Source organism: Neobacillus sp. Fa239 (assembly GCF_055395235.1).
The window spans coordinates 822,672-880,342 of the sequence record NZ_AP041611.1 but is presented as its reverse complement, the minus strand read 5'-3'; the positions used below and the strand labels follow the sequence as shown (position 1 = coordinate 880,342).

The 57,671-nt window shown below is 39.3% G+C and carries 46 protein-coding genes and 3 pseudogenes (2 of these 49 cut by a window edge); 6 read left to right on the top strand and 43 right to left on the bottom strand.

Annotation, left to right across the window (positions count from 1 at the left end):
• Positions 1 to 1,920: the 5' portion of a glycoside hydrolase family 3 C-terminal domain-containing protein gene (locus tag ACZ5XR_RS04135; RefSeq protein ID WP_464500419.1), read on the bottom strand. The gene continues 384 nt to the left of window position 1, outside the view; the window shows 1,920 of its 2,304 coding nt (coding positions 1-1,920); its start codon is at positions 1,918 to 1,920; the stop codon falls past the left edge of the window.
• 168 nt (positions 1,921 to 2,088) lie between these two features.
• On the opposite strand from ACZ5XR_RS04135, the gene ACZ5XR_RS04130 reads away from it, so the two are divergent.
• Positions 2,089 to 3,324, top strand: a complete 1,236-nt coding sequence (locus ACZ5XR_RS04130; protein WP_464500418.1) for a helix-turn-helix domain-containing protein — start codon at positions 2,089 to 2,091, stop codon at positions 3,322 to 3,324.
• Positions 3,325 to 3,386: 62 nt separating this feature from the next.
• Here the strand turns inward: ACZ5XR_RS04130 and ACZ5XR_RS04125 are convergent, their stop codons facing one another.
• Positions 3,387 to 4,724, bottom strand: coding sequence for a glycoside hydrolase family 30 protein (locus ACZ5XR_RS04125; RefSeq protein WP_464500417.1), 1,338 nt, complete (start codon positions 4,722 to 4,724; stop codon positions 3,387 to 3,389).
• Positions 4,725 to 4,755: 31 nt separating this feature from the next.
• Positions 4,756 to 7,650, bottom strand: a complete 2,895-nt coding sequence (locus tag ACZ5XR_RS04120; RefSeq protein ID WP_464500416.1) for an alpha-L-rhamnosidase — start codon at positions 7,648 to 7,650, stop codon at positions 4,756 to 4,758.
• Between the two features lie 292 nt (positions 7,651 to 7,942).
• On the opposite strand from ACZ5XR_RS04120, the gene ACZ5XR_RS04115 reads away from it, so the two are divergent.
• Complete coding sequence (locus ACZ5XR_RS04115) at positions 7,943 to 8,545, top strand: YesL family protein (protein WP_464500415.1); 603 nt, start codon at positions 7,943 to 7,945, stop codon at positions 8,543 to 8,545.
• Between the two features lie 115 nt (positions 8,546 to 8,660).
• On the opposite strand, the gene ACZ5XR_RS04110 is transcribed toward ACZ5XR_RS04115, so the two are convergent.
• The 17 genes from ACZ5XR_RS04110 to ACZ5XR_RS04030 form a co-directional block, all read right to left on the bottom strand.
• Positions 8,661 to 9,452: an alpha/beta hydrolase gene (locus tag ACZ5XR_RS04110; protein ID WP_464500414.1), complete on the bottom strand. Its 792-nt coding sequence runs from the start codon at positions 9,450 to 9,452 to the stop codon at positions 8,661 to 8,663.
• Positions 9,453 to 9,559: 107 nt separating this feature from the next.
• Entirely contained in the window at positions 9,560 to 11,047 is a 1,488-nt protein-coding gene (locus ACZ5XR_RS04105; RefSeq protein WP_464500413.1) for an ABC transporter substrate-binding protein, read from the bottom strand.
• Between the two features lie 170 nt (positions 11,048 to 11,217).
• Complete coding sequence (locus ACZ5XR_RS04100) at positions 11,218 to 12,918, bottom strand: sensor histidine kinase (protein ID WP_464500412.1); 1,701 nt, start codon at positions 12,916 to 12,918, stop codon at positions 11,218 to 11,220.
• A 12-nt stretch (positions 12,919 to 12,930) separates the two neighbouring features.
• A complete protein-coding gene (locus tag ACZ5XR_RS04095; protein ID WP_464500411.1) occupies positions 12,931 to 14,454 on the bottom strand; it encodes a response regulator transcription factor in 1,524 nt (507 codons plus the stop codon).
• A 176-nt stretch (positions 14,455 to 14,630) separates the two neighbouring features.
• Positions 14,631 to 15,518: a carbohydrate ABC transporter permease gene (locus ACZ5XR_RS04090; protein ID WP_464500410.1), complete on the bottom strand. Its 888-nt coding sequence runs from the start codon at positions 15,516 to 15,518 to the stop codon at positions 14,631 to 14,633.
• A gap of 17 nt (positions 15,519 to 15,535) precedes the next feature.
• Complete coding sequence (locus tag ACZ5XR_RS04085; protein ID WP_464502215.1) at positions 15,536 to 16,441, bottom strand: ABC transporter permease; 906 nt, start codon at positions 16,439 to 16,441, stop codon at positions 15,536 to 15,538.
• 195 nt (positions 16,442 to 16,636) lie between these two features.
• Positions 16,637 to 17,434 (bottom strand): alpha/beta hydrolase, encoded by a 798-nt coding sequence (locus tag ACZ5XR_RS04080; protein WP_464500409.1) that lies wholly within the window; start codon positions 17,432 to 17,434, stop codon positions 16,637 to 16,639.
• 37 nt (positions 17,435 to 17,471) lie between these two features.
• Entirely contained in the window at positions 17,472 to 17,777 is a 306-nt protein-coding gene (locus ACZ5XR_RS04075; protein ID WP_464500408.1) for an AtuA-related protein, read from the bottom strand.
• Positions 17,774 to 19,135: an acyclic terpene utilization AtuA family protein gene (locus ACZ5XR_RS04070; protein WP_464500407.1), complete on the bottom strand. Its 1,362-nt coding sequence runs from the start codon at positions 19,133 to 19,135 to the stop codon at positions 17,774 to 17,776. The genes ACZ5XR_RS04075 and ACZ5XR_RS04070 overlap by 4 nt, the downstream gene beginning before the upstream one ends.
• A gap of 26 nt (positions 19,136 to 19,161) precedes the next feature.
• Complete coding sequence (locus ACZ5XR_RS04065) at positions 19,162 to 20,001, bottom strand: polysaccharide deacetylase family protein (protein WP_464500406.1); 840 nt, start codon at positions 19,999 to 20,001, stop codon at positions 19,162 to 19,164.
• A 147-nt stretch (positions 20,002 to 20,148) separates the two neighbouring features.
• Positions 20,149 to 22,425, bottom strand: a complete 2,277-nt coding sequence (locus ACZ5XR_RS04060; RefSeq protein ID WP_464500405.1) for a glycoside hydrolase family 3 protein — start codon at positions 22,423 to 22,425, stop codon at positions 20,149 to 20,151.
• Between the two features lie 144 nt (positions 22,426 to 22,569).
• On the bottom strand, positions 22,570 to 23,751 hold the full coding sequence (locus ACZ5XR_RS04055) for an MFS transporter (RefSeq protein WP_464500404.1): 1,182 nt from the start codon (positions 23,749 to 23,751) through the stop codon (positions 22,570 to 22,572).
• Positions 23,752 to 23,765: 14 nt separating this feature from the next.
• Complete coding sequence (locus tag ACZ5XR_RS04050) at positions 23,766 to 25,355, bottom strand: glycoside hydrolase family 43 protein (RefSeq protein ID WP_464500403.1); 1,590 nt, start codon at positions 25,353 to 25,355, stop codon at positions 23,766 to 23,768.
• A gap of 157 nt (positions 25,356 to 25,512) precedes the next feature.
• A complete protein-coding gene (locus ACZ5XR_RS04045; RefSeq protein ID WP_464500402.1) occupies positions 25,513 to 28,155 on the bottom strand; it encodes a glycosylhydrolase-like jelly roll fold domain-containing protein in 2,643 nt (880 codons plus the stop codon).
• A 225-nt stretch (positions 28,156 to 28,380) separates the two neighbouring features.
• Complete coding sequence (locus ACZ5XR_RS04040; RefSeq protein WP_464500401.1) at positions 28,381 to 29,493, bottom strand: cupin domain-containing protein; 1,113 nt, start codon at positions 29,491 to 29,493, stop codon at positions 28,381 to 28,383.
• A 13-nt stretch (positions 29,494 to 29,506) separates the two neighbouring features.
• Positions 29,507 to 29,995, bottom strand: coding sequence for a DinB family protein (locus ACZ5XR_RS04035; protein ID WP_464500400.1), 489 nt, complete (start codon positions 29,993 to 29,995; stop codon positions 29,507 to 29,509).
• Positions 29,996 to 30,007: 12 nt separating this feature from the next.
• Positions 30,008 to 30,946, bottom strand: a complete 939-nt coding sequence (locus ACZ5XR_RS04030; RefSeq protein ID WP_464500399.1) for a fumarylacetoacetate hydrolase family protein — start codon at positions 30,944 to 30,946, stop codon at positions 30,008 to 30,010.
• Positions 30,947 to 31,176: 230 nt separating this feature from the next.
• Here ACZ5XR_RS04030 and ACZ5XR_RS04025 point away from each other — a divergent pair, with 230 nt between their 5' ends.
• Both ACZ5XR_RS04025 and ACZ5XR_RS04020 read left to right on the top strand, forming a co-directional pair.
• Positions 31,177 to 31,944, top strand: coding sequence for an IclR family transcriptional regulator (locus tag ACZ5XR_RS04025; protein ID WP_464500398.1), 768 nt, complete (start codon positions 31,177 to 31,179; stop codon positions 31,942 to 31,944).
• 334 nt (positions 31,945 to 32,278) lie between these two features.
• On the top strand, positions 32,279 to 33,592 hold the full coding sequence (locus tag ACZ5XR_RS04020) for a prolyl oligopeptidase family serine peptidase (protein WP_464500397.1): 1,314 nt from the start codon (positions 32,279 to 32,281) through the stop codon (positions 33,590 to 33,592).
• A gap of 140 nt (positions 33,593 to 33,732) precedes the next feature.
• On the opposite strand, the gene ACZ5XR_RS04015 is transcribed toward ACZ5XR_RS04020, so the two are convergent.
• The 5 genes from ACZ5XR_RS04015 to ACZ5XR_RS03995 all read right to left on the bottom strand — a co-directional run bounded on the left by ACZ5XR_RS04015 (position 33,733) and on the right by ACZ5XR_RS03995 (position 39,171).
• Positions 33,733 to 35,175 carry a family 43 glycosylhydrolase gene (locus ACZ5XR_RS04015; protein WP_464500396.1) on the bottom strand — a complete coding sequence of 481 codons (1,443 nt, stop codon included), beginning with the start codon at positions 35,173 to 35,175 and terminating at the stop codon, positions 33,733 to 33,735.
• 192 nt (positions 35,176 to 35,367) lie between these two features.
• On the bottom strand, positions 35,368 to 36,756 hold the full coding sequence (locus ACZ5XR_RS04010) for an aminotransferase-like domain-containing protein (RefSeq protein WP_464500395.1): 1,389 nt from the start codon (positions 36,754 to 36,756) through the stop codon (positions 35,368 to 35,370).
• Between the two features lie 396 nt (positions 36,757 to 37,152).
• A complete protein-coding gene (locus ACZ5XR_RS04005) occupies positions 37,153 to 37,593 on the bottom strand; it encodes a CoxG family protein (protein WP_464500394.1) in 441 nt (146 codons plus the stop codon).
• Between the two features lie 195 nt (positions 37,594 to 37,788).
• A complete protein-coding gene (locus tag ACZ5XR_RS04000) occupies positions 37,789 to 38,343 on the bottom strand; it encodes a hypothetical protein (RefSeq protein WP_464500393.1) in 555 nt (184 codons plus the stop codon).
• Positions 38,344 to 38,568: 225 nt separating this feature from the next.
• Complete coding sequence (locus ACZ5XR_RS03995) at positions 38,569 to 39,171, bottom strand: pyridoxamine 5'-phosphate oxidase family protein (protein WP_464500392.1); 603 nt, start codon at positions 39,169 to 39,171, stop codon at positions 38,569 to 38,571.
• A gap of 58 nt (positions 39,172 to 39,229) precedes the next feature.
• Between ACZ5XR_RS03995 and ACZ5XR_RS03990 the strand changes: the two are divergent.
• Together ACZ5XR_RS03990 and ACZ5XR_RS03985 are read left to right on the top strand one after the other, a co-directional pair.
• Positions 39,230 to 39,648 (top strand): annotated as a pseudogene (locus ACZ5XR_RS03990) (tyrosine-type recombinase/integrase); the annotation flags it as partial.
• Between the two features lie 239 nt (positions 39,649 to 39,887).
• Positions 39,888 to 40,025, top strand: a complete 138-nt coding sequence (locus ACZ5XR_RS03985) for an anti-repressor SinI family protein (protein ID WP_464500391.1) — start codon at positions 39,888 to 39,890, stop codon at positions 40,023 to 40,025.
• Positions 40,026 to 40,304: 279 nt separating this feature from the next.
• On the opposite strand, the pseudogene ACZ5XR_RS03980 reads toward ACZ5XR_RS03985, so the two are convergent.
• The 18 genes and pseudogenes from ACZ5XR_RS03980 to ACZ5XR_RS03895 all read right to left on the bottom strand — a co-directional run.
• A pseudogene (locus tag ACZ5XR_RS03980) lies at positions 40,305 to 40,490 on the bottom strand (carboxymuconolactone decarboxylase family protein); the annotation flags it as partial.
• A 306-nt stretch (positions 40,491 to 40,796) separates the two neighbouring features.
• Positions 40,797 to 40,932 (bottom strand): annotated as a pseudogene (locus ACZ5XR_RS03975) (stage V sporulation protein R); the annotation flags it as partial.
• Between the two features lie 138 nt (positions 40,933 to 41,070).
• Positions 41,071 to 41,823 (bottom strand): SDR family NAD(P)-dependent oxidoreductase, encoded by a 753-nt coding sequence (locus tag ACZ5XR_RS03970; protein WP_464500390.1) that lies wholly within the window; start codon positions 41,821 to 41,823, stop codon positions 41,071 to 41,073.
• 21 nt (positions 41,824 to 41,844) lie between these two features.
• Positions 41,845 to 43,227: an APC family permease gene (locus ACZ5XR_RS03965; RefSeq protein ID WP_464500389.1), complete on the bottom strand. Its 1,383-nt coding sequence runs from the start codon at positions 43,225 to 43,227 to the stop codon at positions 41,845 to 41,847.
• Entirely contained in the window at positions 43,224 to 44,021 is a 798-nt protein-coding gene (locus tag ACZ5XR_RS03960; protein WP_464500388.1) for a creatininase family protein, read from the bottom strand. Before ACZ5XR_RS03960 ends, ACZ5XR_RS03965 begins: the two co-directional genes overlap by 4 nt.
• A 79-nt stretch (positions 44,022 to 44,100) precedes the next feature.
• On the bottom strand, positions 44,101 to 44,886 hold the full coding sequence (locus ACZ5XR_RS03955; RefSeq protein ID WP_464500387.1) for an SDR family NAD(P)-dependent oxidoreductase: 786 nt from the start codon (positions 44,884 to 44,886) through the stop codon (positions 44,101 to 44,103).
• A gap of 34 nt (positions 44,887 to 44,920) precedes the next feature.
• The gene (locus tag ACZ5XR_RS03950; protein ID WP_464500386.1) at positions 44,921 to 45,853 is read right to left on the bottom strand and encodes a proline iminopeptidase-family hydrolase; all 933 of its coding nucleotides are present in this window, start codon (positions 45,851 to 45,853) and stop codon (positions 44,921 to 44,923) included.
• A gap of 261 nt (positions 45,854 to 46,114) precedes the next feature.
• A complete protein-coding gene (locus ACZ5XR_RS03945) occupies positions 46,115 to 47,356 on the bottom strand; it encodes a cysteine desulfurase-like protein (protein WP_464500385.1) in 1,242 nt (413 codons plus the stop codon).
• 57 nt (positions 47,357 to 47,413) lie between these two features.
• Positions 47,414 to 48,172: an N-acyl homoserine lactonase family protein gene (locus ACZ5XR_RS03940; RefSeq protein ID WP_464500384.1), complete on the bottom strand. Its 759-nt coding sequence runs from the start codon at positions 48,170 to 48,172 to the stop codon at positions 47,414 to 47,416.
• 207 nt (positions 48,173 to 48,379) lie between these two features.
• Positions 48,380 to 49,255, bottom strand: a complete 876-nt coding sequence (locus tag ACZ5XR_RS03935; RefSeq protein ID WP_464500383.1) for a DUF1028 domain-containing protein — start codon at positions 49,253 to 49,255, stop codon at positions 48,380 to 48,382.
• Positions 49,256 to 49,274: 19 nt separating this feature from the next.
• Positions 49,275 to 50,252 carry an ABC transporter ATP-binding protein gene (locus ACZ5XR_RS03930; protein WP_464500382.1) on the bottom strand — a complete coding sequence of 326 codons (978 nt, stop codon included), beginning with the start codon at positions 50,250 to 50,252 and terminating at the stop codon, positions 49,275 to 49,277.
• A complete protein-coding gene (locus tag ACZ5XR_RS03925) occupies positions 50,227 to 51,240 on the bottom strand; it encodes an ABC transporter ATP-binding protein (protein WP_464500381.1) in 1,014 nt (337 codons plus the stop codon). Before ACZ5XR_RS03925 ends, ACZ5XR_RS03930 begins: the two co-directional genes overlap by 26 nt.
• A 16-nt stretch (positions 51,241 to 51,256) precedes the next feature.
• Positions 51,257 to 52,156 (bottom strand): ABC transporter permease, encoded by a 900-nt coding sequence (locus ACZ5XR_RS03920; protein ID WP_464500380.1) that lies wholly within the window; start codon positions 52,154 to 52,156, stop codon positions 51,257 to 51,259.
• An 11-nt stretch (positions 52,157 to 52,167) separates the two neighbouring features.
• Entirely contained in the window at positions 52,168 to 53,094 is a 927-nt protein-coding gene (gene nikB / locus ACZ5XR_RS03915; RefSeq protein ID WP_464500379.1) for a nickel ABC transporter permease, read from the bottom strand.
• Positions 53,095 to 53,182: 88 nt separating this feature from the next.
• Positions 53,183 to 54,727 (bottom strand): glutathione ABC transporter substrate-binding protein, encoded by a 1,545-nt coding sequence (locus ACZ5XR_RS03910; RefSeq protein WP_464500378.1) that lies wholly within the window; start codon positions 54,725 to 54,727, stop codon positions 53,183 to 53,185.
• Positions 54,708 to 55,799, bottom strand: coding sequence for a M42 family metallopeptidase (locus ACZ5XR_RS03905; protein WP_464500377.1), 1,092 nt, complete (start codon positions 55,797 to 55,799; stop codon positions 54,708 to 54,710). The genes ACZ5XR_RS03910 and ACZ5XR_RS03905 overlap by 20 nt, the downstream gene beginning before the upstream one ends.
• Positions 55,800 to 56,053: 254 nt before the next feature.
• On the bottom strand, positions 56,054 to 56,518 hold the full coding sequence (locus ACZ5XR_RS03900; RefSeq protein ID WP_464500376.1) for an Lrp/AsnC family transcriptional regulator: 465 nt from the start codon (positions 56,516 to 56,518) through the stop codon (positions 56,054 to 56,056).
• A gap of 283 nt (positions 56,519 to 56,801) precedes the next feature.
• Positions 56,802 to 57,671, bottom strand: partial view of a SpoVR family protein gene (locus ACZ5XR_RS03895; protein WP_464500375.1) — the 3' portion only. The gene runs 543 nt beyond the window's last position; the window shows 870 of its 1,413 coding nt (coding positions 544-1,413); its start codon lies beyond the right edge, outside the window; the stop codon is at positions 56,802 to 56,804.

The following is a 57,671-nucleotide window of genomic DNA, read 5'->3' as shown; positions in this document are numbered from 1 at the left end:
TTGGAGCTCCACATTGTAGTAAGCAAATGCCCGCTTATTTAACAGGAACGTAACTGTTTTTTCCTCACCTGGCTGCAGCTCCACTTTTTCAAAGCCTTTGAGCTCTTTTTCAGGTCTGATAACACTGCTTTCCACATCTTTTACGTAAAGCTGAACAATCTCATTTCCAGCTCTGTCCCCTGTATTTTTAACCGTAACACTCACTGTCACTGTTTCAGTATCTTGAATCTCTTTTTGATTGATAGATAGATTGCTATATTCGAAAGTCGTGTAGCTTAATCCATAACCAAACGGGAATAGCGGTTCCACTTTTTTCGTGTCATAGTAACGATAGCCTACAAAAATACCTTCCTTGTATTCCACTTTGTCGCCTTCTCCTGGGAAGTTCAAGAAAGATGGATTGTCGCTTAGTTGTTTCGGGAACGTTTCCGCCAATTTTCCACTCGGATTTGCTTCGCCGAATAATAAATCAGCGATGGCGCCGCCAAGTGCTTGCCCGCCTAGATAACCTTCAAGCAATCCTTTTACATGGCCAATCCACGGCATTTCAATTGGTGAGCCGTTGCTTAACACGACGACAATGTTGCGGTTTACTTCCGCTACTGCTTCTACTAATAGACGGTGGTTTTCCGGCATACGCAAATGTTCACGGTCATAGCCTTCGGATTCATAGCGGTCAGGTAGCCCGACAAACAGGATTACCGTATTCGCTTGTGCCGCCACTTCTTTTGCTTCTGCAATAAGCGCTGTATCGATCGCGTCAGAGTCTAGACTGTAACCTTGAGCATATAACACATTCGTGTTCTGACCTGCTGTTTTTTCGATTTCTTCTACAATGTTTTCAAGCTTTGTCGGTTTTACATGCGAACTTCCGCCGCCTTGATATCTTGACTTCTTCGCAAATTCCCCAATTACCGCAACGGTACCTTCTTTTTTCAATGGAAGAATGCCATCTTCATTTTTTAATAACACCATGCTTTCCCGTGCCATTTCTCGCGCCAGCTGGTGATGGACCTCTTTGTCATAGACAGCGTTTTCTTTTTTATGGTCAACAGCCATTAAAATAATCCGCAATAATCGCTCGACTGCTTGATCCAATTTTTCTTCAGAAAGATTACCGCAATTTACAGCGTCCACGATTTTTTGATCACCAATGCCATTGCTTGACGGCATTTCAAGCTCCAGTCCTGCTGCAAGCCCGTCAGCCCGTTCATTCACCGCACCCCAGTCGGAAACAACGAAGCCTTCAAAGCCCCACTCTTCTTTAAGAATATCCGTTAACAAATATTGATTTTCAGATGCGTATTCTCCATTAACTTTGTTGTAAGCGCACATAACGGTCCATGGCTGGGACTGCTTGACCACGCCTTCAAAGCTGGCCAAATAAATTTCGCGCAATGTTCTTTCATCCACAACGGCATCGGTTGACATTCTGCGGTGCTCCTGATTATTAGCCGCAAAGTGTTTCAGAGACGTTCCGACACCCTGGCTTTGAACACCTTTCACATGATTTGCTGCCATTTCAGATGCTAAATAAGGGTCCTCCGAGAAATATTCAAAGTTTCTTCCGCAAAGCGGTGAACGCTTAATATTCACTCCAGGCCCAAGCAATACTGCTACATTCTCTGCCTGGCATTCCTCTCCTAGTGCGATCCCTACTTTTTCTATGAGGTTTCGGTTCCAGGAGCTGGCCATTCCGGCAGCTGACGGAAAACAAGTTGCAGGGACACTGTTATAGATCCCTAAGTGATCAGCACCCTCGGCCTGCTTGCGAAGACCGTGCGGCCCATCTGTCACCATAATTGATGGGATCCCTAATCGTTCAATCCCTTTTAAATTCCAAAAATCCAATCCGGAGCATAGGCTCGCTTTTTCTTCTAAAGTCATTTGCGAAATTAATTGCTTGATATCTCGTTTCATATGAACCTCCTTAGCAGGATAAATTTTTAGAAAACGTTTTCTTTTCTATATTTATTGTATTTCTTTCTTTGAGATTGTTATGGTATTTTTTATCGAAAAATAGTATTATCTTATTAAATCAGGAAAATAATAAGCGAAGAATTCATTTACTATTAAAAGGGGATTAGCATGCTATTTCCAAGTAGAGATCACTTAGAATATATTTGCAGGCATATGAATGAGACCTTTAAAATCCCATTTTTTCTATTTGATTCGAAAGGTGAGCTGCTTTATGAAGCATCACCAGGATATAGGCAAAATCCACTATACCCTGAAAAAATAGACTATGTAAGACAATTGATCGGAATCGGTGAACCATCAGAATACCCGATCATCAAATCGACAAAATTACTGGAAAATTTTCTGGTTATTCATTTAATAAGTGGTGACACATTCAAAGGGAGTATTGTAGGAGGCCCATCCATTTATACAGATTACTCGGAAGACATGATAAGAAGAATGACTCATGACATAGGGTTATTTATTGATCAGGAAATTATTTTTCTTTACTATGAGTCTCTACCCGTCATAAAGCATCACGACTTGATTCGGGAAGGCATCCTTGTCCACTATATGATCTATCATCAAATGCTCGATACGAATTATGTTATTAAACAAAATCAAAAAATGAAGGATCAAAAGATTCTTCCTGGAAATCTCGAACTGGAAGTATCTTTAAGACGCCAAAATGCCAGATTCCATCATGATTATTTAATTGAAAAGAAAATTTTTGGTGCCATTACAAAAGGGATAAAGGAAGAAGTATTAAAATATTTGCAAACTGTAAATGAGGAATTTGAATTTGGAGTGCTATCAAGGAAAAGCCAATTAAGACATGAAAAAAATTTAACCATTGCCGGAATTGCATTAGCTACGAGGGCAGCCATGGAAGGCGGGTTATATCCAGAAATCGCTTATTCCTTAAGTGATTTATATATTCAAAGACTCGATGAACTGGAGGATATCAATGAGGTAAAGAAATTAATGGAAAAGGCTTTGGGAGACTTCGCTGAGAGAGTTCACAACAGCAAAGAGGAACTGCATTCAAAACCCATCTCGCTCTGTCAGAATTTTATATTTAACCATGTATATGAAAATATTACTTTATCTCAATTATCCGAGCTGGTCCAATTGACCCCAAACTATCTATCCTCACTTTTTAAAAAAGAAACAGGAGTTTCTTTGAGCGAGTATATTCAACAAGTAAAAATTGAAGAAGCAAAAAGCCTATTATCTTTATCTTCTTATTCGGTATCAGAAATTTGCAGTCTTTTAAACTTTACGGATCAAAGTTATTTTATAAAAGTATTTAAAAAATTCACAGGAGTAACACCGAAGCATTTTAAAGATGCTCCTTTAAAATGAAGAGACCGTGGTTTATATGCCCCGGTCTCTTTTCATTGTTTCATAAATAAATATGGGGGATTTTATTTCAGAACAATCGTGTTAAAGGAATCAGGTTTTAGATCAAATTGATAGGATTTTCCGTTTAGCTCCAAAACTAACTCTCGTTGTTTTTTAAGTGGATTATTTACAATCAATACAATGGATTCATCTGGATTTTGGAAAGCCATGGCATGTCCAGTTAGATGCCCTTTTGTTTCTAACCTTACTGCTCCATTTTTCACAAAATGAGAATGGTGTTTTACAACATAGAATTCAGGATTGTATGTGAAGCTATTCGTTTCCAGATCTACGGTGATCATTGAATTTTGTTCCCAGCCCCAAGTGCTGCGGCCTTTTGGCTCAAGAACGGCATTCCAATAAACATACCCATTGGCCCCATTGATAAAATAATGGCGGAACAGGTTGCTGACATATTGAGCATATTCCCAAGTATTTTTACCGTTTCCACATTCATTTTCTGTTTGCATGAAACGCAATTCAGGGTAACTCTCGACTGTTCGCTGAATCGCATGTTTTCCTGCCCATTGATAGCCTACGCCGCTGATATATTTATACGCTTCAGGATCACTCAATACAAGGCCGGCATACACATCATAATCAGATGTGGTGTCGGACATTAACTCTTGCCAAGGTTCTGGTGCATTGATCGTCCCAAGCCAGATTTCTGTCTCCAGATTGTGTTTTTCAAAAGCCGGTCCGAGATAGTCGCGGATAAATTCCTGTAATTGCTCACCTGTCCACTTGCAGGATGGGAATTTTTGATCGGCCACTACTTCGTTTTGCACATGAATTTGGTTGATCTTGATTCCTTCTTTTTCATAGGCTTGGACAAATTTAACGAAATAAAGCGCATAGGCCTCGAGCACTTTTTTCTCCCAGCGCAGTGTTCCATAGTTATAGGCTTTCGGAAATTTCAGCCAAGTAGGGGGGCTCCAAGGTGAAGCGAAAAATTTCAAGTCCGGATTTCTTTTTTGAGCTTCACGAATATATGGGATCAGATATTTTTGATCCCTTTCAATCGAGAAATGCTCCATCTCATAGTCATTGTCGGTTTCATTGTGACTGTACCATTCCAAGGCATAATCACTCGCTCCGATCGGCAAGCGGCAAAACGTAAACTGGCAGTCTCCATCGGCCGCAAATAAAGAATCAAGCACTGTTTTCCGATCCTCTTCCGATAAATGCTCAATGGCAACCATGCCAAGCTCATTAAAACAGCTGCCAAAGCCCTCGACAACACGGCCTTTATTTTCGGTAATGAGTAAATTGCTTTGTTTGTCCAAAGATTCCACAGGATCCTTCGTCTGCCAATATGAATCTCTTGTTGATTCAATCCATACAATATTTTTTTCGGTCATGGGGGGCCATTCCTTCCATTGCCATATTATATTATTGTCTAACCAGTACTAGTCTTTTATCTAACTCCTCTAATTTTTCAGATGGAGCCAATTCTGTAAATAATGGTATTTTTACGATTTCCCTTAGTGTCTTTTGAGAAAATGGACCTTGTGCAATTGGATTGCCAGCGATTTCTGGGAGTTCTTCTTCAAAAATCTTTTTGGTTTCTTCATTACTTAAAAGTTCACTCAGGCTATTATTTGTGCTGTACGTTAAGATATAACTTGTTGTGGGCATGTAATCAAAAACATATTTGCCGGCGGTCAGTTCACATTCAACATGCTGAAATTCCTGATTAGCCTTTATACTGCTATCAACAAGTGCCCCACCATTAACATTTATTGTTTCCATCAGAGCATCTGGAAGAATTACTTCTGCTGTTGTATTGAAAGGAACAACGAAGGTGAACGATAAAGCCCCATCCTCTTTAATTTCCCAGCCGCTTTCAATAAGCCCTGATGAGGAACTATATGTTGCCTTTGCATAAGTTAATTTTCCATATGGTTTCGGACTAAGCTTTATCTTTCTAAATCCAGGCGCCTCTTCAACTGGATTGATCCCGCACATATTACGGTACATCCACTCGGCAATCGAGCCATATGAATAATGATTTAAGGAGTTCATTCCGGTACCGCTAATGGTCCCGTCTGGAAGAACAGAATTCCATCGCTCCCAAATCGTTGTCGCACCCAGTTTCACTGCATATAACCAGCTTGGAAAATCATCATTTAACAATAACGTATAGGCATGATCATTGGCGCCATTTTCTGATAAAACATTACAGAAATACGGTGTTCCGACGAAACCGGTAGTTAAATGCAGTTTATCTTCGCGAAGCTTCGCTTTTAAATCCTCGATTACCCTTCCGCGGTAGCTTTCAGGAATCAGATCCATATATAAAGCTACGATCATCGCGGTCTGCGTGTGAATGGCACATCGGCCATTTGGTGTAAAATATTCCTTCATCATCGCTTCTTTTATTTCATCAGCTAGACGTGCATATTGTTCAGCGATTTCAACATAACCCAAGACCTTGGCTGCTTTTGACACCAGCTGCGCTGAATAACAATAGTAAGCGGATGCAATATAATAGGAATCTGTTCCCCCCGTTAGGGTTTCGGGATCTTTTGCATCTAATGCAAGCCAATCGCCAAAATGAAAACCAACTTGCCACAGCCTCTTTGCTCCTGATTCATCATCCGCTTTTTTAATGTAATCCACCCAATCCTTCATGGAATCGAACTGCCCGCGAAGAAGCTCTTTATCTCCATAGTGCACATATAATGTCCAAGGAATCACTGTAGCCGCGTCACCCCAAGCCGCAGATCCATTCCCATTAATAAAACCATTTCCATCCTTTGGTTTTACGACAGGTACAGTGAACGGAACGGAACCGCCAATCCTTTTTTGTTCTTCATGTAAATCAAACATATATTTTTGGTAGAAGGCAGGAGAATACATATTGAAACAGGCGGTTGCCGCAAATACTTGGGCGTCACCCGTCCAGCCCATCCGTTCGTCACGCTGCGGACAATCTGTCGGTACATCAAGGAAATTCCCTTTTTGCCCCCATAAGGCATTCAAGAATAAGCGATTGACCAATGGATTGGAGGTTTCAATCATCCCCGTTTGTTCAATCTCACTATAGATCACACAGCCTGTAAAATCATCCAGGTTGATGTCTCCTTCAAATCCGGTAAGCTTGACATAGCGGAAGCCGTAAAAAGTGAAATGTGGCTGCACTTCCCTTTCGCTTCCCTCCGAAATATAAATGTACTCCGCCTTTGCCTCCCGCAAATTTTCACGATAAAAGTTCCCGTTTTGCAGAAGTTCGCCATATTGAAGCTGTAATTTGGTTCCTTTCGTTGCATTGGTTTTAAAACGCACCCAGCCTGTAATAACTTGGCCAAAATCAAGGACCGTTTCTCCTGCAGGTGTAGAGATGATTTCAATCGGTTTTCTTTCTTCCATGATTTTTACTGGGAGGTTTTTTCTGGCGATAAATTTTTCTGTAGAGACTTCCGTTCTTCTAACACTCGGCCATACTCTGTCATCAAAATCAGGCGATAACCAGTTCTTACTCTCTTGATTTGCATCATAAATCTCACCATCGTAAATCCCGCTGAATGTGATCGGTGCCGAGGCACACTTCCAGTCCTCATCTGAAGCAATGACTACCTTGGATCCATCCGTTAGGGTTACAATGATTTCACTAATAAAAGCAAATTCACTTCCGTATAATTCATGATATCCACCCTCAAAACCAAAACGGCCTTTGTACCAACCGTTGCCCAGCATAACGCCAATTGTATTTTCCCCGCTGTTTAATAAATCCGAAACATCATAGGTCTGGTACTGCAGCCAGAAATCGTAGGCATTATAACCTGGAGCAAAATATTCATCGCCCACCCTTTTCCCATTAATTTTGACATCATATAAACCGACACCACAGATATAGGCTCTCGCCGATTCAACCTCATCAGGCAAGGTGAAGTTTTTTCGAATCAATGGATGGATTTCCTTATCCAAATTAGGCGTAATCCACTTTGCCTGCCATGGCTCGACCATTTTGGCTGTTTCAAACCAGGCTATATCGCTCGTTACCTCATCACCGTCATCGCCCCAGACCGTAACCCGCCAAAAATAGCGTGTACGCGGCTTCAGCTGGATGTCGGGAGAATACGATAAACTATCAATCTCCTGACTTTTCCCGCTATTAAACAGAATCGTTTCAAATCCGGGGTCAGCAGCTAATTCAACTTTGGCTGCGGTTTGAAAAATAGATGGGCTTTCTCCTGACTCAGTCACCCATGAAAGACTTAAACGATCGAATTCAAATCCCAATGGATTTTCAACATGATTGGTTCTCAATTTACTAATTCTCATCTTTTTCCTCCTAAAAAAACGCTATTCATTTTTCTAAAAATAATTGTAAGCATTCACACAATCATTATAAGTTTTCCTTAAAAATTCCTATTACTAATATTTTACGGCCATTTTGAAAATGTTCTATTCGAAATGCGACTTCCTTTATTTGTTTATCCGACTTTTCTGAGAACAATTGGAATTGGTAAACATTTTAGTTATATAATTTTTATTTTTATCTATCAATTAACTAAAATACCGTATTATAATAGGATTAATTTAAGAAATAGCTGATTCAGAAGGAAGTGACAGCATGTTAAAGCTCGATGGGATCGTGTATAAAGTATGTTCCTGGATTTATAATTTCATTTTATTGAATATTCTATATATTCTAAGTTGTATTCTGGTGGTTACAGCCTTTCCAGCGACCGCTGCTCTTTTCGGAGTGGTCCGCCAGTGGGTTAAGGGGAATGACGTCAATGTTTTTCAGCAATATCGATCTTTATTTAAAGAAAACCTCAAACAAAGTCTATTTATTGGTTTTATCACAATCTTTGTTTGTCTGTTTTTAATTGCTGACTATTATACGCTGACATTACTTAATACAAGCATGAAGCCTATTTTATTTACCTGCCTTGTTATGGTTAGTTGTTGTGTTTGGGCCACCATTTTAAACATTTATCCACTGATGGTTAATGGATTTTACGGGAATAAAGAATTGATTATCAATGCTTTCAAACTTTCTTTCTATAAACCTCATCTTACGTTTGTTCATCTGATTCTCACATTGGCATGGGGGTATGTATCCATTCGTTTCGGTTTTTTTCTCTTCTTTTTCTCGTTTAGCGCTTTTGCCTTCTTTACGTACTGGTTAATCGAGCAAAAATTTAAAAAGATTACCGTATTAAACCTATGAAAGTAAAAGGACATGATTAGGATCCCAATCATGTCCTTTTGTTTTATCTCTATAAGTTCCTCATTAGTTAAATGTAAAGAATACTAGAAATATTTATAGCTTTCATCTCTTCCTTCTAAACCTTGCGTTTCCCAAGTGTAGCGTAGACATCCGTACGAGGAATCCAATCTAGGAACGCCTCAACCTGGAGGTTCCAGAAACGCCATTCATGCTGATACTCCGGAAGCGATACCCATGTAACCTCCACGCCCATTCCCTTAAGTTGTTCAACAAATTCAACATTCGCTTCGTAAAGGAAATCTTTTTCACCACAAGCGATATACGCTTTTGGGAATGCCTTTCCTTCGTTCGCCAAATTCCTCGCTAACGTGAGAGGATCGAACATTGGGTCAATTTCCTTTTCTTCTCCGCCAATAAGTGATGAAGGATCTAAGGAAATGGCAGCAGAAAAGGCACCAAAGGCACAGAATCGATCAGGACGATTTAAAGCATGCACCAAAGTACCAAAGCCGCCCATGGATAAACCTGCAATATAGGTATTTTCAGGTTTATTGGAAATAGGGAACATACCGGTTACAAAGTCAGGCAGTTCATTCGCGATAAAATCATAGAACTGGTCTCCGCTAGGATGATTGACATATGCTTTGTTCTCGCCAGAAATCATGACAACGGCTATATTTCTTTCCTCTGCAAAAAACTCCACATTGCTGTATCCAGACCATGTTGCATGATTATTTCCAAAGCCATGTAACAAGTATAATACCGGATACTTCTCTTTTGGGGTGTGCACAGGCTTTAAATCACTTAAGCCTAATGCTTCCGGAATAGTAGGTGTCGGAACAACAACCGTAATATCCACTGTTCTTTTTAATGTGTATGAAATGACATTGCAATTAAATTTCGCCATAATTATAATCTCCCCTTCCAATTTTAAGCTGGATAATAACAAGCCTTTAACGTATGGACAATAGATAAAAAAAGAGCCGTCATCATTTCGATGACGACACTAATGTCTTACTTTTTGGATTTCAAAAAAGCATCCAATTGTTTTTGTTTTTCAGCAATAATATCATTGATACCTGCAGCTTTTAGAGCATCAATAAACTGCGGAAGTGTCGAAGCTGGATCGGTTGTTCCCGTTTCAAGACCTGCTCTGTATTGGTTTGCCACGTTTGTCACAGCAGCAATTTGAGTTTTCACATTTGTTGCATCAAACGTGAACCCGTAAGCTGGAGAAGGGACCAGGCTACCGTTAAACTTTTTATATTGATCCCAAATATCCGTTGGATTTCCTTGGTAAACATGTGTCAGGGCATTGTTTCCGATTTCCCATTCGTTTAAGCTGTAACCGGCTTTAGGATTGAGCGCGATTGTGCCATCGGAGTTTTTCGTGTAATCTTTTCCTTCGATTCCATTCGTGATGAGATTTTCCAAGTCCGCATCCTTGTATAGCAAGTTCAAAAATTGCATCGCTTTTTCCGGATTTTTGCTGTTTTTCGGAATCGACATTCCGAATCCATTTGCACCGGAAGTCATCGCCCATGCTGGTGATAAATGCACGCCGACCATTTGTTTCTTGGTTGTTTGTGTTTCCTGGACATCAAATCCAGGTTTCATATTGGAAACATATGAAAAAGTTTTCCCTGCTGCCGCCAATTGAGATCCTGTTTGTTGATTGGTTGCCGCATCTTTTACAACATATCCTTTTTGATACCAATCGTGAACCATGTTTACTGCATCTTTATATTCTGGCGTTTCAAAGAGGTCGACGACTTTTGTGCTTTTTTGAACCATATTCACGACTCCAAATTGGTCACCTAAACCGTCGAAAGAACTAGCCATGATATCAGAAACGATGGTGCCGGTTTGAGTTTGATTCGAAATCATAGCCATATTCGGTTCACTAGCTTTAATTTCGGCATAAACGGGTTCAAGGTCTGAATATGTTTTAATTTTGCTTAGGTCGATATGATATTTGTCCACTAAATCTTTGCGAAACTCGACCCCGTAATCGGCGCCGAATTCTTTATATTCCGGCATTACATAGGATTTTCCGTTAATTTTGGATGCATCTACAACGCTAGCAGGGATGACGTTCAAAATGTCCTGGCCATATTTCTTTAACAGATCATCCATAGGGATAAGTTGTCCGCGAGCCACTTGATTGCTTAAACCCATCAGCGCTCCCCCGACAAATAGATCCAACTGCTGGCTGCCCGATAGCATCAAATTCATTTGTTGCTGGTATGCGGAGAAATTAAGAGGCATCAGTTTCACAGTCGCATTGATTTTTGGTTTCGTGATTTTATTGACCTCTTGTTCTACTGAAGCCAATTCTTTTGAATCAACTGGACCAAATGTAAAATAAGCCATGGTTACTTGATACGGTGCCGAAGAATCTGCCTTTGAACCGGAAGTGGAACTGCTGCAACCAGCCAAACCAATAGCAGAAGCAATCATACCCACAGATAAAACTTTAGAAAGCGTTTTCCATTTTACCACTAATAATTCCCCCTTAGATTGTAAGTTGTTCTTCATAGTCAAATATTATCGAAAAAACGCAAATTCAACTATTAATTTCACGACATGTTTTTTGAATTTTTACGACTTTCTGTGAAATTATAAAGCCTGTCGGTCTTTCCCCCGCCAGGCATTAAAGGGATTATATCTTTTTACGACTTAACTGAAGCAGGAATAACTATCTCCACTACAGCACCTTTTTCTTCGTGATTATAAAAAGAAATGGTAGCCTTTGTTCCATATAAACAGCGCAACCTTTTGATAGAGTTCCAAATACCGATATTGTGTTCATCTTCAAGCTGTCCGTCTTCCTTTTGTTTTAACGTATCGAGAACATCTTGAGGGAATCCATCCCCATTATCTTGAATGATAATATGGACAAAATCATGATTTACTTTTTTAATCGAAATATTAATTTCTGTGTGGGAATCGTAATTCATCCCATATTTAATGGAGTTTTCAACCATCGATTGAATCAAAAGAGGTGGAATTTCCACACGCTGCAATTCATCAGAAACATAGATGTTATAAACCAACAGTTCGGGAAATCGAAGCTGCTGGATTCGCAAATAATTTTCTGTATGATGCAATTCATCTTTTATCATTACAAAAGGGGAATTGCTGCGGAACATAAAACGGAAATATTCGACAAGACACTTAGTCATTTCTTGTATCAGCGAAAAATCCTTTACAGTAGCCAAACTATAGATGATATTCAGCGAGTTCAGGAAAAAATGCGGATTGATCTGAAGCTGCAGGTGTTTTAACTCTGCCTGCTGCGAGCGCAATTTTTCTTCATATACATCAACAGTCAAATGTTCAATCTCGCTGCTCATTCGATTAAAAGACTCATTCATAATTTGAAATTCTGTTGAGGTTTGATGCGGCTGTATTTGCAAGCCCATCTGCCCGGCTCTCAATTTTTCCATGGCTGTGAGGAGACGATGGATTGGTACAATGAAGACTCTTCGCATATGAACAAAGAAATACGCTAAAAACAAACAGGAAACCAACGCAAACAAAACAAGTATCGTTCGAAGATTTGGCAATTGGTCGAGGATATTTCGTTCAGGAATCGCCAATATTAGTTTGAAATTCCCTTCGGTTGAGTCCGTCCCCGTAATCAAATAAGATTTGTTTTGACCAATGTTTTGTAATTGGAGATGATGCTGCTTAACAAAGTCGGCATTGTTCATCGGCTCATAACGATCTGTCGTTAAAAATTCGTACCCTGAGCTTTCTGCATTCAAAGAATGAAAAGGTGTCATGAATTTATTGGCATTCACCCATGCCCCAACGTAAACATTATCAACTTTGATTAAATGGAATAAATAATATTTTCCATTTCCTTTCCAACTATACCATCTATCATTTTGGTAAAGAGCTGCACCCTGAATAACCAATTTGTGAATTTGTTTTTCAATCATCGATTCATTATAAATGTTTTCTCCATTAGCAGCCATGATCAAATCATCATTCGGAACCGAATAGACAAAAAATTCATCAATCGAAGGATAAAAATTAATTCGATTGGCTATTGAATTGAAAATTCGAATTTTTGCTTCCATATAATCGTTGTAATGTAGTGAAAGATGCGATTGAAGTGTTAACAAGTCGTTGTCGTTTTGCGATAAATCGCCCAAAAAATTATCCACATTGTGCAGACGCTGATCAATCTGCCCCATATAAAGACGAATCATATTTTGATTCGATTGGGTGACTTGCTTTTTCACGACATAAATAGAATAAAAATTATTTACAATGGTTAGAATCAAAAGCGGAAAGAAGATCAAGCAAATTCCGATAAATAGTTTTACACGCAATGAATTAAAATCAATCGAAGGAAATCCCATATACTATCACCATCAAACCTTTTGATAACGTTTTCTAAACTCAATCGGCCCCATCTGCATGATTTTTTTAAATGTAGTCGAAAAATAGGAGATGTTCGAATACCCAACTGCCAATGCAATATCCGTTACAGATTTATTCGTTTGCGACAATAGCTGTTTCGCATATTCAATTCGTTGCTGCTGTAAATATTCTGATATTAACAAGCCAGTTTCTTTCTTAAACAAGCGGGAGATATAATCAGGATTTAAAAAAACGGCATTCGCTAGCCATTCCCTGGATAACTGCTGCATTCCGATATTTTCCTGAATCAATTCCTTTACTGTTTCAACGACAGAACATTTTTGAGTTAGTGACTGGATATGGCCCGCTGCAATTTGCGCTACGCGGAGAACCCAGTCCTGAAAACAGAAAAAGGATTTAAAAATTTTATTTGTCTCTTCTGTTAATATGGAAGAAGTAAATACATCGTGGCTTTGCAAGCCTTTCAATTTAAGGACATGGAGAAGCATTTGCAAATAATTCTCATAGAAACGATGCAGTACATATACCGTAACCCTTTCTTCCTCTTTCCATTTATCAAGAAAACTTTTAATATCGTTCATTAACTTTTGTTTGGATCCTTCTTTCAGCCATACTTTCCAATCATCCCAAGGTATTTCAGGCATCGCAACAGTTTGTGTTTCTATGTCTCTTAGTGAAAAAACATGACGGGACAAAGCAACGTTGTCTTTGCTATTATTTTGCAAAGTTTTAACCATCGAAACGACATTGCTTAACGCCACGGTTTCCCCCACATACCCACATAGTTCAACAGAAAACTTTTCATGGATAAAATCTATGAAAGTTTTGCAATTGAGCAGGATTTCCTTTAGCAGTTTAGGCGTCTCTACTGTCGCCATTACCAAAAAAACATCCTGAGATAAAGACATTGAAATAGATGGGATTTTCTCTTCCATAACATTTTTCATGGCAAATTCGATTAATTTGATTTCTTGTTTATTTAAAGACGGATCCCATGACTGTACACGGAATAGGATTGGTGCATAATGCTGTGCTTCGCTAAATTTCAGCTTTCTTTTGATTAGTTCTGTTTGAATCAATTCTGTTGGAATCGCTTCGTTGATCAAATCCACCCAGAACTTTTCTTTAGCCATCTTCTCTTCTTGAAGCATGGATAATCCCTCTGAAATAACACTTTCTAATTCCAAATAATCTACTGGTTTGAGTAAGTAATCAAAACTTTTTAACTGAAGCGCCTTTTTGGCATAGCCAAAATCGGCATGACAGGTTAGAAAAATAACAATCGTTTCCGGAAAGTGATTTCTTACCCAACTCAAAAGTTCGATCCCGGAACCCCCAGGCATTTCAATATCACATACCATTACATCGACAGGGTTTGATTGAAACACCATTTGAGCTTGTCTGAGATTATGTGCTGTATAAACTGTTGAAACCTTTAATCTCTCCCAGTTCATGCCCGCTTTAAGACCTCTAACCGCATGAATTTCATCATCCACTAAAAGAACATGGTACAACAATTTTCACCTCTATTTTACAATATTTTGAATTCTCAAAACATAATAGTAAGCGTTTACAAAATTATTGTAGTTAATATTCTTTTAAAATTATAGTATTTTTTAATGAAAAATAGTAAAAACCATGGATTATATCAAAAATAAGAGGACTGACTCAAAGAGTCAGCCCCTTGTATTTATCCTTTGACCGCACCAACGGTAATCCCTTTGACGAAAAACTTTTGGAAGAATGGGTATGCAATTAAAACTGGCACCACTCCTACTGCAGCAATTGCCATCCGGACTGTTTCGCTTGGCAATTGACCGGCCCCTTGGCCTGTCTGTGTTCCCATGTTGGTTGTGGCAAGGAATTGAATATCACTCATAATATGGTTTAATATCACTTGGATACTGAATAAATTCGGATCTGTGATGTAAACCAAGCCATTGAACCAATCGTTCCAGTACCCGAGCCCTTGAATTAACCCTACGGTAGCCAAAATCGGCATGGATAACGGCATTACGATGGAGAAGAAGGTTTTAAATTCGCCTGCACCATCGATACGTGCTGATTCTATCAATGATTCAGGAATGGATGTAATGAAAAAGGTTCTCATCAATAAGATGTTAAATCCATTTGCCAACAACCCGGGAACAATTAAAGCCCAAATCGTATCTTTCAAATGAAAAACCTGTGTATAAACCAGATAGGTTGGTACAAGTCCACCATTGAAAAGCAAAGTGAAAAATACGAGAAAAGTAAATAAATTTCGTTTTGGCAAATCACGCCGTGAGATTGGATAAGCAAGCAAGGAGGTAATTATTAAGCTTGCCGCTGTACCAACAACTGTAATAAGAATGGTTAGTCCATATGCATGAAGCAAGGAAGCAGAATTGGACATTAAGTATTGATATGCTTCTAAACTGAATTTTTTAGGAAAAAATGAGTACCCATCTTTCACAATTGTGTTTTCATCTGTAAAAGATGCAACAATGAGCAAAATGAAAGGTAAAATACTTGCCACTGACAGAACGATCATAATAATGTGGGCCAACCATTGAAACCCGCGATTCTCTTTCTCCAATTTCTACACCTCCATAATTAAAATAGTGCATTATCTTTATTTTTTCTTCGAACGACCCAATTGGATAAAAGCACCAAAATGAATCCTACCAATGATTGGTATAAACCTGCAGCTGAAGACATCCCGATATCTCCTAATTGCAGTAATCCACGATATACATACGTATCAATTACGTTTGTAGTATCATAAATAGCACCCGAATTCATTGGAACCTGATAGAATAATCCAAAGTCAGAATAGAAAATCCGTCCAATCGCAAGCAACGTCATCATGGAAATTACCGGCATAATCGAGGGAATCGTAATATGCATAATTTGCTGCCATTTATTTGCTCCATCCAATCGGGCAGCTTCATACATTTCTTGGTCAATTCCTAAAATCGCTGCTAAATAGATGATGCACAAAAATCCAAAACCTTTCCACACACTGACAATTGTCAAAATAAACGGCCAATATTTGGCTTCGTTGTACCAGTTAATTGCCTTTCCGCCGAATAGTTTGATAACCGTGTTGTTGATAAAACCGCCATCAACACTTAAGAAAGCGTATACAAGATAACTCACGATAACCATGGAAATTAAATATGGAAGAAGAATGATACTTTGATAAAAACGAGACGCGAATTTCCTCTTGATTTCACTTAATAAAATAGCCACGCCTACCGCAATGATCGTGTTAATAATGATGAATGCTCCATTATATAAAATGGTATTTCTTGTAATCACCCAAGCATCATGTGTTTTGAAAAGGTATTCAAAATTTTTGAACCCCGCCCAGTCACTTCCAAGAATCCCCTTGGAGAAATCAACATTTTTAAAAGCGATGATCAAACCAAACATCGGCATATAATTATTGATCAAAAGATAGGCCAATCCTGGTACCATCATAATGAAAAGCGGCATATATAATTTCCACTTTTTCATGGACCGTTTTTTAACAACTGGTACAGATTGAACCTTTTCAACAATTACTTGTTCCAAGTAAATCCCTCCCCTTTTTCTTACTTAAATCATAAAAAAAATTGCGTTTTCACACTACTGAAAATCCGACCTTTTATTAGCTTTTTTACGACTTTTGTGAAAATACCTACTATTTAAGTAAAAACTCAGGCCCAAACTTTAAACAGTAGTCCGTTTTAAAGGGAACCATGCCAAGGTATTCTGAATACATGAATCCCAATAAGACCAGGTATGCCCGCCGGGCCCTTCCTCATAATGAAGCTCCAATCCTAAATGATTTGCATGGTCCCTAAATTTAATATTTAAATCATAGGTAAAATCTTCGGTCCCGCAGCATTGATATAACCGTGGTAAATCAGCTGCTGTTTCTTTTGCCCGTGTAGCTAGAAACAATAAATCTTCTTCACTATTTGCTATTTTTGTATAATCGCCAAAAATTTCATCAAAAATTTTCTTCCTGATTGGCTGGATCTCTGGATGAATTTTTTCCAGCAGATTTTCCATATCCAGAGTGCCGGAAAAACTGGCCGCAGCCATAAACATTTCGGGTTTTTTTAAAGCCCATTTAAAACTTCCATATCCCCCCATGGATAATCCGGCAACAAAATTATCTTCTCTTTTATCAGATAAGGGGAAATACCTTCTAGCCACAAGTGGTACTTCTTCGGTTATAAACGTCCAATAATTTCTTCCATGAACCATATTGGTATAATAGCTTAGATCTGCCGCCGGCATCACGACGGCAATCATATGTTCCTGTGCATATCGTTCAATAGCCGTTTGTCTTACCCAAGCCGAATGATCATCCGTACCGCCGTGAAGTAAATATAATGTCTGAAATTTAAAAGGTTGACTGTCATCTATTTTGTGTTGAAAACTGCTCTCTGGCAGAATGACATTCATTGCTGTAGACATTCCTAAACTTTGCGAAAAAAACTTCATTTCTAGAAAAGCCATGTATTTTTCCCCTTTAGTGTTCTAGTTTTTACAAACGCTAATCTATTATCTCCAAATCCAGAAGTGCCGAACTTAAACTCTTGCCATGCATGTCCATTGAGAGTGAACGGGTAACCCCTCCGCCCAAAGCATTTTCCAAGACAAAGTTAAGGGCTCCCAAACTTGGAATCTCGTATCTTTTTACTTCCCCATGAACGATTTCCTTGAACCATTCCTTTACTCTGTGGGAAGTAACTTGTTCTTTTATTATTTGATAGTGATCCATCTCGTATGCAATAACGGATATCACAGAAATATTACCCTTATCTCCTGTTCTTGAATGAGCAATTTCCCTTAATTTCATTCCCCAGCCTCCTCCAAAACGACTTCTAGATTTATATCATTTTCGGGAATCAGGATGGAACCAATGGCTACTATTTCTCTGCAATACTTTCTTGCTCCACCGCCGCCTGAAGGGCCATTGGTATAGAGTGCTTCAACCTCGTTCCCAATACATTCCGCGTCTGCTTTTGTTTCCGTTTTGGCTGCCACACGAAGCCGGACCTCTTTAAAATCTGTTTTTCCTTCGTTTAGCATATCGCTTAAAGAATCTTGATAAAGTGAATTCACTCCGATAAAATCGATTCTTAATTCCTCGATTGGCAGACGGCAATATTCCAGACGCTTCTTAATGATCTCCCCTGCCAGCTTTGCACGTTCCAAAGCTCCCGGACCACCATAACTTATTTCACCTTCGCCAATATACCCATCTTTATAGCCGACACTGGTTTTTAGGAAACCTGTTTTTTCTTTCCCACTGGCTGATTGGATAAGAACTCTGTCTTTTTCCAAGTGCGTCACGGTAACTTTTGAAAAGTCAGCGACCACATCTGGGGTATAATAGTTTTCCGGATCTTGAATTTCATAGAGTATTTGCTCTTTACAAGTTTCCGGAGTTACCATGCCACCCGCCTCAGCCAGTTTGGTGATGACGATATCGCCATTTTCATCAATTTCACCGATTGGAAAGCCAAGATTCCATAAATCAGGTACTTCTTTATAACCGGGATCTGCAAAATATCCCCCCGTCACCTGTGCGCCGCATTCCAGCAAATGTCCAGCCAAGGTACCTTTTCCCAATAAACGATAATTTTGAAAACTCCAGCCAAATTCATAGATTAATGGTCCAAGCACAAGCGAAGGGTCTGCTACCCGCCCCGTAATAATAATATCTGCCCCTTCATTTAATGCTTGTACAATACCTTCTGCTCCTATATAGGAATTAGCCGAAATCATTTGAGAATGAATGGATCTAAGCTTTTCACCTGTTTCGATTATTTTACTATCAAGATACTTTTCTATTTTTGGAAATACATCATCCCCGAGAACAGCTGCAATTTTGAGCTGTGTGATTCCCAGTTTTTCTGCCAGCAGTTTGGTTGCTTTTACGGCTGATAGCGGATTGGCTGCACCCATATTGGTAATAATCTTCACTTTCCTTTTCACACATAAAGGCAGAATCTTTTCCATTCGATATTCCAAAAGTTCATTATATCCCTTATCGGAATGGATCCTCTTTTGCTGTTGAGCAAGAGCGATCGTCCTTTCTGCCAGACATTCAAAAATAATATAGTCCAGTTTTCCCTTTTCAATGATATCCAAAGCAGGTTCGATCCGATCTCCCGCATACCCCGCTCCGGATCCAATTCTTACTTTTTTCAATTTGAAGTCCCTCCCAGTCAAAATTATTATGTTCTTTGTTGAGTGCGGAGATCGCGCCACTGAATGAGCCGAATATCTTCTGATTGAAGTAAAGCCTGGACTTCTTTATCCCGAAACACATCAAATTCAAACTTCCTCATGGACCATGTGTCCGTGATCCCTTTTAATTCGCCGGTATCTAAGGATGGATGAAACAGTAATTCCGTCACTCCGGGTTTTAATGTGCGTATACAGTTTATCGCTGCCACTTTAGTAATCTGATAATTTGGTTCCTCCCCTTCCGGCACAAAGAAAGGTAGCATTTCGATATAGTCGGGCATGACAATCCCCTTTTTTTCGGCAAGAGCGACAATTTCTTGATGATTTGCCTGCGTTCTGAATGAGTGTCCTTGTTTGGCGTATCTTAATGGCAATTGATACGTTTCGCAAAGGTCTAACAGAATTTCGATGACATGATGCATACTCCCCATGTGATTATCAATATTGGTAGGATCCAGCCCTAATTTAAGGGCAAATTCCATCTGGGCAATCGCTTCTTCCCGCAGCTGTTCCGGATCCGCCTGATTGATAACCGTTTCGGTATCTGGAGGAAAATACCCATTTTCATCGATTAATGTGTTCATATTTGCTTTAAGCGGCCCCCATTTATAAACATTCCATTCAGATGTTTGGGTAAAATGAATGCCCACATCCATCGATGGATTTTTCTTAATCCTGGCAATGGCATCCATCGTCCAAGGACATGTCATCATAAGACTCGCGGACGTTATTAATCCTTCCGTAAGCAACGTGTCGATTGCCTCATTTGTTGAATGACACATTCCAAAATCATCCGCATTCAGAATTAAAAACCGTTCATTTGACATGTTTTTTCCTCCTATCATACCGTTAAGTTTACGCCTTCACCGTAATCCGGCTACTGTTTTTACGACTTTGGTTTTTAAATTTTCCGACAAATAATAAAAAGAACCCGGCATGTGCCGGGAATAAATAGAATGCAGCTTTTCATCAAGCTATCTGGTTTTCTGATATTTTTCGGTCCTATCATCCTGAATCCTGCCAGTCCAATTTAACCCAAATGCAAAGTCATAAGTATGGCCTTCAGAGTCGACGTGACATTCCATGTCGTGGGCAATATCCTCCAATTGCTCTTCGACAGTTTTCATGTTTGCAGGCATTTGCATTGGCAGAAGACCAGAAGGCTCAGCTCCGCCTGTTAAAATCTCAAAAATCGCCTGATCCTGTACCCCGAAATTCGTAAGAATCACATCCACGTCCATTTCAAATTCTTCTACAACCGTTGGGTTTGTTAGGAGGAGGGAAACAATCAACGGTTTTCCTTTCATTGCTTCCACTGTTTCCAATATCATATCCAAATCCGTTGTATTACTTGGAGTTGCTGTTTTTCCTTTGTAGGACCGGTTTAAAACATCTCCCATACGAGCGTCCCCGGCAATGCTTTTTTCCCGGGCATAGGTCGCAGTATATGGTTTATATTGGAGACTGATTGGCACATATCCATTTCCGCCTGCCTTCACGTCATCATGACTATAGCCTGTTCCCGACTTGGGAGTACTGATAAAGACCAAACCAAAATCTGCCTCTTCCGGGATATCCGACACCTTAAAATATTTCCTGGCTACATCCATATTAACCGGATATTCGAGTTTTTCAGGTGTTGGATTGCCAAACCAATCCTTTCCGGCTGGTGTATATTTCTTCGGGATATACACCGTGCTTTCCTTCCTAAGTGGCAGGATGTTATTTTTGTTTTTCAACATGACAATCGACTTAAGCTGGACTTCATACCCTTCCTGCATATACTCCGGCTTTCCAACTTCTTGAACACTTTCCTCGACTTTTAAATAAGGATTTTCAAAAAGACCAAGACGAAAGATATTTTTTAATAAGCGCACGGCAGATTCTTCAAAGCGCTTGCGCATAAATGCTTCACCATGTTCAGCCACACCCATCTGATATGCTTCAAGAATCGGTCCGGCTTCATTATTTCCCCCGAATTGATCGACCCCCGCCATGATTAACTTATAATGCCTCTCAGCAACCGTCAGATGTTCAACACCCCAAGGCTTTCCGCCGACAAATGTATCAATATCCTCCGGTTCATCAGCTGTAATGATCCAATCCGTACAAACCACTCCATCATAGCCATATCTTTTCCGAAGCAACTCTTTAATTAAATATGAGTTGTAAGAATTCCCGACATTTTCTCCATTTACCGGATCTTGATCAACAGATATCGTGTAATATGGCATAACGGCAGAAGCCATTTTTGTTTTACCTGGCAAGTTAAAGGCACCTTTTGTAAATGGTAGTAAATGTTCTTCAAAATTCACTCCAGGATAAACAGCATACTTTCCATATCCAAAGTGGGCATCCCTGCCGCCTTCACCAGAGCCTCCTCCTGGCCAATGTTTTACCATCGCATTCACACTGTCATAACCCCAGCCATCGGCAATTTCATTATCACTCTCTGAGTTCTGAAAACCTTCTACATAAGCCCGGCCCATGTCCGTGGAAAGCTGTGAATCTTCTCCAAATGTACCATTAAAACGGAACCAGCGCGGGTCTGTTGCAATATCAACTTGCGGCGATAGTGCGGTTGTTATGCCTAATGCGCGGTATTCTTTAGAAGCAATTTCCCCGAACCTTGCTGCAATTTCCGGATTAAATGTTGCCGCAAGACCAAGCGACTCTGGCCACATGGAAATGTTGCCGCCAGCACCTGCATTAAATTCGGTACTGGAATCGGAACCATGGCGTGGATCTGAGCTGTTGTTTGCCGGGATGCCAAGCCCAATTCCTTCCGCAAACGCCTGAATTTTGTTATTCCAGCGGGCAGCCGTTACAGGACTTTCCAAAATGGTGACGAGAATATGCCTTAAATTATCTTCCGAAAGAAACTGGATTTGTTGATCGGTTAAATCCCAAGGTTTTGCACCGCTTTCTTCATAGGTCTTACCGCCATAGGAACCATCAAACCAACCTCTGCTGCCGGCAGGCACAGATTGATGTCTGCTGTATAACATGAGACCGGCAATTTGCTCAATGGTCATTTTTGAAGCCAGGTCCTTTGCTCTTTCTTCTGGAGATAACCTCCAGTCTTCATACTTATCGATTTTTCCATCTTTGTTTAAATCCTTAAAAAACAGTCCATCTTGTTCGATGATCGTCACACCGGATGTTGTCGAATACCCTAACGTTGGGCCCTCATTATTTTCTACGTACTTGATAGGATCTTTCGTATCGATTTTTGTATTAACATCATTCATTTAAAATCCCTCCCGCTTTTACTGATTACGTTAACGCTTTCATTATGAGCAAGCTACTGTTTTTACGACTATATGCTTTCAATATTCAGACAAAAAAATAAATCCCTTTTACTGTCTTCACAGAAGGGATATTTAAAAATAGTTTTATGCTCTTTTTTGTGTTCTCACTATGTTTTGTTTTTTCATAAATAACGAGGAAATATATACAAGAAGAAAAACTGCCATGACGAAAGCTGAAACAAGATAAATGGAACTATAACTTGATTTTGCCGCAATTAAACCAAAGATGGCAGACCCTCCTCCGATTCCCAAGTCAAACGAATTAAAAAACATCGCGGTCACCTTCGTATATCTCTCAGGCTTGGTATTATTTAATGTCCAGGCTTGCAGAGAAGGGAATAATGCCCCAGTACCCATTCCATATACAATCGCAGCAAATATTAAATCTTTTAAAGTAGCAGCTTGATATAATAACAAAAATCCGATCAAGATGAAGGCAGAACTAGGAATTAACACCCAAGCTGTCCCTTTTCGGTCAAACAATTTTCCGGAAATGAAACGGACTAAGAATCCGCTCACGGTATTTGTAAAATAAAACCAAGCTACGCCTTCAATATGTTTCTCAGCAGCATAGAGTGCCATAAAACTAATCACCCCGCCAATGCATACACCAAGTAAAAGCATCAAGAAGCAAGGAAAAATAGCGGAACGTTCAATCATTGATTTTAAGAATGATTTTTCATTTTGATTAACATTGTCCACACTTTCAGGAAAATTAATGAAACAGATACATAGCAGGTAAATGAGTAAACTAATTCCTGCGATTACGAATAATAGAATGGGATTGTAGGAACTAAATAGCCACAACCCAACAAAAGGCGATAGTGCTAAAGCTATGGTTGTACCATTCCCAATCAACCCCATCCCTTCTCCTCTTCTTTTTTTCGGAATAATCTCCGCTACTAAAGCAGAAAGAATGGTCACTGCAAGACCAAACCCGAAACCGTGCAGAATCCGAATGGACAGTGCAAGGATAAAGTTTGTCCCAATATAATAACCAAGTGTGGAGATGAAACAAATAAGGATGGAGACTACCAATGTTTTCTTTCTGCCAAATTTATTGGTGAAAACCTCCGTAAAAGGACGAATGATAATCGCCGAAAAAGTAAAGCTCCCGATGATTAATCCTATTTGGGAAACATTGAGACCTCCTTGTTTTGCCAAAAAGAGCGGGAGCGTCGGCAGTAAAACATCAAAAGCGAAAAAAGCAAATGCATTCGCAATCATGATTAAAACAAAAGTTTTGGTCCAAAGTGTATTTGACACGGATTGATACTCCATTATTTTTTCTCACCTGTTACAGCCAATAAAGCTGTAAATAAATCAAGGTTTGAATTTTCTTTTGGAACATAGGTAAAATAATCGAAATGGGCAGGCACAGTCGATACCTTGCCATTTCCAGTGGCGTACATTCCAAAAAACAACCCAGTAAATCCGCCGGCGACCTCCGTAGCAAGCATCGAAGTTTCCCCTTCACCCAAAATAGCCTCTTCTCCACTCAATGATTTAATGGTAAAAGTAAAACGAAAGTCATTTGCTTTGATCCCAAAGATTACAGCCGGTTCGTCATACTCTACCTCTGCTTCTACCTTCCATAGGCTGCCGATTCGGCGGCGGAATAGGATAAGAGATTTTCCTTGCTGAAGGGTTCTGGCAATTTCATAATGATAGTTCTCGTTCATGAGCACGGTCAGGCCGGCTTCTTCCCCATCCTCTTTTGGGACAAACTCCATCAGGGTTGAAATCTCGCAGTTTAAATGCTGCTGCCTGCGGCCAACAAAGGCAGGAGATCCTGTATCATTTAATGTACAAGCTTGACCATACAACGTTAACCATCCGGGTCTGTCCGTTAATGACCAGGATCCAACAAGTGGATTCCGGTAAAAATTCCAAACCGGTGAAAGGGAAGCATGATCAAAATCTTCCTTTTCCTGCCACGTCTGTGGATTTTTTAATGGAAGGGATCCGGCATCATTCTCCACTTCAGCCCGGCCATTTGCTCCAATAATCGGCCAACCTTCCTCTGTCCAATGAACTGAAGCAAGATTGGTTTCACGGCCCAGGTAATGACGTTTTGGATAGCCGACGGGTCTGATCCCGAGAAACACGGTCCACCATGTACCGTCTGCTGTTTGTACCAAATCAGCATGACCAGTCGCCTGAATGGGTTTATCCGTGCTTCGATTCGAAAGAATGGGATTATCAGGATTGCTCTCAAAAGGCCCATATGGATTTTTACTTCTAGCAATCGTTACCATATGGCCATATTCTGTACCCCCCTCGGCAATCATTAGGTAATACCATCCATTGATTTTATATAGGTGCGGTCCTTCCGGAGAGCTCCCGCCTGTACCATTCCAAATTAACCGACGGTCATTTAGCAGCTTTCCGGACTCAATATCGAGCTCCGCCTGATAGATTCCTTCTGGTTCTCCAGTACCAAAAGCGCCTGTTCCGCTTACATACACTTTTCCATCCTCATCGAAAAACAAAGATGGATCAATGCCGCCCCAGCCCTCAATGATGATTGGCTCGGACCATGGACCCTCCGGCTGATCTGCCCACACATAAAAATTCTCTGTTGTTGTAATATTGGTTGTAATCACGTAAAAACGGCCATTATGATGGCGGATTGTCGGAGCAAAAATTCCCTGGGAGGGTAAAAATCCGTTCATGCGCGTAAGCGGAAGCTGACTTTCTCGTGTCAAAACGTGTCCAATCTGTTTCCAATTCACTAAATCCGTACTATGAAAAATCGGGATTCCCGGAAAATATTCAAACGAACTGGTAACCAAATAATAATCGCGGCCCACCCTGCACACACTTGGATCAGGGTGAAATCCGCTAATAACTGGATTTGTAAATTTCATTACATCCACATCCTAACTTTTTTTGATAAGGTCGCTTAAGCTCTTTTTTTGTCGCCTATAGCCTTTATACGCGACACTTTCTTCTTCCCCCTGATACTTTGAAAAATCTCGGCTTGTTAAATGACATAACCTCCTTAATAGATAAGGAGGCTAAAAACTATATGGTTATAAGTCTAACCGGACCCATTAAACCGCTTGGTTCTTGCTGGGCAAACTGAGAAAAGAAATCTCGGTGCTCTTTTACAAGTGTATTGGTCACCTCTATGGTAAGGGTGTTTCTGCCTTGACGGACAAATCTTCCAATCTCAAGCTGATAAGGAGGACAGATACAAGTTCCGACCGATTGCCCATTAACCCAAACTTCAGCAGTTTCATAGACTTTTCCAAGATCCAGAAGAGTACTTCCTCTTTCTACTGCCCATTCGAACTCTGTTTCGTATCGGAAAGTCCCTGAAAATCTCGGAAGTTTATCGGGACAGCTCATATCTGACAGATTTTCTGTACATCCCCATTGGGTAAAGGATGGGTACTGTTCCGAAGCGGCTATGGCAATCGACCATGGCCCTTTCATTGTTAACACAGCCACATCGGATTCTTGCTTTAATTGGCTGCTTCTACGCTCAGAGGTTGATAGATTTTCAATTCCTTCTCCCATTAACACAATAACAGACTCGTATGGGCTTAGCTCCAATGAAATGCTGACCCCTTCGGAAGTCGCGAGCGTGTCCAATTCTGAGAGTTGATTATTAAAGGCATTATAAATAAGAGCATGGCCCTTTTTGGGGATCGAAACAGTTGTCTGTACACCTTGATAGGGATGCTCATTGAAAAACATGAACACATCTAAATCATTGTGTTCATAATGGTAATGACGGAGATAAGGCTGATAGCCGCTTGTCGCAATTTCATAGAATCCCATCTCTCTCATGGTCCCGGCTAACTGATCCAATGGAACAACTAAGACTCTTTTATGACTGGAAAGACGTTCCAGAGTTCCTTCTACATTGAATCCTTCACTCGAACGTATCGGCAAACGGTTTACAAATAAGATAGGAAGGCCGCCGTCTGCCAGTTCTGCCAATTGGGTTAGCAATTTTCCAGGCAATGCTTCACTATAAGGAACGATGAAACAATTGTATTCCTCATTATGAACTTGAAGCTTGTTATCTGAAACCTTTACGGAATCCACGATCACATCCGCCGGCAGCACATCGCAATCGATTTGGTTTCGCAGCAATTCCTTTACCGGCTTGTGGAAATACATATACTCCCCTGACCATTCTGCTTCGGCATGATACAAAACGGCAGCAGTTGCGATATGACGGCCATTGTTTAATAGATGGCTGATCCGATTCGTATAATCATTTAGCTTACGATAGAAACGAAACTGCGGATTTTTTCCGCGTGCATACATGTGCGGCGGACAATCGGGATCTGGAAATTCTTTTTGAGAGAATGCATGCGGAACGAAATAATTTACACCTCGGACTAGCATGTGGTCCGTTAACCATTTCATTAGCTTTAATCCTTCTGCCCATCCATACGCTCCAAATACCTCTGCCATCGTCCTCCCCTTTTTCTTCGGGTCAATGTGTGCAAGAGACGCGGCCAGCTTTGCCAAACCATAGTGGAAAAATTCACTATCTGTTTCTCCTGCTACCCATGTAAATGGTGTTTCATCAAATCCGGGTACAATCTGCCAAAGGACAACGTCCAGCCCTGACATATCCTGCCCCGACAAGGCCCGGAAGAAATGGCCGGCTCCGCTCCCCAACCGGGCATGGACATTATTATCTTCGATGACATGGCCAATGTATTCGACTCCATGACTTCGGCACCATTCTCCAATTTGCCCAACAAAATGCTTGGCATATAATTTGCTGACCAAATTCATATAGGTGTAACGGAAAATGGATGTTTGTGTGCCACCGTCTTCCCAAAGCAGAGGGAGAAACATCAGATAATCGACTCCAAATTCCTGTTCCAATAACATGGGCAGTTCCCTGCTCCACGGAAGGACGGCATGTTTTTTTCCCAGTTTTGAGTTGAAATTAAACGTTTCTTTGTCATTATAGAATCCTGGTTCGTCCGAAAAAAATCCGGCGAACGTCTTTCCAAAATCATCTTTGTAACGGTTATAAAACGCCTCATAAACGGTATCAATTAACACACGGACAGATTCCGGGACAATGGGGTTGAGATAATCATTTTGCGCTTCACTTCCGCCTCCTGACTTTTCTCTAAAGGTGAAAATCCGCCAATAACCTTGTGGTATATCCCAATACAAAACACCCTCTTGCACATGAGATGTTACATTGACAAATTCACCTGTCAGCTCCCCATTTTGAGGATTCCGTTTACCGGCAATTACTCCGATAATGGACCCATCAATCGAAACACCTGGCATTGAATTTCCCACATCAAGCAGGAACGATCCCTTCATTAATGGCCCTAATGCATCAATATGGGACTCAGAAAGAAATAAACGGCGAAGTTCAAGTGGTGCATCTTTTAATTTTCCGGCAGCATGTCCAGTGGGAAAATGATCGTCATCCAACATCCAAACCTTCATTCCCCTGTTTCTTGCTTCCTCCATAATGATATCCATGTCTTTCCACCACTTCGGTCCTAAAAAATCTGGATGTGGCCTTGCTTCTACACATATTGCTTTTATTCCCGATTCATAAACCTTTGTGATTTCGTCCCGGATGATTTCTTCCTCTTCCCCGCGTTGCCATAAAAAAGGCATAATGTAATTACGTTCTTTTCCTTCCAAGACTTCTCTTAATTGTTTATTCATCTTTTCTTTCCCCTCAATTGTCCGAAAGTTTAAAAAATCCTATCCTATTATAATAGGATAGAACAAATGAAAGTTCTTAAACCACTGATAAAACGACCTGTTATTTTCACTTTTCCTACTTTTTATTGAATTGTTCTTTAAAGGTACCCGTAGACAAAACCAATGAAAAAGGCACCCTGGAGCATATTTTTCCTCCACGGTGCACTTACACAGGTATCCAGTTTTCTAAGCCATTTTAGGCTTAAATTCACCCACAACCGTTTGATACCCATTATTTTTTTCGAAGACTTGCGATTGTTCAAGTTCAAAATGCTCCATAATTGGCAAATCACTGCAAGAGAATAAATACGTATCTTCATCGGCGACATGCTCATGCCATGCCCAGTTTGGCACTACAAAATAATCGCCTTCAGACCAGTCAAAGCGGACTCCGTTGATCACGCTATATCCTGAACCCTTAAATACGTTATATATAGTGGCATGGGTATGACGATGAGCTTTCGTATGGAATCCTTTTGGCACTTTTTGCATCCAGGAGGCAATATTTTTATTGGCTGTTTCTCCGGTTGATGGATTGATATACTCAACCGCGTAACCATCAAATGGATCCGGTTCAAAACGACTTAATCCTTTAATTGCCTCTTCGGTTCTTTTCCATTTATAAGCACCAAGCGGCGCGGACATTGGATAGCGGTCGCCGATCGGGCGGACCATTCCCCCTTCATAGCGCTGCGCGGACAAATTATCAGGAACCTTTGGAACCTCGATTTTTTCTGGATAGGGCTCAAAGAACGTTCCACCAATGGCATAAACGGTAGGAATGTCAAGGGCATCCATCCAGATCATTGGTTTTTCACCGAGATGGGCGTGACCATGCCATAGATTCTTTGGCGTAATAAGGTAATCACCCTCCTCCATAAAAATCCGTTCACCCTGGACAATGGTATAGGCGCCCTCTCCATGTGTAATAAACCGGAGCGCATTTTGTGAATGACGATGGGACGGTGCTGTTTCCCCTGGGAGAATTAATTGAACAGCTGCATAAAGGGTTTGCGTGGTTGATGCCCATCCCCACGGATGGCGGTTTGTCAGTCCAGGATTTTGAAAATAAATCGCTCTTCTTTCCCCGCCGCGATCTGGTGTAAAGATCGTTGCAGCTTCCATTAACTTTTTATAAATCACGTCCCATTTCCAAAGATAGGCTTGCGCCTGGGGCTCCGGCTGCTTATGCATTAAGGCTGGGATGGCTTCCCATAATGGACCAAGATGAAATTCCTCTAGGTCTCTATTAAAATCTTTAACAATTTGACTGTTCATAAATTCCGTTTTCTCTGCCATACCAATTCCCCTTTTAGCTTAATTTTGAAAGATTTCTTTCTATCTGCCTGCAGTGCTTACTGGCATGCTCGACAATTAGATGATCAACGATAAATGATATTGGTTTTGTTCCAAAATTAGGGTTGCGGCTAGTTGATTCTATGGCCAGGACTTCCTGGTCCAACCTATTTAACTCTGTATCTACTTGAGCCTTTAAAGCAGTTAGCTCCGTTAATACTTCATCAATGGTTCTTTTATCTGATTCTGTGACGGCAGCAAGGCGTGCTTCTTGAAGGTGGCTTCTTCCCCATAATTCCCCTGGATGCACCTTTATTTGGGCAATTTCTTTCATCCAATAAGGAATGGCTTCCAAGACGTGGCAGACAATTTGCATAATAGACCATTCATCCTCACTTGGCCACCAGCGGATGGTATTTTCGGAAAGTCCCGATACTGTATCAATCATTTTGTCAATCGAGTTTTGCACAGAGTGAATGGATTGCTGGATTGTTTTGGTCTCCAAGACTGGTCACTCCTACTCTGTCACTTTTTTCACTTTATTTTCTAAAGAACCAATTTTATCAATTGAAATTTTCACTACATCACCGTCTTTTAAGAAGGCCGGTGGATCCATCGCGACGCCTACTCCGCCTGGTGTTCCAGTTAAAATGACATCTCCGGGTTCGAGCGTTACTAAATTCGATAAAAACTCAACTAAATATTGAACTGAGAATACTAGATTTGCAGTATTGGTACGTTGTCTTTCCTCACCATTTACAGTTAGCACTACTTCCAATCCAGATGGATTAGTAAGTTCATCAGTGGTAATAAGCCATGGACCCATTGGGGCACTGCCCTCTACCGTTTTTCCCTGCAGCCACTGAATTGTACGGCGTTGAAGGTCACGATAGGTAACATCATTAACGATGGTATAGCCTGCAACATAATCCAAAGCATCTTCCTGTGATACGTTTCTCGCTCTTTTCCCGATTATAAAGGCCATTTCAGCTTCATAATCAAGCTGTTCTGAAATTGGGAAAAATGGAATATCGTCCGCAGGCCCTACAACTGTGTTCGCAAACTTGGCAAATACAACAGGGAACTTCGGTATTTCGCGTCCCATTTCTAAAATATGTTCACGATAGTTATGGCCGACGCAAATGATTTTTCCCGGATTAGGGACTGGAGCTTCCATTTTTACATCGTTAACGGAAAATACTAGCTTCCTCCCTTTATTTTTTCTAGTTTCCAGAGCATATTGGACTGCCTTTTTCGCAAGTTCAAGGCTTTCTTTGCCCCCCTGTAAGAAACCATTCATATCTGCTGGAACAAATGCTTCCGCAATTTGGCAGGCACGCAGCTTTCCTTCCGATGCAACCAATCCTTGATAAGCAAGATTTAGATCAATTACCTCGTTATCTACTAGTGTTCCTACATGTGAAACTCCTTCTCTTGTAAACGTTACTAATTTCATATAAAAAATCCCCTTTTATTCGATTAAGTCCATAAATAGATTACCAAGTTCACTATTATGATAATTTATCTATCAAAAAAATGTCAATATCGGTATATTCAAAATATTTTTAATAATAAACCTCTAAATATTGGATCATTCGAATGATTTTATTCAACAAATTGAAATTGTTATTTTTGAAAAAATAGATTAAGTTGGAAGAGGATAAATTTTGCCGGGGGAGAAGTAAGATGGAAAAGCCAAAAAGCAGCAGTACCATTCAATCTTTAGAAGTGGGGATGGGAATATTAGATTTCATTGCCCTTCAAAAAAAGCCGTGCAAATTCACGGAAATTCAAGAGTATACGCAAATGACTAAAAGTAATTTATATAAATATCTCAATACTTTTGCACAATTGGGAATCCTTTACCGTGATAAAGAATCTGGTGCCTATGTCCTTGGGAGTAAATTAATCGAATATGGGATGGCAGCTGTCGATCAAGAAAATGTCGTGGATAGGATTACTCCTTATCTGGAATTATTAAATAAGAAAACTGGAAACACTGTATTATTTTCTATTTGGACTCAAAGCGGCCCAATGGTCATTAAAATGTTTAATGCAAACCAGGGGCTAAATATTGGTGCACAAATCGGGACCCTTCTTCCTCCCTTTTCAGCAGCCGGGAAAATTTTTAATGCATTCATGGATCGAAATATGACTCAAGCATGGAAAACCGCTGCAAGTGAAAGAGTACCATCAAACCAATTACAGAGCTTAGAGAAAGAAATTGAGCAGATTCAGGAAAAAGAAATTTCATTTGCAAGTGAACCGCTCGTCCCTTCTGTATCATCTGTCTCTTTTCCTGTCTTAAATTACAGGAAGAATCTTTTAGGTGCGGTCGCAGTGGTAGGTTTTTCAGAGCATATACCAAAAACCGAAACGGAAGAAATAAGTAAAATCATTATTGAAATAAGTAAAGACATTTCCAAAAGTTTTGGATACAACTCTCCACAATGATAAAAATACCAAAAGTGAAAACAAGTCACTTTTGGTATTTTTACTTTTTGATATTATTTATATCCTTCATTTTAATCGGCATCTTCTCCATTCAGTAAACCTGGTTGTGGAATATTGGTTCAGTTTATATTTACTCTAAACTTTTTTAGTTAGTTTAGTTTAATTTAGTAAAATTAAGCGTTGACATCCACTTTTTTCGAGTGATACGATTATAATTAAGAGAAATACCTCTAAACATTTTGCAAACAAGTTTAGTAGCTAAAAACTAAACGCACCATAGATTTTGAGGTTTATTTCCGGATTATGGTTATTATGTTCAATAGGAGGTATATAAATGAATCGTTCTTACATGACTGTGACCGAAGTAACTGATTATGGCCCTTACATTAAGAAAATCATTCTTCCCCTGCCTGAGTCTATTAAATCTGAGGCGCTATCGGAAGATACTTTCAATGTTTATGTTGAGAGACGAAGCAAAAAAACCGGTGAAGTGGTTCAAATTATAAGAGATTGGAATTCGAAAGAGCTTTATCCATCAAAGGGATATTGCAATGTTATTAAAGCGTATCCATCAGACGTTGAAGGGACCAAAACCGAAGTCGGCAGTCACGCCACGCTGGAACTCGAAATTGAGGCGGTCTTCCGTTTAAACTCAGATATTGCGTTTTTAGGAGAACATAATGTAAATGTATTCTGTGATTTTCGCATTACCCAGGTGAAAGAAATACAAACCGCTAAAGATTCCATTTCCGGGCTTGTGTATGATCATTTTAGCGGCGGCAAGATGGAACAAGTAAAAGGTTGGGTAAACAGCGAATCATCCTATGCTAAAATGCCACTAAGATTCGGCTATTATACACCGAACATGAACAGAGGAAAACGTCCTTTGATCATTTGGCTGCACGGTGGAGGCGAGGGCGGAAATGACACGTCGATTGCTTATACCGGAAATAATGTTGTAAACCTGTCGAGCGAAAAAGTGCAGAGCATCTTCGGCGGAGCCTATGTCCTTGCTCCACAAGCATCCACCATGTGGTTGGACGATGGCAGCGGCAAGTATACTGAGAGCGGCAAATCAAAATATGTTAAGGCATTGAAAGCGCTTATTGATGAGTTTATCGATACTCATACTGACATTGATACAAATCGAATCTACATCGGCGGTTGTTCGAACGGCGGCTTCATGACAATGCGCATGATCATCGATTACCCAGGTTTCTTCGCTGCTGCTTATCCTGTCTGCGAAGCCCTCTATGACAAGGTAGTCACCGATGAAAATATTGAAGATATCAAGAATACACCAATCTGGTTCACCCATGCCAAAAATGACACTATTGTAAAGCCTGAAGTCACAGTCATTCCGACATACGAGCGCCTGCTTAAAGCCGGCGCAGCCAATGTTCATTTTTCATACTTTGATAATGTCGTAGATACCTCAGGCATTTTCAAGGATACTGAAGGCAATCCATTTGAATTCTTTGGACATGGTACTTGGATTTATATGCTCAAGGACGAATGCGTACTGGATTACGATGGTTCTCCTGTAAAAGTAAACGGCAAAGAAGTAACGCTTCTCCAGTGGTTGGCGCTGCAGTCAAAGCAAAATCAGACAACAGACGCAGATTTATATGTAAAGAGCAGTTTTTAAACATATTCCTGCAAGAATCTATACTTTTTGAAAACATCGCTTATTTTAAGGCGATGTTTTCTCTTTTAACTTATTTAAAATAAGAAAAAGAACGACCTTCATTTTGAAGATCGCTCCTGTGTGTTTTTCCATAAGTAAATTTATTCTATTTTAAAGGAAAATAAATCAATTGTCCCTTCACCTTTGTATGTAAAGTACAAAGCGTATACTCCATTATTTATTTGTAGTGGAGCCTTGTTAATTACCCATTCTTTTGAAGGAGATAGTGGAATCTGAGCAACCTTTTCACTGCCAATTGTAGTACTTACATAAAGTTCTCCTTTTCCGGTTCCTCTTACTTTAACAGAAATCTCAGAGACATCTTCAATATGAAAATACTTAAATCCCGCTACGGCTCCATCCGTCAAATTCGCAATATATTGATTAGGGGTATCATCCCGGTCCTCCCCTTCTTGCGTAAAAAATGGATGAGACTCATCTATTTCTTGACCAATTTCGTATTTAACTGCACCTGTTCTGCACATTAGATTACAAGCAATATAGGCAGGATATTCGCCCCTCCCAATCAATGGACCTCCATTAAGTCCACAACTTGTCATTTCTACTTGTCTTATACTTCCATCGCTGTCGATTTGAATTTCTTCAGCGCATCCCTGCCGTGAAAATTGATTCCTATTGGTCTGTCTTTGATAGAATACATACCATTTACCGTTTATTTCGATGATGCTGCCATGATTGGTGCCTGTGTAATTTAGTGTCTCTTCATCTGTTCTACCATTTAGATAGATATCCCCATTGGAGACAATGGTTCCTCCATATTCAAAACCACCAATGGGACTCTTGGATGTTGCGTAACATAGTTCATGTCCGTTAAAGGAAGAATAAATGAAATAATAGGTATGACCAATCTTTCTCATCGAAGATGCCTCAAAAAATTCATGTCCTTCAAAAGATGTTCCCATACCGTTAAGCTTAAACGGAAAGATATATTTCGGTTCCTCTTTGACCGTAATCATATCTGCTTCTAGTTCGATGACCATACCCCCTTTTACCGTTTTTTCTTCAACGCCTCGAAGCTGCCAAGGGAAATTTACCGGACAGAAACCCGAATATAAATAAACTTTGCCATCATCGTCCACTAGCACACCTGGATCATACTGGAATCCATCCACCTGGCGGTTACCGAGTAAGGTTCCATCCTTGTAGTGTATATGTCCATAAAATTCATATTTACCTGCAGGCGAATCACAGACTGCTACTGATATGACTCCCAAAAAATCAAATGCATAATATAAATAATATCTTCCGTCAGCTCCCTGCTGTACATCCGGTGCAAATAATAATCTGTTACCGTTTCGTCCCATAGGGTCTTGTATTTTCTTATAAATAACTCCTTCGTATCTCCAATTACTCAGGTCATCTACCGAAGCCGACCAACATACATAATCATTTTGACAGAAATATGGACCATTGAATTGATCATGACTCCCATACACGTATACCCTTTTACCAAATACATAGGGCTCTCCGTCAGGAACATATTCATAGCTAGGCAAATAGGGGTTAAAGGCTTGTTTTTTCATATGAACCTCCAATCATTTTATTTGATTATCCTCTCCTATTACTAGAATTATAAGATTATAGAAAAAAGAAACCACTCCAAAACCGACTTATTATTTTTGTAATTCAGATGAATTGCAGTTTCCCAATAAAAGAATGGACCATATATCACGTAAAAAAAGCCATACAATATTATAATTGTATGGCGAACAATATTAGGTAAGATCATTTAATAAACATTTAAGGATCATCAATCCCTGCTCAAGCTCTTCAAGCGTTTTTGGTGCACAGACAGAAACCCTTACCGCCCGCTCTGGAGAACTATTACCAACTACAAAACGTTCAGCCGCATACACTTGTACCCCCTGCTGTGCCGCTAACGTTTCAAATTCAGCACCTGTAATCGTGCCTGGTAATAGCAGCCAACGAAAGATACCTGTTTCATCACCTAAGCACGTATAGTCTGCCAAATATCGATTTACGACTTGGTTTCTGCGAATTGTCTGTTCCCGATGACCCTTAATTAAGACTTCAAATTGATTCGATACAATTGTCCGTGCTGTCAGTTCTGCTAATAATGGGGAAACCGTTATATTTAAATTATAAAGGGCCTTTGAAATTGGCTCCTTGAATTGACTCGGCACTGCTACATAGGCTAGTCGTAAGCCTGGTGCTAATGATTTCGATAAACTTGCAATATAGATAACCTGTTCTGGTGCAAATGATGCAACTGCTGGCAGTGGCTCTTTGCTCAGAAGATGGTACGATGCATCTTCAATAACGAACTGTTTATACTTTTTGGCAATGGCTGCAATCCTTTTTCGATTCTCGACCGACATAAAGGAAGCTGTCGGATTATGATAATCTGGAATTAAGTAAATGCCTTTAATGCTTTCATTTTTACACGCATATACAAAAGACGATGGACTCATTTCATCGTTCTCTGATTTTATCGGAACTAATTGCACGCTAAGCATCGCTGCAACCGTTTTTAAGCCAGGGTATGTATGCTGGTCAACACCAATGCGTTCCCCAGGCTTACAAAGACTTGCCAGTGTAGCAGCAATCGCATTTTGACCCCCATTTGCAAATAAAATGTGGTCAACTGTTGTTTCAAACCCACCTCTTCGAATAAGCTTTATAGCTGCATCCTTTTGCCAAAGGCTTTCGCCTGCTCGGCCATATCCAAACCATTTTTCATAATCCGTCTCTTGAAGCATACTTTTTAGTTGGAGTAGCAGTGGCTCGTAAGAAGCATTATCTGGAAGTGTTGCACCCATTTCAATTAAGTGCTTCGGCTTTGTATCTTCAAGTAAATACGCATTCGATAACGCATCATACGATACAAATGTCCCACTTCCAACTGATGCACTTAACAAGCCCTTTAACTCACACACTTTAAAAGCTTTTGAAATGGTGCTCAGATTTAAATCCAAATAATCAGCCAGTTCTCTTTGTGGAGGAAGTTTTGTTCCAGGTAGCAATTCTCCGTTTAGTATATCCTGTTCCAATCGTCTTGCGAGTGCTTGATAAATAGGTTTTTCAGTTTTATCAATCGATGGCTTCCAGCTCATCGGATAGTTTTCAAAAGAATTAATTGGCATGATCCGTATCCTTTTTCAAACAATTATATGATTGTGTCGTTTAGAAAACAATTAAATAAGTAACCAGTGATATTTAAAATAAGCGGAGACTTTTCGGTTAAATTCAGAATGGAGCTCTTTTCGGGGGAAATAAGCGGAGGATTTCCGGTTATGCAAAGAAAAATCCCTCATTTTCATGTTTTTCGAGTCAATAGGCGGAATCTCTCCGTCTATTTAAGCCATTTTCAGTGCATTTTACTAATTAAGCGAAATTTCTCCGTCTATTTTTCAGATCGGCGGGTATTTAGCCTGCCCCCCAACAGATGAGAGCGGACCCTCACAGACCCAGATGAGGGAACCATTCAGGCAACCGAAAATGGATATTAAAAATGGCTCAGTGAACTGAGCCATTTTCAACTATGAGAATACTGCAATTTTACGGGCGATAGATTCTGTTAAACGAGATGCTACTTTGGGAACAGCCCATTTAATAATTGGTGTTAACACAGCCCCGGATATTCCTCCTGCACGGACTTCCACCTTACAAGTCATTGTTGTTTTACCATTAACATCTTCTGCAGTAAAGTGACCGCTTCCTGTGAAATTATCTGATAAACCTTTAAGTTCAAACTTAATATTTGAAGGTTCATTCCATTCGGTAATATCTACCTGCGCTTGTACGGTTTTTTTAATACCTTTCACACTACCTTCAAATGTCCAAATAGATTGCTTGTCATTTATGATTTCATGTTCTTTATAAGCTGGTACTGTCGTTGCCCATTTTTCAAGGTCACTGACATAATCCCAAACTGCTTGTACATCTACTGGAATTTCTACTGTATGTGTTCCCGTTGCCATTATGATTCCCACTTTCACTACGTATGAATTGTAAATTTATATTTTTACAAAATATAATTATTACATAAAAAACATAAACTTACATCACTAATTACTCATAGATTTCCTACTTCTAATAATCTTTTTATTTGAAGAACTGGTTTCAGGAAAAATAATCCCAAAAGGGTAGAGCATGCTTTTTTTATGGTGTTGCTGTTACTGAAAATCTAAATCGATGATAAATTCCTCGAAGGACGAAGACATCGAATTCAGCTTATTTAGAATTTCGATGTCCTTTTCCTCTTTTCCTTCGATCTCAAGGAAAAGGAGCTCTCCCCTAATTTCCAATGTGATTCTACGACCTGGGAACAGATCCTTTGCCCCTGCGACCGCAGTATTGACCTGGTTCCGAAGTTCCTTTTTTTTCGGATTTGATAGATACTCTGCAATTTTTCGATCGGTTGTAATTTCCGAAAATCCATTATCCTTTTGAATGTTTTCTTCGACGGTCGTGCTGATTTGCTCTACAGTTTGCAGGTCTTCGACAAACTGTTTTTCAGTATACTCTTCCAACCGGGATTTGGAAAAACGTTCGAAACGTGTGTGAATCTCAACTTCATTCTCTTCAATAAGCTTATCGGGGGTTTCTATGGAAGGCGTCATATCATTTAATATGGACCTTCGAAGGCTATCTATTTTTTCTTCTAATTGCTGTTGTCCTGTTTTAAGTTCTTTAAGTTCGTTCAATATCTGCTCTAATATTTTTTCCATGTTGCCCTCTCCTAACTATATCCAACTCAAAACAACTAAACCTTCCAATGGGTTAAAGGAAGGTTATTTGGCATGCACATTTTTAGTATATCATTTTCGAGTTTAATATTTTATTAAAAAAAATCGATAAACTATTAACTGGTTTAGTTGAAAAAGGACTGAAAAACAGACCAGAAGCTGTGAAACAAAAGTCCCCATAAGTTTAAGTGCATTTTTTCACAATCTTTACTGTCTCATACTTTGTTTTGTCTTGAAGAAATCCCCTCTCTTATGTTTTTCATCTTCAGTTCCCCAATATATTTTTATGTTCATTTGTTGTAGTTTTGGGATATGTTTTGAACAGTGAATATATGCTTCATCAACTTTTACCATAACCCAACGTTCAGGTTTGTTTCCTTCTTTTTCTGCAATATCATTTATTATCTCTTCAGGAATATTAAATGAGCTTAATTGGCTATTTTCTATAATAGCTGCCTTTCCATTAACATGTAACCCTATGCTATTCTCAAAAAAATCGATAAACATTAGTCCTATATGGGGATTTTCAATGATGTTGCCTAAACTTGCCATAACACCATTCCCTTTATATTCTGGATAAATTATTGTTTTATCATCAATAACACGTACAAAACCTGGTAAGCCAGCCCTAAAAGAGGAGTCACAGTTTCCATTAGAATCAGCAGTTGCAATGAATATCATACCTTGTTTCGATATAAACTCCGTCATCTTATTGTTTAAGTAGTTAAGCATTTGATTTTCATAAAAAGAGGATGCTCTCTTGGTTGTTCCATATTGCTCTTGAAGTAAATGTTCTCCTCTTGACATCATCGCCATCCCTTTCAATAATTTGTCTATTATTTTAACACATAGTTTAGACGAAATTTAGAAAGTTGTTTCATTAGATAGAGGCAGAATTAATTGGTCGAACCGTTCCACCGTTATAAGGGGCAAACCGATAAGGAACGGGAAGTCTATTTTAATATCCGCTGAGAAATATGGTTAAAATGATATCTGGATAATCATGAAGACAGGGATCAAGCAATTTTTGTTATGGAACGTGACCCTCATCGAATGAGTATTGCTCAAATGAGATACATTATTAAACGCATTTCCAACCTTGCTGGAATCAACAAAAATATTCATCCTCACCAGTTAAGGCACAGCTATGCAACCCATTTACTTAACAATGGTGCCCCTCTGGATGTTATTCAAAGCTTGTTAGATCATGAAAAAAGTGAAGCTACCCAGATATATGCCCAGCTTAGCGGAAGCATTAGGCAGGAATTATATAGGAAGTATTTTTAGCACTAAATAAGCAACGCATTTTTCCATTGCGTTGCTTTGTTTAACTCTTGCATCCGTTTGTTTAAGTACAAATTTCACAATCTTAGAGCCATATTAATTTCCTATTACGTATTTTTCATTTATTTTTCATTTCCTTTTCTACCACAAAAATAAACCGTTATGATTCGAAATTTATAATATAGTTTTAATCTAGAATGTTTTCTAATTACAATAAATCTGTTTTAAATGGAGGGGTAAAAATGAAAAAAAGCACGTCTGATCTTCCTAAAGAATGGATTGAGTTAGTAAAAGAAGCGATGAAATCTGATATGACAAAAGAAGATTTTAAGAATTTTTTAGAAAAAGAAAAAGAGAAAAGGAGAAGCCATAAATTTTAGCAGAGTTTATTATTAACCTACCAAGTTGCTTTTGCAATCGATAAATAACTATGGCATGTTATTTATTGAATAGAAAATAAGCCTCTACATATGAGATTTAAGATAAATCTTATATGTAGGGGCTTATTATTTAAATCAGCTTATTTCATAAATAGTTCCATGACGTTTTTTGACATACTCCTTCTAATTTATGTCGATTTTTTTGGGATTTTTTCCAATCAGTATTATAAAGAAATATAGTCTTATTACATTTTTACACATAATAAATAATTTGATGTTTTATTTTGCAAAATTGCCCATTGAAATGGAAAGACGATTCCAGCTATTTATTTTATTAATCATAAAAATAAGATCAACATAGTCATTTTCACTAAAATATTTACGAACTTGATAATAGAGCTCGTCCGGTACACGCTTAGCAGAGACCAGGGTAACATATTCCGTTAGTTCAAGTGCAGCCTTTTTGACTGTCAGGGAAACCCTGGCTGTTAGATATATCTTTACTTCTAGTACCACTCATCGAATTTTTTGTCGATATCTACTCAAAATTTGTTGATATTTCCCGGGAATAGGTTGTTTATTTAAAAATCGTGAATCTAAATAGTCGAAAAAAAATAAATTTTGATTGATTTTGATTTGGTTGTCTGTGGGTAAAGAGTAGTTGTTTGACACCTCATAAACAAGTTCTGCGGAGTTATTTGCAAGCTATATCGCCCAGCGATACGAGAAACAAAAAAAGAGCAGATTATCCCCTTTCTTGATGAACTTTATTAATGAAAGGAATGTGAATCCGCCAAACCAATCTATTGACGAGCTGGTCGCGGACATGCTCCCATTTCTTGTCGACAATTTTATAATCCCGTCCTTGTTTTTGAGAAAGATACATATCCTCGCGCATGACCAAATCTTAACGTTTTGTTCAACCTTTCAGGTTCTCATATGGTTCTTATAAAAAATCAAAAAGCAAAGGCTGCCTCAAAGTATCAAACCCTTTTAGACAGCCTCCGCAGAAGTTTTTCACAATCTAATATGCCTTCTATTGCTGTTACATCATAACTTCCCCACCATTAGGCGCTACAATTTGGCCACAGAAAAAATCTCCCATTTCACTGGCAAGAAAGGCAACCGCGCCAGCTACATCACGTGTGGAGCCCAGCCTTCCTAAAGGAATGCCTGCCGTTAGGTTGCTGCGGACCTCTTCGACGGAAATACCTAAAAGTCGAGCTTCTTCAGAAATCATGTCTGTTTCGATCGGTCCCGGAGCGACAGCGTTCACCTGTATTCCATCAAGAGCAACTTCCCGTGCGAGTGCTCTTGTAAAACCAATAATCCCAGCCTTTGCCGTACAATAATGAACAGCTTCTGCAGCACCGCGTTGTCCCCAATTTGATGAAATATTGATTATTTTGCCTGACCGTTGTTTTTTCATAATCGGGAGAACAGCTTGAGAGCATAGGAAAGTGCCGGTGAGGTGTACAGCCATCATTTGATTCCAACTACTTAATGACATCTCCTCTAATTTCGACAAACCCATTATTCCAGCATTGTTTACTAATACATCAATTCGTCCATACGTATTTAGCGTATGCTGAATCAAGTTCCGGGTATCCTCCGGATTTGTGACGTCTACCTTTACCCAAGTGGTACCCAAGCTCTCAGCTGTAGCCTTAGCCAATGCAGGATCCATGTCGGTAACGACCACATTTGCTTGTAATTCATTTAACATTTGGGCAATATCCTTGCCAATCCCTCTTCCTGATCCGGTAACAATAACCACTTTACCTTGTAAATTCAACATCCATTTACCCCCATTTTAAAATCAACCAACCATCTCGTCTTCTAATAATTTACTCCTCTTTCCAGGAGTCAATTTAACAAAGCTTATGATGATCCCAATCACAATCCATGCCACAGCGATATATGGAAATAAATTAAACGGATACTTAGGAACTGGATAAATATTATTCCACATCGGCCAAAGCAAGATTAGAAAGCTAATGGCAGGAATAATGGCATGTTTGACAACAGAGTATCCGTTTTCCCGATCACGTCGGAAGTAGCGAATAGCAGCTATATTTACCAGAGCGTAAGCTACCAATAGTGTAAGTGTTCCAATAGTCCCTACATAGTTATAGAAGTTTCCTGCTCCTACACTTGTTCCCCATATCAAATAGAGTACTGTTGTCAGAATCCCTATTGTGTGGACAGCTACATTAGGCGTTTTGTGAACCTCATGTGTTTTGCTTAGTACTCGCGGCAGAATTCCATCACGACTCAAGGCAAAAACCATACGTGAGCATGCATTAGCACTACCGAGTGAACATGCAAAAGCACTAATCATTGCCGCAAAGTCAATGAAAATCCCCATTTTACTACCTACAAACCTTGATGCTAAATCATCCAATGGAGAAGCTGAACCTGCTAATTTATCAACATGCTGCACTCCAAAGCCTAAAACTTCAGCATAACTGACGAATGCAAAGAAAATTCCTGCAAGAACAACTGTTCCAAAAATAGCTAGTGGAACTGCTTTTCTGGGATTTTTTGCCTCCTCACCAAGAGTTGCAGCTCCCTCAAAACCTGCGAATGAAAGAATTCCAAATACCATGGCCATTCCAATTCCACTGAAACTAGTCCCTTTTAAGGTAAATGGCTGGGCGGTGATTCCACTATCTCCGCCTTTGCCGAAAATGCTAAACGCTAAGATAAGGAGAACCACAACTGAAATTAATTCCATCGCCAATCCTGCCCGTGTGGAAATTTTCACATCACGCAAAGCGAAAATCCATACAATGGCAATCCCAAACAGAACAAGGATCCACTCCGGTGCATCAATGTTAAAGTGAGCGAGCAGCACTTTTACAAAGCTTCCGAATAATGCTGCGGAATTGGCTGTAAAGCAAAAATAGGTTGCCACAAGTGCCCATCCGCTGACGAGACCGAATCGGGGTCCAAGTCCGAAAGTGTTGTAAGCGTAAACAGAACCTGAATGTGAAATTCTCTTTGAAAATTCAACGAACGATACTCCACATAATAAAATGGCGATAGTAGCGACTAAAAACGCTAAAGGTGTACCGGATCCTGCCTGAGCAGCCGCCCCTGAAGTATTAAAGGCCATCGCCATTGTCGGTGCAATAATCGAGACGGATAAGGCCAGAACCTCGACGATGGATAGATGGTTTTTCTTTAGCTCACGGCTCATACATTTACCTCTTTAATAAGCTGGAGTCCATACTTACCCTCGGATGCATCTAGATCTTGAAAGTATTTCACAATTTGACCAGAGACATATTCAACAATTCTTTCACCTTTTTCAGGAGTTGCCTTTGACGGATCTCCAGTTGCCCCAAATTCTGTAAGTTCTCCGAATTCCCAAATTGTGGTGATAAAACCTTGTTCTTCATATGGAAATTCTGGAACACGACCTTGTGCAACCGACATGTCACATAAATCAGGACGTGTAGCAAGCATGGCCGAAGTTTCCCCTTCCCCCGCATGGCCAAGACCACCCCATACTTCAAACTGTTTTGCAACTGGAGTACTTGACAGATTCCACCAGCAAAGGAGAACTCCTATATGTATATCAGTATGCTTGTGTTTAACCTGACGAGCAGCCATTTCAATCGCCGGAATATTTCCATCATGGCCATTCATAATGAAGATTTGATTGATTCCCATTCTTACAACGGACTCCAGTACTTCACGCAGTACAGCCACTTCGGTCTCATAGGATAAGGAAAGACATGGGCCAATCGAGCTGTAATGCATGGACATCCCATATGGGACTGTTGGGATTATAATGATATCACCAAGAACTTTAGCCACTTCTTCCCCAATTTTTGTTGGGAAATATACATCCGTGCCCATTGGTAAATGGCGCCCATGATTTTCGATGGTACCTACCCCTAATATTGCGCGTTTAATGGTTCCGTCCTTAATAGCTTCCTGTAAACTTGGGGCATCCCATTCTTCAATATGCAATCTGTTTTTCATCATAATTCCTCCTTTAGTTTTTAGCTATTTATTCAGAAGCTACCGGAACAAAAACTATTCCGATAGCTTTGCTCTATTATTTCTATGATTGGACCAAATCACCTACAAAGGAAGATAGTCCTCCATCTACACTCATTGCATGACCTGTTATAAAGCTTGATTGATTACTAGCAAGGAATACAGCTACACTCGCGATTTCATCCACTTCACCCAACCGATTTAGAGGATAATTACGCAATAAATCTTTTTCTGCAGCGGCAGGATCGTCCATAGCACCAAAGAATTGTTCTTCAAGCAGAGGCGTTCGAATCGAACCTGGACAAATACAATTCACCCGAATGTTATGTTGTCCGTATTCAGAAGCAGTGGCTTTCGTAAGGAGGACAACGCCTCCCTTTGTGGCAGAATATACACCTAATCCCGGCCATGCACTTAGGCCTGCAATCGAAGCCATGTTAATAATAGATCCATATTTTTGTTGTTTCATAATCGGCAGGACGTATTTCATTCCAAGAAAAACACCTTTAAGATTCGTGTTAATCATCCGATCAAAATCCGCTTCTGTCGTTTCCGAAATTGTGGTGAACACTTCCATACCGGCATTATTAAACAATACATCGATTCGATCATACCTTTTCACCACATAATCAATTAAGCTCTGGACTTGTTCAGCCTTGCTTACATCAACATGAACAAATTCAGCAGAACCTCCTTGTGAGCGAATTAATTCTACGGTCTTTTCACCATTTGATACATCAATATCCACGACAACTACCATTGCGCCCTCTTTTGCAAAGCGAAGGGCTGATGCTTGACCAATCCCAGAGCCTGCCCCCGTGATAATCGCCACTTTATCTTCCAGCTGCATAATTCTTACATCCTCTCTTACTACCAAGTTTTGATTAATTCTCGCTAATACCCGCCGTTTCTTTGACCGATGTGATTTTCACTCCTGCTTCCACATCTCTAATGAAGTTTTTAATAGAGTCAAAGTAGGTTTTGGCATCATCCCACATGGATAGATGGCTGCCATTCTCACAAATCGTAACGCGGGAATTTGGAATTAGATTTCCCATTTCAATCTTATCGGCAGGCGCCATCGTATCATATTTTCCACCTAATAATAATGTTGGGATTTGAATCTTATTTAAATCATCCCAGCGGTTCCAATCCTTGAATGTACCTGTAACTAAGAATTCATTTGGTCCTTGCATCGTGTTATATACAAGTGGATTCATATGAGAGAACCCTCTTTCCACTCCGGCCGGCCATGGGTCAAGTCGGCAAATATGCTTTTTATTTAGATGTTTATGGATTAGCTCCTGGTATTCAGGATTTTCATAGTCTCCTAGAGCTTCATAGGCTTTCATTTTTTCTACTAATTCTGCAGGCAATTGATCCCGTAAAGCATTGATGTGTTTTACGTAGGAATCAATACTTGCTGTCATATTGGAAATGATTAAGCCTTTCAGATTGGACTGATATTTTAAGGCATATTCAATCCCCAAGAATCCGCCCCAAGATGAGCCGAAGAGATAGAACTGATCTAAACCGAGGTAGGTTCGCACTTCCTCCACTTCTTCACGAAATCGATCAACATTCCAAAGCTTAGGATCATTGGGTTGGTCAGAATGATAGGAGCCAAGCTGGTCATAGAAATAAATTTCAATACCTTCCGGGGGCAATTCATTTTCAAAGCATTCTAAATATTCGTGGGTGCTACCAGGTCCCCCATGGAGTAATAAAACTTTAATTGGACTCTCGCCTACTCTTCTTGTCCATACATGGAATCCTCCACTGATCGGAACTATTTTTGACTGTGCACTTTTACTCATAACCTTTTTCCACCTTTCCTCTTCAATGTTTGGTGACATACACCATTTCCTATTCGCTAATTAATCTTGGCAGATTTTCGAGTTTTGGCATTCTAAATCTGGAAATCACATTAACAGTTTATTGTTGTCGGTATAATCCCTCTTTTAAAAATAATCAATCTATTCAGAATAAATAAAAAGATAAAGGTTATTTACCTTCATCATAGTATTATAAAAAAATCCTAATATTATAGTTAAAAGAGTATGCAACGTTTTAGAAGACTAACTTTTTATCGTAACTTCAACAATTTGCTTTACTGCATCTAAGAACTTCTCCACTTCTTCAATTGAATTATAAGGCGCGAGTCCAACTCGGATCCAGCCGCCTTTATCATTAATGTTTAATTTTTCTGCTAGTGTTGATGCATAAAAGTTTCCATCCGCAACAAAAATAGCATGTTCCTCAGCAAGTCTTTTACAAAATTCGGCAGGCGTAATCCCTTCTATTCGAAATGCAATGGTTGGCGTTTTGGCTATAAATTCGGATGGTTGATAAAGGGTTATGCCTGATAAGGAAGACAAACCTTTTCTTATTAGATTAGCTAAATGATTTTCATATTCTTCAATGAATTTATAACCATTTAAGATTCGTTCTCGACGAGTTAATCCATCCCCAAGCATTTCTATGAATTCAATAGCTGGTTTAATTCCAACAATTCCTTCATGATTTTGCGTTCCAGTCTCAAGTTTGTCAGGAGTTTGATTAGGTGCCGGTTCTAATTTATAAGGATTTAGACTTTCAAATAACCCTTTTCGGATAATTGAAATGCCAACGTGTGGTCCGAAGAACTTATATGCAGAGCAAAGGATAATATCAGCACCAATTTGGTTACGGTCAACTGAAAAATGTGGCAATGCATGAACGGCATCCACTGCAAGAATGGCCCCCACTTTCTTTGCCTGTGCAGCAATTTTCTCGATATCGGTAATAGTTCCCACTGCATTTGATGCTAATGTAACGGCTACAAAAGTAGTTTTTTCATTAATTATCGATTCAATATTTGATAGGTCTAAAGTTAAAGTTTCTGTATTAACCTTAAGCCAGCGAACTGAAACATTCTTATCTTCTGCTGCCGTTAACCAAGGATCCACATTCGCACGGTGATCCATTTCACTTAAAACAATTTCATCTCCTTCCCTCCATTGTTTGCTAAGTGCCCGAGAAATAGCAAAAGCCAATGAAGTAGAGTTTTGCCCAAATGCTATTTCATCAGGTTGTGCGCCTACTAAATCAGATATGATACTTCTTGCCTCTGCAATATAGTCCTCTGTTTCACGACTTGTTGGAAATTGCCCGTGAAGGTTTGCACCTCCATTTAACATATATGAAGCCATGGCATCGATTGCAGTCTTTACTACTTGTGTTCCCCCTGGACCATCTAAATACACTGCCGGCATATCCTTATATGTTCTCTTTAAAGCCGGAAACTGTTCTCGGACTCGTTCAATTGGAAAATTCCCCATACTAACTCCTCCTTATTTGTCAAATAAATAAAATAATGTAGTAGATTTAGGAAATGATTAATAAATTACTAACTGGTCTGACCATTCTTTTTCCTGTTCTGTATCATGGCCAAAGAACACTTTTGCCTTTTCACTTATTGTTATTTCTTTTAACTTGGAAATGGAGGAGTGTGCCTCCTCTTGACTGTGTACTGCAAAAGGGACATTCTTCTCAAAATTGTCTTCCGTATATGCAGCGTCAATAGTTAAAAGGATATTCCCTGATTCCTTTGTCCGAATCATGATCGACTGATGTCCAAGACTATGACCAGGAGTTGAAATCAAATGTATTCCAGGAATAAGTTCTTTATCACCACTTATAACTCTGTATTTCAAATCAGGTTTTTTACAGATATCAAAATAACTCGAATCGTTCATTGCAGCATCAAGTTCTAAGCTTTGAATTACAATTTCAGTTTTTGGAAAAAGCGCATTCCCGCCAGCGTGATCAAAATGTAAATGAGAACTAATAATGCAAGCTAAATCATTAGGATGATAACCTTTTCGCTCGAGAATTTTTAGCACTTTATCTTCTTCCCTCATCAGAGGTATAATAGAGCTTTCATTTTCCATACCTTTAAACAATCCCAAAGGCTCGGAAACACAAGAATCCGGCATTCCAGTATCAATAAGAATGGGTCCATCGGTAGTATCAATTAAATAAACCCAAATTGGAAGATTCGTAGATTGTCCTCCTGGGCTAACTGTTGTATCCAGAATAGATGCATCAACCTTGCAACAGCCGGCATGTAGTAATGATAAACTCTTGATACCCATAAAAACCTCCTATTAATGAAAACTTTTCTGTTAAAAACCAGTTCAAAAAATCCTGGTACATATTTACCGTTTTTGAAACACTCAAAACAAAATTTGTCCCCTAGCCTAAAAAAAGAGCCCTACGATCCTAGAACTCTCTCCTTATTTTTAACTTCTATAGTATTTATAAATCGTCTACAACTTTTTAGAATCTTACATTTTCGATAATTATTGAGCCTTCAAATGTGTTAAAACCATTACATCAATCGCTTGTTCTTCTGTCCAACGGTCATCAAAATTTTCAGTTAAAACATATTTTTTCAACGCGTCTTGTACTTCGCCTTTATACCATTCTTGGTTGGTATGGTCGAGTAATCCTATTTTTTTCAAATGTCCCTTAATTTCTTTAAATAAATTTCCTTCTATTTCTACTGTTTGTCTTGATTGATAAGAGTTGGTTTTATGTAGATCATACAGCCGTTTTAATTCTAAAATTGGTTCTGGATGATCATCGACTCGAAGATCCACTTTCACATCATTAAAACCTCCATAACCTGCGCCTTCCTGTAAAACATAAAGGGCAGCAGATTGCTTCCCTCGGCTATCTCCCCCTGCATGCTGCGCAGCAGAAATAGATTCAAGCAATCGTTCAGCCAAAGGTCCTTCCGATTGTTCAAATGTTTTACTCATAGCTGTAACGGTTTCTTCATTAACCAGGATATTCCCTTGACAGGAATGGTTCCTACCTATCTTATGGCCAGCCCATTCAAAGCAATCTTCCCCAGTGAAGGCACTTACCTGCCCGTTTGCACTGATAACAGCTACCTGCCTTAGATTTTTGCCAGGGTCATTCTTGGTTAAATGCTGAATAACTTCTTCCGGAGAAAACCCTTCTTCCAATAATTTTAAACCTTTTGGGCCATAGGCAGTATTTGCCCATGATTGAGTAGCAATTGCTCCAACATTTGCTTTAGCCCAAGGGACTACAGATCCAACGGCAAGAAATTTGGATTGGACTGCAACCCCAACTTCACCAGTTTCCGGATCCACAGCAACAATCGAAAAGGTAGCAACTAATTCATCTTTATTAATATAATTCCTCATCTAATCTTCTCCTTTGACATTATACATAGTGGCATGCAACTTGATGATCATCACCAGAGATTCGAAACATTGGTTCTTCTGCTTTACACAAATCTGTTGCAAGTGGGCATCGGGTATGAAATCGACAACCACTAGGGGGATTTTTTGGACTAGGAACATCGCCTTTAAGAATAATCTTTTCACGTTTTCGGTTTAAAGCAGGTTCAGGGATAGCAGATAGGAGCGCCTTCGTATATGGGTGTTGTGGATTTTCAAACAATTCATCAGAACTTGCCACTTCCACTATCTTGCCTAAATACATTACGATGATCCTATCGCTGATATGTTTTACAACACTTAAATCGTGTGAAATGAATAAATAGGTTAGCCCCATTTCCTCTTGTAAATCTTGCATTAAATTTAGAACCTGAGCTTGTATTGAAACATCTAAGGCAGATACAGGTTCATCGCAAACAATATAGCGCGGATTAACAGATAAAGCCCTAGCAATCCCTACACGTTGACGTCTCCCACCATCTAATTCGTGTGGATATCGATTTACCCATTTGGGATCTAGCCCCACTCTCTCCATTAAACCAAGAACTGTTTCAAATCGTTCTTTTCTATTAACAATTTTATGAATGGTAAGCGGCCGGGCAATCGTTTCTCCAATCGTTTTTCTAGGGTCAAGGGAAGCAAATGGATCTTGGAAAATAATCTGTGCTTTCTTTTGCATTTGTTTAATTCCGCTGCTGCTCATCTTAGTAACTTCTTCATTATTAAATAGGATGCTGCCTGAAGTTGGTTCAATTAACCGTAAAGTAAGCCTGCCAGTCGTAGATTTTCCACAGCCGCTTTCTCCTACAAGCCCTAGGGTTTCCCCTTCATGTATAGTAAAAGAGACCCCATCTACAGCCTTAACAAATTCTCTGCCTGAGGAAAAATGCTTCGTAAGGTTTTCCACTTTTAAAATCTCCTTTTTCTCTATTGCTTTAGGTGTTAACAACTGGCTGTTCATCTGTTTTTCCCCCTTTTAGTGGATATCCATTATAAAGATGGCAGGATACATGATGAAATTCCCCTTTTTGGTATGTTTTGGGAACACGAGACTGACAGAGGTCATTGCTATGCGGACAACGTGGATGGAACACGCATCCTGTCGGGAGCTCTGTGGGATCCGGCATTAGCCCTTTAATAGGTTTTAATCGGTCATATCTCACATCCAACTTAGGGATAGAATCAAATAATCCTTTTGTATAGGGATGACTTGGATCATTAAAGATATCTTCTACGGTTCCATATTCTATTATTTCCCCTGCATACATGATCGCGACTTTATCACATACCTCGGCAACTACTCCTAAATCGTGAGTAATAAGCATCATTGCCGTATTTAATTCTTCTTTTAAATTTTTCATTAATTCCAAAACCTGTGCTTGAATGGTTACATCCAGTGCAGTGGTAGGTTCATCAGCAATTAACAGCTCAGGATTACATGCTAAGGCAATGGCAATTCCAACACGCTGCCGCATTCCTCCAGAAAATTCATGAGGATATTCTGCACCTCTTTCAGCAGGGATCCCTACAAGTTCTAAAATTTCCCCTGCCTTTTTACGTGCTTTCTCCTTTGTGACTTTTTCATGGGTCCATATTACTTCGGCAATTTGGTCTCCCACTGTGTACACCGGATTTAATGAGGTCATAGGATCCTGAAAAATCATTGAAATTTTATTTCCTCTGATTTTCTTAATCTCTGATTCTTTTTCTTCTAATAAATTAGTTCCATTAAATACAATTTCCCCATTGGTGTATTTCCCCGGCGGAGTCTGAATTAACCGCATAATCGATAATGCAGTAGTGGTTTTCCCAGCACCTGTTTCCCCAACAAGTCCCAGGGTCTCCCCTTTATCAAGTGTTAGATTTACACCGTTAACTGCCTTCACAACTTTCCCTTCCGTTGTATAATGAACATGCAAATCTTTTATTTCTAATAAATGGCCGCTCATCAGTCTCACCTCTTTTTTATTGCTTTAACCGTGGATCTAAAGCATCTCTTAATCCATCCCCGAAAATATTTAGTGAAAGAACTACTAATACAATGGCAATTCCTGGGAAAGTAGTTATCCAATAGGCACTTGTAATATATTGACGGCCTGCACTAAGCATCGCACCCCATTCCGGTGTTGGCGGTTGCAGCCCCAATCCAAGGAAGCTAAGTCCAGCCGCAGACAAAATTGCCCATGCAACCCCTAATGTGGCTTGAACCATGATTGGGGCTAAACAGTTCGGCAAGATATAGCGAAAAATAATCGAAAGATCATTTTCTCCAATTGCACGAGCGGACTCCACAAACTCTTGTTCTCGAATCGTAAGCACGGATGCTCGAACAATCCTCGCATAACCTGGAATACTTGCAATACCTACTGCAATCATTACGTTAATTAATCCCGGGCCGATTACGTTTACAATGGCAATTGCTAGTAAAATTCCTGGGATTGCAAGTAAGATATCCATACATCTCATAAGGATATTATCAATCGTTTTCCCATAATAACCAGAAATCGCACCAATGATTCCACCAAGTGTTACAGAGAAAAATACGGCGACAAATCCAACCTCCAAGGAAATTCGGGACCCATAAATAATCCTGCTTAATATGTCGCGACCAAATTCATCTGTACCTAACCAATGGGATGCATTAGGAGGAGAGAACGTTTGATCTAAATTTTGTTTATCATAAGGATATGGAGCAATGAAGTTTGCAAAAATGGCCATTAATATAAAGAAAGCAAGAATAGCCATTGATAGAATAGCTAATTTATTTTTCCGTAAACGTATCCAAGTATCAGCAAATGGATTTCTTTTTTTCTGTCTGGCGTCTTGAATAACAAAAGTTTTTGTGCTGGTTTGTTGCAGTTCCATTTTTTCCCCTCCTATTTAAATTGTGCTTTTATACGTGGGTCCACATATGCGTATAAAACATCGACAATTAGATTAACAAATACAAATAAAAGAGCGATTAATACAACACTGCTTTGAACGACAGGAAAATCTTTTGAATTAATGGCATCGATCATAAAGCGACCAATTCCAGGCCACGAGAAAACGGCTTCCGTTAAAATAGCCCCTTCCAGCAATACTCCAACTTGAAGCCCTATAACCGTAATAATGGGAATTAGTGCGTTTCGAAAAGCATGTAAATATATCACTTTTCGTTCTGTCAATCCTTTTGCACGTGCAGTCCTAATATAGTCTGAGCGCAATACCTCCAGCATGCTCGAACGAGTAAAACGGAGAAAGACAGCAGCTGTCTGTGTTCCAAGTGATATAGCAGGTAAGACTAAAAATGCCAGTCCACCATAACCTGATACTGGAAGCCATCCAAGTTGAACGGCAAAGAGTAAAATAAGCATCATACTTAACCAATAATTTGGCATGGAAAACCCTACAAGTCCACCTAAAGTTGATACATTATCAAAAAATGAATATTGTTTCGTGGAGGAGATAATTCCAGCCGGGATGCCAATAAGAAGTGCGATGACCATTGCCGCAGCGGTTAACTCAATAGTTGCTGGAAAGTGTTGTAGTATGCTTTGCAATACGGGCTGTCCATCCTTAATGGATGTGCCAAAATTCAAGGTAAGAATTCCAAAAAGAAAATGAAAATATTGAATATATATTGGATCATTCAGACCCATTTTATTTCGTAAGTTTGCAAGGTCATGTTTACTAGCCTGTGGTCCAAGTATAATTTGCGCAGGATCTCCTGGAGTTAACTGCATAAGGATAAAAACTACAATAGATACCCCAAGTACAACAGGAATTAACATTAATAAACGCTTTCTTATAAAACGAGCCAACGAAGCATCCTCCTTACATCATTATAATAGTACCAGCTATTTACGAAGCAATAGCTGGTACCTTTAAGACAATCAATTAACTAAACTATTAATTTAATGAGCAAGTATAGAAATTATAATTACCAGTACCGATATTTATAAATCCTTTTACTCTTTTATTTACACCAACAATATTTTGGCTTACAGCTAGGAAATCCCAAACGGCATCATCAACAAGAATCTTTTGCGCTTCTTGATAATAGGCTGGACGTTTGGATGGATCCATCTCTGTACGGCCCTTGTCTAATAAGGTATCCACTGCTGGATTTTTATAGAAACTGCGGTTACCCGCTGCACCTGCATTTTTAGAATGGAATAATGCATACATTCCATTGTCTGCATCACCTGTAACGGTTGTCCAGCTGATTATAAACATTGGAGTGGTCCCTTCACCGGTTTTTTGGATGAAAGCCCCTGTTTCCATAACTTGAATCTTTACATTAATCCCTACTTGCTTTAATTGTGATTGGAGGATAGTACCCAGTTTTGTATCGATATCTGCATCAGTCGTATAAATGGTTGATGAAAAACCATTCGGATATCCAGCTTGAGCTAATAATTCTTTTGCTTTCTTTGGATCATACGGATACCCTTTAAGGTCTTTATTGTATCCATTAAGACCTGGTGCAAGTGTGCTTACAGCCGGTACAGCTGTATTTTGATAAGCTGCTTTAATGATTTCCTCTTTATTTGTTGCATAATTTATGGCCTGTCTTACCAATTTGTTATTAAAAGGTTTTTGACGTACATCAAATCCTAAATATTTCACCATGAAGCTTGGGTCCTCAACAACATTTACCCTATTACTGTTTTTAAATTGATTAACTTGTTGTGAAGGCAAGTCAATCAATACATCGATTCCGCCTGTGGATAATTCTGCTACTGCAGTAGCACTTTCCGGAATTACACGGAATACCAATTTATCAAATTTTGCTGGTCCTTCGTAATAATCCTTAAATTTCTCCATGGTAATCTTAGAATTTTTATCCCAGCTAACAAACTTAAATGGCCCAGTACCAACAGGATGCTGTCCATATTGGTCGCCCTCTTCCTTTACAGCTTTTTCATTTAGAATAGAGGTTCCGACGTGTGTCAGGTTATAAACAAGCGGTGCAAATGGTTCCTTAGAAGTGATATCAACTGTGTAATCATCGATTACTTTTACTTCGCTAACAGGTGCTAAGAGAAAAGCTGCAGGTGAAGCTGTTTTTGGATCTAATAATCGGTCAAACGTAAATTTTACGTCAGATGCTTTTAATTCTTCCCCATTATGGAACTTTACTCCTTTTCGAAGTTTAAATTCCCATGTTTTAGTATTTATTTGTTTCCAGCTCTCAGCAAGACCTGGAACAACCTTCATATCTGGAGTTAAATTAACTAAGGTATTATAAATTTGTTTCATCGGATTTGCTGATGTTCTGTCGTTTGTTTTATGGGGGTCCAGTGTAACTGCATCAGCATTTTGGGCAACTGTCAACACCTTGCTCCCACTAGCATCTGATCCATTAGCTTGATTAGCTCCACTACAAGCAGATAAAAGTAATACAGAAATAATTGAAAGTACAGCTGCGGCTTTAAAGAACCACTTTTTCATCAAATTTCCCCCTTAATATAGTGAATTTATAATCATTGGAATATTTCATATTTTTTATAAAAGCTATTAAGAGATCCTTTGTTGCTTGTAAATCATTTAAGTCTAATACTTCAATGGAAGAATGTGCATATCTGGAAGGGATCGATAGCACTCCTGTTGGGATACCTTGATGAGCAAGACTTAACTCACCAGCATCCGTACCTATTCCCGGGAACACCTCCATTTGAAAATTAATATTGTTTTCTTCAGCAAGTTCAGTTAGATGTTCTCTAACTTTCCTATTAGAAATTAAACTAAAATCAATAACCTTGATTCCCGTACCAGCACCTAATGCGAGTGTTTTGTCCATCATTTCTTCAGGTGTATCACTAACAGCAGTAGTATCAAGGGCGAGAGCTACATCGGCATTTTGGTGATGACTAGCAACTCTTGCACCGCGCAAACCTACTTCCTCCTGCACAGTAAATATACCTATAATTTCACCACTAAAGTCATTTGAATCTAATTCTTCCAATGCTTTTATTAGGACTGCGCAGCCCGCACGATCATCAAATGATTTTCCAACCACCCGATTTTCAGACAAGCTGTCAAAGTGTGGATACCAGACCACTGAATCACCAATTCTAATTCCTAGGGATTCAACCTCCTGTTTAGAGTGTGCGCCAACATCTATGTATAGTTGCTGGTGTGCCCTTACTTTTTGTGGGTCATCAAATTTCATCATGTGGGCTGAAATTGTACCTATTACACCACTTCGCATTCCACTTCTGGTTTTTATTTGCACCCTTTGTGAAAGTAGAATTCTATCGTCATGGCCTCCTAATTTTTCAAAGCGAAGCAATCCATTCTCTTCTACTTTTTTAACGATAAACCCAACTTCATCCATATGTGCTGCTACTATTATCTTCGGCCCGGATTTGCTTCCTATTTTGGTTACTATTAAGTTTCCAGCTCCATCTACTTCAATGGTGTCACCGGAATTTCGTAACCGATTGGCAATAAATTCAGCTACATCGTCTTCGAAACCGCAAGGTCCGTGTAATTCTGTTAATTTTTTCAATAATTCTTCCAAAAATTACAACCTCCTTTTAAAGTAATAAAATAAACAAACATTGTATTTAAAAATAAATATTATTTAAATTTATTACTTTTAAATACACAATATTTAGATTTAATATACATAAAACATAAATAAAAATCAAATATTTTTTTAATATTTTGAAATTTATATTTTTATATAATATTCTGCAAATTTATTTATTATTCGACAATAAATCGATTTATACAAAAAAAAACTGCCGGATAAACCGGCAGCTTTTTGAGTTTTTATTCTCTTACAAAATTAAATTTATTCTTTAAGATTTTTAACTCCATTGTAATATTTGTTCGTTGAATACCTGATATTTTATTTAATTTTTGTTCAAGAAAATCTCCTAACTCTTCATGCGAACGAACACAAACCTCTGATAAAATCTGATATTCACCTGAGGTTAATGCAATAAAACGGACTTCATCCATCTCTGACAGTTTTTCGATACATTGTTCCAATTCATTTTGTGCAGCAACAATCTGGATAACAGCAATTAATTTCAATCCAACTTTAATAGGATTTACAATTCCGACAATTGAAAGTACTCCTGACTCACGTAAATTTGATACTCGAAGTCGAATAGTTCTTTCCGCAACTCCAACTTTTTGAGCTATTTCTTTAAAAGTCGTTCTTCCATCGTTCTGCAAATAGCTTAATATTTTTAAATCCATCTCATCAATGCCATCTATTTGGTCAACCACTTCATATCCTCCCCGAATTAAAGGCAATTGTTTATTTGAATTTTTACATAATATTGTTTATTTAATGATTAAATTCTTTATGTTTAGTAATTTAACGAACGAATTTATACACTTAAATTTTGTACTAGTATAACATAGTTTATTTATAACTGTATTTTCTGTCAATTACTATTTTCTATAACCCCGCAAAATCTTCAGATGGAATTATTTCTAAGACACGAAACCTTGCTTGCAGGTTACACACAAAAAAGGGAGACATCAAATGCCCCCTTAGAAAAATAAATTATAGGTATTTCCGATGAACCCCTTTACCATCATACGTAAACAGCATTTTCCGCTCTTCAATCATGGTTTCGATATGAACCGGTCTTCCCCATAGCTGCTGAATGTATGGCAGAACCTTCTCTAGGTATTTCACGTCAAGCTCGACTCCCTCATACCAGTGCTTCAAATACAATTCACCATTCTTCAAGAAATCCCCGTCATTGACGGTAATGTAAGGGAAACCGCCATTGACGCGCATATTGACGAGCTGATCGCGGACATGCTCCCATTGCTTGTCAACGATTTTATAATCCCGTCCCTGCTTTTGGAAAAGATACATATCCTCGCGCATCACCAAATCCTTGGTTAAATAGTTGCGCAGGAATGAGATATCTGATTCCACTTCCCGAACCTCGAACATCTTCTCTCTTCCAGAACTCGGTACGACCCCTCGACGCTTCATTTCATCTGTTGGATTGTTAAACCGTTCTTCAATGTCTTCGAAAATTTTGATCCCTAAATAATAAGGATTGATACCGGTTTTCGATGGTTGAACCACTCCGGCATTCAGTTTTGCAAATTCAATGGACTCTCCGCTTGTTAAATCCAACTCCCGTAAAATCCGCTGATGCCAGTAGGACGCCCAGCCTTCGTTCATGATTTTGGTTTCCAGCTGCGGCCAAAAATAGAGCATTTCCTCGCGCATCATCGTTAGAATATCTCTCTGCCAGTCAGCAAGCTCCCGGCTGTAGGTTTCGATAAATAACAAAAGATCCTTTTCAGGTCTTGGCGGGAATTTCTTTTTACGCGGCTGATTTGTTACTTTTTTATCTGTATCATCTAATTTCCAAAGATCATCATATGGTGATGGAGCATGATACTCTTCATC

What these genes read in the sequence shown, in the direction of transcription:
- ACZ5XR_RS04065 (WP_464500406.1), bottom strand. Translation starts at nt 20,001, where the DNA reads ATGTCAAATGAACGGTTTTTAATTCTGAATGCGGATGATTTTGGAATG.
- ACZ5XR_RS04130 (WP_464500418.1), top strand. Translation starts at nt 2,089, where the DNA reads ATGCTATTTCCAAGTAGAGATCACTTAGAATATATTTGCAGGCATATG.
- ACZ5XR_RS04010 (WP_464500395.1), bottom strand. Translation starts at nt 36,756, where the DNA reads ATGCCAATTAATTCTTTTGAAAACTATCCGATGAGCTGGAAGCCATCG.
- ACZ5XR_RS04025 (WP_464500398.1), top strand. Translation starts at nt 31,177, where the DNA reads ATGGAAAAGCCAAAAAGCAGCAGTACCATTCAATCTTTAGAAGTGGGG.
- ACZ5XR_RS03945 (WP_464500385.1), bottom strand. Translation starts at nt 47,356, where the DNA reads ATGGGGAATTTTCCAATTGAACGAGTCCGAGAACAGTTTCCGGCTTTA.
- ACZ5XR_RS04080 (WP_464500409.1), bottom strand. Translation starts at nt 17,434, where the DNA reads ATGGCTTTTCTAGAAATGAAGTTTTTTTCGCAAAGTTTAGGAATGTCT.
- ACZ5XR_RS03950 (WP_464500386.1), bottom strand. Translation starts at nt 45,853, where the DNA reads ATGAGTAAAAGTGCACAGTCAAAAATAGTTCCGATCAGTGGAGGATTC.
- ACZ5XR_RS04120 (WP_464500416.1), bottom strand. Translation starts at nt 7,650, where the DNA reads ATGAGAATTAGTAAATTGAGAACCAATCATGTTGAAAATCCATTGGGA.
- ACZ5XR_RS04115 (WP_464500415.1), top strand. Translation starts at nt 7,943, where the DNA reads ATGTTAAAGCTCGATGGGATCGTGTATAAAGTATGTTCCTGGATTTAT.
- ACZ5XR_RS04050 (WP_464500403.1), bottom strand. Translation starts at nt 25,355, where the DNA reads ATGAAATTTACAAATCCAGTTATTAGCGGATTTCACCCTGATCCAAGT.
- ACZ5XR_RS04110 (WP_464500414.1), bottom strand. Translation starts at nt 9,452, where the DNA reads ATGGCGAAATTTAATTGCAATGTCATTTCATACACATTAAAAAGAACA.
- ACZ5XR_RS04085 (WP_464502215.1), bottom strand. Translation starts at nt 16,441, where the DNA reads ATGAAAAAGTGGAAATTATATATGCCGCTTTTCATTATGATGGTACCA.
- ACZ5XR_RS03995 (WP_464500392.1), bottom strand. Translation starts at nt 39,171, where the DNA reads ATGATGTCAAGAGGAGAACATTTACTTCAAGAGCAATATGGAACAACC.
- ACZ5XR_RS03985 (WP_464500391.1), top strand. Translation starts at nt 39,888, where the DNA reads ATGAAAAAAAGCACGTCTGATCTTCCTAAAGAATGGATTGAGTTAGTA.
- ACZ5XR_RS03930 (WP_464500382.1), bottom strand. Translation starts at nt 50,252, where the DNA reads ATGAACAGCCAGTTGTTAACACCTAAAGCAATAGAGAAAAAGGAGATT.
- ACZ5XR_RS04000 (WP_464500393.1), bottom strand. Translation starts at nt 38,343, where the DNA reads ATGGAAAAAATATTAGAGCAGATATTGAACGAACTTAAAGAACTTAAA.
- ACZ5XR_RS04005 (WP_464500394.1), bottom strand. Translation starts at nt 37,593, where the DNA reads ATGGCAACGGGAACACATACAGTAGAAATTCCAGTAGATGTACAAGCA.
- ACZ5XR_RS03965 (WP_464500389.1), bottom strand. Translation starts at nt 43,227, where the DNA reads ATGAGCCGTGAGCTAAAGAAAAACCATCTATCCATCGTCGAGGTTCTG.
- ACZ5XR_RS03970 (WP_464500390.1), bottom strand. Translation starts at nt 41,823, where the DNA reads ATGTTGAATTTACAAGGTAAAGTGGTTATTGTTACCGGATCAGGAAGA.
- ACZ5XR_RS03920 (WP_464500380.1), bottom strand. Translation starts at nt 52,156, where the DNA reads ATGGAACTGCAACAAACCAGCACAAAAACTTTTGTTATTCAAGACGCC.
- ACZ5XR_RS04015 (WP_464500396.1), bottom strand. Translation starts at nt 35,175, where the DNA reads ATGAAAAAACAAGCCTTTAACCCCTATTTGCCTAGCTATGAATATGTT.
- ACZ5XR_RS04030 (WP_464500399.1), bottom strand. Translation starts at nt 30,946, where the DNA reads ATGAAATTAGTAACGTTTACAAGAGAAGGAGTTTCACATGTAGGAACA.
- ACZ5XR_RS04020 (WP_464500397.1), top strand. Translation starts at nt 32,279, where the DNA reads ATGAATCGTTCTTACATGACTGTGACCGAAGTAACTGATTATGGCCCT.
- ACZ5XR_RS03910 (WP_464500378.1), bottom strand. Translation starts at nt 54,727, where the DNA reads ATGAAAAAGTGGTTCTTTAAAGCCGCAGCTGTACTTTCAATTATTTCT.
- ACZ5XR_RS04075 (WP_464500408.1), bottom strand. Translation starts at nt 17,777, where the DNA reads ATGAAATTAAGGGAAATTGCTCATTCAAGAACAGGAGATAAGGGTAAT.
- ACZ5XR_RS03935 (WP_464500383.1), bottom strand. Translation starts at nt 49,255, where the DNA reads ATGAGGAATTATATTAATAAAGATGAATTAGTTGCTACCTTTTCGATT.
- ACZ5XR_RS03955 (WP_464500387.1), bottom strand. Translation starts at nt 44,886, where the DNA reads ATGCAGCTGGAAGATAAAGTGGCGATTATCACGGGGGCAGGCTCTGGG.
- ACZ5XR_RS03925 (WP_464500381.1), bottom strand. Translation starts at nt 51,240, where the DNA reads ATGAGCGGCCATTTATTAGAAATAAAAGATTTGCATGTTCATTATACA.
- ACZ5XR_RS03960 (WP_464500388.1), bottom strand. Translation starts at nt 44,021, where the DNA reads ATGATGAAAAACAGATTGCATATTGAAGAATGGGATGCCCCAAGTTTA.
- ACZ5XR_RS03940 (WP_464500384.1), bottom strand. Translation starts at nt 48,172, where the DNA reads ATGGGTATCAAGAGTTTATCATTACTACATGCCGGCTGTTGCAAGGTT.
- ACZ5XR_RS04100 (WP_464500412.1), bottom strand. Translation starts at nt 12,918, where the DNA reads ATGGGATTTCCTTCGATTGATTTTAATTCATTGCGTGTAAAACTATTT.
- ACZ5XR_RS04125 (WP_464500417.1), bottom strand. Translation starts at nt 4,724, where the DNA reads ATGACCGAAAAAAATATTGTATGGATTGAATCAACAAGAGATTCATAT.
- ACZ5XR_RS04040 (WP_464500401.1), bottom strand. Translation starts at nt 29,493, where the DNA reads ATGGCAGAGAAAACGGAATTTATGAACAGTCAAATTGTTAAAGATTTT.
- ACZ5XR_RS04045 (WP_464500402.1), bottom strand. Translation starts at nt 28,155, where the DNA reads ATGAATAAACAATTAAGAGAAGTCTTGGAAGGAAAAGAACGTAATTAC.
- ACZ5XR_RS04060 (WP_464500405.1), bottom strand. Translation starts at nt 22,425, where the DNA reads ATGAATGATGTTAATACAAAAATCGATACGAAAGATCCTATCAAGTAC.